Genomic DNA, 57,671 nt, shown 5'->3' on the forward strand with positions numbered 1-57,671 from the left:
CTTCAACATGGTCTATTCTGTCAATAGAGATAGAAAGGAGCAAACATGTTAGTGGTCAACGCATATAAAAAATTTTTAGGGTTAATGGAACAAATATCGGGACTGGCTCCCTTAGCCCTGAGGTTATATCTCGCGCCTGTTTTAATGCAGGCGGGTTATAACAAGTTATCTCACTTTAGCGATACAGTTGCCTGGTTTGGCAATCCTGACTGGGGGCTAGGTCTGCCTATGCCCGAAGTGATGGTAGCCATGGCGGCTGGAACTGAGTTTTTCGGTGGTTTCTTATTGATCATAGGTTTAGCCACACGGCTTATCTCAATCCCCTTGCTAGCAACCATGCTGGTAGCTGCATTTTCAGTGCATTGGAATAATGGCTGGTTAGCGATAGCCGATGGTGGCTCTTGGCTGGCAAATGATCAGGTATTGGCTGCGGGTGAGAAACTCAGTGCCGCTAAGACTATTTTACAGGAACATGGAAATTACGAATGGCTAACGAGTTCAGGTAATTTTGTCATCCTAAATAATGGTATCGAGTTTGCTGTCACTTATTCGATTATGCTGTTGGCCTTAATTGCTTTAGGGGGCGGGCGTTATACCAGTGTGGATTATTTTCTGCGTAAACGCTTCATAAGCAATACAGCTGATTAGTTTGCAATATTTCCTTATAAAGTAAATCCCACCAATTTGGTGGGATTTTTTTAATGCCTTTGTTATTCTGTTTTGCACGTAACTTAAATCAAAGGATGCTCTCTTGGACGCGACAGAATTACTGTTAACTCGACAATCTTGCCCACGCTTGGTTGAGCCCGCTCCCAATGAACAACAACTCAAGACGATATTAGATGCTGGCATGCGCGTCCCCGATCATGCAGGCTTGACTCCTTGGGAGTTTATTATCGCCCAAGGAGAAGGACTTTCTCGTTTAGGTAACATATTTCTTGATGCGGTGATAAAAAATGGTGGCGATGACGCTAAGCAAATTAAAGCCCAATCTATGCCGCTTAGGGCACCTATGGTCATTGCCGTTGTGGCAAAACCTAAGCTCCATGCTAAGGTGCCAGAACTAGAGCAGTTAATCGCTGCTGGTTGTGCAACGATGGCGATGCAACAAGCGGCTTTTGCTATGGGACTCGGTGGCATATGGCGTACCGGAGAGTTTGCATTTGATAAAGGGGTTCACCAAGATTTAGGCTTATCTGCGGATGACCAAATTGTTGGTTTTCTTTACTTGGGGACGCCAGCAATAAAGGCGCCAATAAAATCGAGTAAGGCTTGCGATGAGTTCGTGCGCTATCTTTAAAATAGGTTAACTATTGGTGAGATGCCCCAGTGTATAGTGATGGGGCATTTAGTTCATTTAGTTAGCCAGCGATGGATCACCTCCCTGATATTGCCAGACCCACATCCAACTTCTCAAACCAATCAAGAAACTGACCCACTTGCTCTCCTTTAAAGATACGACCATGTTGTGGACATAAATAATCGATATCGAGCTTTCTGACTCTAGTTATCCAATCATTTTTAGCACTATTTGATGGCATCCACCTTTGGTGGAAATAACTCATCTTTTTAGTGTGTTCTTCAAAGTCATCGACGAATATATCGACATTATGATCTTCAAGTGCAGCGCCTACGTCGCCAGACATTAATATTTTCGCTGCTGGATCGTAAACATGGAAATTACCTGAAGCGTGTAGGTAATGTGCCGGAATAAATTGCACTTCAACCTGATCGAGTAATAGCCTGCTGCCTTCATCTGGTATCGCTTCATAGCTAATGTTGTGCATGCCAAAATGTCGAATAAATCCTTCCCACAGCCAAGGAGAGTAGAGCTTAGCACCTGGCAATGTTTGATCCCATAATCCAAGAGAAGAGATGATGTCTGGATCTTGATGAGAGGCAAAAAGGTGGGTGAGTTTCTCCAAAGGTATATGTTTAACTATGTTCGCCAGCATAGGCGCAAATAGTTCAATACCACCAGGGTCCATCAATAGGGCTTTATTTTCTGTCACCAGCATATATTGATTGGTATCGATTATTTTATCGGGTTTTTCAGGATCTCTGCCAAAGTAGATCCACTGGTGAGTGGGGGTTTCAACGATTAACTGGCTTTTCATCTGTTCTAGCTCCCTGTTAAAAATGAGTGTCCATAATTTTTACAACAGCCTCAGTAATTGCTATCGAGGCTGAATTTTATATATTTAATTATTGTTTAGGCGGCTTCAGAGGATGGCGAAGTATCAAATAATGCTATGGCATTATCGACACGCTGACGTATCTGATTTGCAACGCTATCGACACGGTTAGCGACATCGTTAAAGGTGGCTTGATTGGCAATATCAACTCTGCATGCTTCTATTCTGCAGATTGAGGCTAAGATGTTAGCTGTTCGCAAGTTTCTCTTTAACTCGTGCAGTTGTAGTTCCATCTGAGTGATTAACCCTTGAAATGACTTCTGTAACTGAGCGTAAAGGTTGGCGGTTTTTGTTACAGCGGGTTCCATACTTGCAGCATATTTTGCTTGTGTTGCATTTCGTTTGGCTTTTTCGAAGTGTTTAAGTGCGGTTGCTGCTCTTGCGGTATCCGTTGCCAGCTTACTGGCTGAGTGCGCTAAAGTATTAATGTCTGTTGCCGCCTTCATGGTGTAGGAGGCAAGGTCATCAATAAAACCTGTTAATGCTTTAAAGCCTAAGGCGGCATTGCCCACCCTTGAGGAGGCTGCTTGGGCATTGCTAGCGGTAAGATTTATTTGTTTACAATAGGTTAGAGTGTGGTTTAATTCTGCAGCGACAACGGCGGCAATCACGTAATATTGACTGACTTGAGTGCGTTTCCTTGACATAGTTCTAGCTTCCTCTGCGTGACTGAAACAAGTATAGTCGATATAAAGTAAGTCAAAGGCTTAGGAACAAAAATTGATTGTTTTAGAAACGACTAGGTTGAGATTAAGACATGTAAGATTGACGGATGCTGAATTTATCTTAGAGCTACTTAACACCCCTGGTTTTATCGATAATATTGGCGATAGAGGAGTGAGAGATCTGCTTCAAGCTGAAACTTACCTCATCGATGGACCTATATCTAGCTATCAACAAAATGGTTTTGGCCTTTACTTGGTTGAACGTAAAGAGAGTGGAGAGGCTATAGGCTTATGTGGCCTGGTAAAGCGACCTCAGCTCGATGAGCCAGATTTAGGTTATGCTTTTCTGCCTGCATTTTGGGGGAAGGGCTATGCTATCGAATCCTCACTTGCGGTTGTGGAGTACAGTAAGCGCTTAGCTATCAGTCAGTTGCTAGGAATTGTGAGTCCTGGAAATGATCCGTCAATCGCGGTACTTGAAAAACTGGGTATGGTGTTTGATTCAGTTTTACATTGGGATGAGGATGACTCAGAAGTATTGTTATATCGATTAAATATCTATTAATCAGGCTATCCTCTAAAAGGCTAGGGAGAGAAAAGTGGAAAATGCAGTTATGGCAGAGTGTTTAGCAGGCGAATTAGTTGTTTTAGAACCATTAACATTAGAGCATGTCCCCGCCTTATCATTAGCTGTGACAGATGGTGAACTTTGGCTGCTTTGGTTTACCAGTGTCCCTCACCCTGATGAGATGAAAGCGTATGTTGAATCTGCTCAAGCAGCTGAAAAACAGGGTGAAGCATTAGCGTTTGCCGTTAGGGATAAACGTTCTGGTGAGGTGATAGGTTCGACTCGGATCTGTTCGTGGGATCAAGCCAACCGACGTCTTGAAATTGGCTATACCTGGTATGCAAAGCGAGCACAAAAAACCGGAATAAATAGTGAAGCAAAGCGACTATTGCTTAGTTATGCCTTTGAGACGTTAGATGTGATGGCGGTGGAATTCAGAACACATTGGCACAATCAAGCATCGAGGGAGGCTATTACTCGATTGGGGGCAAAACAAGATGGTGTGCTACGCAATCATAAGCTGCTCAAAGATGGCACAGTTAGAGATACTGTTGTGTACTCTATCATCGACAAGGAATGGCCAAGGGTAAAGCAGGATTTACAGTTTAGATTGCAGCAATATTCGATAGATTAAATGAATTTACTGGTCACTGATGTGTGTGGTATTCGTGCATCGCGATCATTTTATCCGATATCAAATTAGATCTACAATCTGACTCTTAGCGCATCGAAGGGAAAAAGAACTAGACATTTTAGATGACTGACTTAATATTTAGGCTCTACTAAACTAGTAAAACGTTAATGAGCTTGAATAGATTTAATTTCAACCGCTTAAGAAATGTATTGCTACTATTATAACGTCTAGAGCCAACATGCTCAATTTGTGCCTGATCTAGCTTCAGTGCGTTGAGTAATAAAAAGGAATCATAATGTCGACTTCAGCCTCCCCCTTCGCCTTTAAGAAGAACACGACTCGAAAGCTTGCTAAAACTACCCTGATGAGCTTACCACTAGTCTTGTTGGTGCAAACTTCTGTTAAAGCGGCTCCCTCTGAAGCTGAAATTATTTTCAGTAATGAAGTCATTGAATGTGCTTCTTACTATCAAATTAGCTCTGATGCGATAGCAAAAATGGATGCTCCACAGATGAAAGCTGTGGGGGATAGATTGAAGAATACCTCTATTGAAGCGCTTACTTTGGCGCAAAAGTATCAGTCTGATGAAGCCGTTGCAGATGTCTTGTCTGAGGTTCAGCAGAAACAGTTAGCTGCTCTACCAGATAATAAGAGCTTAGGAAGATTGATGGGTAAGTATAAAGATAGTTGTAAATCGTTACTTGCTGAGCCTCAGAAAAGGCTGGATTATTGGATCATGGCAACCATGTAAGTCGCCGCAGTGATACAGCGTCAATTATCCTAATAAAAAAGAGCCTGCTGGCTCTTTTTTGCAATAAAGTTAAGCTTTATACTGTCTATCATATATAGCCGATATTTCAGGTGCTAAACCCCGCTTAAGGAACTCAATGAACTATTTTTTTATCGCAGCAGCAATATTGAGTTTAACGACTTGTGTGGGGCATTTTACTTACGGGGTGACGAACTACCTCAAACCTATGCTTAATGCTTCTTTCGATCCTGTTGCAAAAGCAGTCATACATTGTGTTTTTCATTATGTATCTGCGTTTCTGGTGCTGTCGACGCTAGTACTCGCTGGTTGCGGTTTAGATCTCGTGGCCTATATGCAAGGGATAAGTCTGGTGCTATTTGTTGCACTCAACTTTGCATTATTCGCTATTTGGCAGATTTACATCGCTTTTGTTAGTGATATTAAATCACCATTTAAACACCTTTTTCAGTGGAGTTTGTTTTCAGCTATTTCTGCATTGAGCCTTATGGGGATCTATCTTAACTAAATCGCAGCGCTAAATTGAAACCGTTTGTTGGTTCATATTTATTGATCTTATGTGACTCCCTTCTCCCTTATTATTTGATTGCTTTGCAAAGTTAATTAAATTCAATTGCATGCCCGCTTCTTTGTCAGGCATTGTATATACCCTAAATATCGAAATAATCATTGAACTTGATGCGCTTATAACACTCTTTTGTGTGGTAGAGATAAAAAGCCGAACACCGGTTTTGATGAAAATATAACTGGAAACAAAATTCCAGAGATTGAGTATGTGTGTGGATAAGATAATATTATGATTAAAGTCAGTGGATTAACTAAAGAATATCAGATGGGTGACGCGTCAGTTTTTGCGCTCAGAGGCGTTGACTTCACCATTAAGAAAAATGAATTTGTGGCTATCATGGGACCATCTGGTTCTGGAAAATCAACCTTGATGAATATCATAGGTTGTTTAGATAAGCCCAGCTCCGGCAGTTATCAATTGAATACTCAGGAAGTGGCCAGTCTTGATGATGACGCCTTATCTGCAGTTCGTAATAAAGACATAGGCTTTGTATTTCAAAGTTTTCACCTGCTGCCAAGAATGAGCGCGCTGCAAAATGTTTTACTTCCCTTAAGGTTTGCTTCACCTCCTAATGATGATACCCGTTATGCAACTGAGCTATTGACGAGAGTGGGTCTTGGTACGCGACAAGATCATCGACCCAATCAACTTTCTGGTGGGCAAAGGCAAAGAGTGGCGATAGCTCGTGCTCTGGTGAATAAACCGGCTATTTTGCTGGCTGATGAACCGACAGGGGCACTGGATAGTAAAACATCCGTTGAGATCATGGAGCTGTTTACTGAGTTACATAAAGCCGGGCAAACCATTATCTTAGTGACGCATGAAGAGGAAGTCGCAGCTTATGCACAGCGAGTGATCCGCATGCGTGATGGCAGCATTGTTGAAATTGAAGAGCGAGGCGCTTATGCCGCCTAAACGTGTCATTAGAAAGCATTATATGAACAAACCACCTATTGAAATAGAATCTAAGCTGTGGTCTGCAGCCATGCTCTTGATAGTCAGCCTTGCCATACCTTTTAGTGTACCGGTAAATGCTGGTGAGCCATCGACAACTTCAGCTTCGCAAGGGCAGGTAAGTCAAAGTGATCGGCAGTTATTATTAACCGGTCAAATCTCTTCAGTTCAATCACAAGCTTTTATGGTGCCCAAGGCTGGGGATGCCTGGCGTTACCAAATTCAATGGATGTTACCCGAAGGGACTATCACTGAGCCAGGTCAGACCGTGGTCATTTTTGACAAGAGTCAGCTTGCCAATCAAATAGAGCAGCTAGAAGCAAGTCTTTTAAGAGTCACGGCTCAGGAACAAAGCCAAAATATCGATCTTACTGCGAGTGTATTACAGGCTCAATTTGATCTAAAGCAGAAGCAATCAGAGCTTGAAAAGAGCCAGTTGGATGCCGCAGTACCCTCGAATTATATCGCAGCAAAAGATTATGCAGAGAATCAGTTTAAGCTTATGCAAGCGCATAGTGAGCTATCGAAAGTAAAACAAGCGTTGAAAGAAGTGTTGGATAAACAATCTGCCAGTAAATCGCAGCTAGCCATCGACAGAAGTCGGGCAAAATTGGAACTCAAACAGGCGTTAAATGGTTTAGAGCAATTGGAGCTAAAGGCAGAAATTAAAGGGCCAGTACTTTATGGCAGCGATCCGCGTAATGATAAGAAGTTCGCCGTCGGTGATACGGTTCAAATAGGCCGCCAAGTTGCCATTGTTCCTGCGATGGAAGAGTTAGAGGTCATCGCTTGGGTAAACGAAGTTGATGTGGATAAAATCTCTGTTGGTACACCAGTCACCTTGAGGCTCGACTCTCAGACCAATAAACCTTTTAAAGGCAGTATCAAAGAGATTGGCCGCCAAGCACAAAAGAAGATGGCTTGGGGAAATAGTAACTGGTTTAAAGTTGAAGTGAAATTTGAGCCCGGTGACAACATAAAAATTGTACCCGGCATGAGCGTGTTAGTGAGTACTGGAGATATAACATGAGGATGCATCTATACCCTGTGCCTTTTTGTCGCTTTATTAAGGTATTCCCTCTTGTTTTTAGTAGCATACTGATGACAGCCTGCAGTGGTGAACCTGTAACTTCTGTTGAAAAAGGAGTGTTAACTCAAAGCATTGAAGCAAGTGGAGAGCTGGTCTCTGCGGATACCGTCTCTATGATGCCGCCTTCAATACGTAGGGTTTGGCAATACCAAGTAAAAATGTTGGCGCCTGAGGGGTCTAAGGTCAAGCAAGGCGATCTTGTTGCACAGTTAGACACCTCTGAGCTGACACAGAGATTGTCGGTTAAAGCGGCCAAATTAGATGCGACGCTACAAGATATAGCAACCTCAAAATTACGTAATGCTAAGCGGCTAGAGGTATTGAGACTCGAGCTTGCTGAAGCTCAAATGAACGTTGAAAAGGCTGAACGTAAATTTAACTTGTCTGATGAAACTGTGGCTAAAATAGATAAAATCAAGTATGAAAAAGATGCCGTTATTGCAAGAGATAAATTGGTTTTAACGGAAAAAAAGCTTGATTTAGAAAACCAAAGTGCCAAGCAAAGAGAAGCGATGTTAGAGGGGGATAAGCAAAAATTTGCCTCTGAAGTTGCAGCGTTAAAAAGAGGCATTGATTCCTTAACGCTCATCGCGCCTCGTGAAGGCATGGTGGTTTATGGTAATGATTCACAAGGTAATAAAATTAAGGAAGGCCAATCTGTTTTTATGGGGGATGCGGTACTGAGCATTCCAGACCTAAATCATATGCAGGTGAACATGACAATACCGGAAGTAGAAGCTAGCCGGGTAAAGTTAGGTCAGAAGCTAAAAATCAGGCTGGATGCGAATCCGGATAAAGTTTTTCATGGAGAAATTATCGAGCTCGGTGCTGTTTTTAGGCATAAAAACCAAGAGATCCCGCTGGTGATTTTTGATGCCGTAGCGAGTATTTTTGAAGCTGATACGGAGCTAATGCGCCCTGGGATGACAGCTAAAATTTCTATCGATATTGCTAATGAAACCGAAGAACTATTGCTTTCTCTCGATGCGGTTCATTATGAAGCAGGTCAGGCTTATGTACTTTTACCTAGCCTGTTTGGTGAGACCAAGCAAAATGTGAGGATAGCAACTATTGGCAAAGAGCAAGTCTCTATTCGTTCGGGTCTCGAAGTGGGTCAAGAGGTGCTACTGCCATGATCAATAATGTAATAAACGTGTCTAAGTTAATCTCTGCAGGCTTATTGTTACTGCTGACGTTAACGGCGTGCAGTCAGCAGTCACAAGACGGCGTGTTGACGATGAATGTAACTCGTGGTGATTTTAATGTTGATATCCCAGCGCTTGGGGAGCTCGAAGCCAGTCAATCTACCTCAGTCATTGTACCAACGGGCCTTAGAGGGCCGCAGTCTTTAGCTTGGATTTTAGATAACTTTAGTCAAGTTCGGGCGGGTGATGTGGTTGCCAGAATGGATCCAACCCGTGAAAACTATCGCTTGAAGATGGAGCAATTTGACTTCGATAAGTTGGCGTTTGATAGTCAGATGCAAACAGAGAAAGATAAAACCATCAGTAAAACCTTATCCAGCGGAACACAAATCACTAGCGAAGAGAAAGATTTAGCCGAGCGTTTCTTCAGTGAAGATGAGCGGGTATATACCAAGATTGAGATCATCGATCAGATGCGCAACCAAGATTATTTGGTGGCAAAAATGCATTATTTTGATTGGGGACTCGATAAACATGGCGAGCAGGCAGATGCAGAACAGGAGTTGATTAAACTGAAACAAAAAGGTCACTCAGCTAAGATAAATCGGTTTGAGAACAATCTTAATCAAATGGAGATCATCGCGCCTCATGATGGCTTGTTTGTTTATCAGGCTGGCTGGGATGGATCGTTTCCCGTGGTTGGCGATATGATGTGGTCTGGCTTCTCTATTGGTCTCCTGCCTGATATTTCAGTCATGCAAGCAAAATTGTATGTGCAGGAGTCAGAAGCGGCAGGTTTAGCACTGGGTAAAACCGCAACGGTTTACCTGGACGCTTATCCGGATAAAGCTTTTGCAGGTAAAGTGACTCAAGTCGATGCGCTAGCTAAGCCAAAGGAGAAAGATAGCCCGGTTAACTACTTTCAATTTACCATCAGTTTAGACAAAACCTTAGTGGAGATAATGCAGCCGGGTAGGCAAGTTCAAGCTCAGGTACATCTATTTAATCTGCAAGATGTGCTCACTGTGCCTAATCAGGCATTATTTCAAAAAGAGGGTCAATATTGGGTTTACCTCAAAACGAGTGCAGGTTTTATTAAACAAGTTGTGATGCCAGGAAACCGTAGCCTTAATCGCACAGAGATAACAGATGGATTGACCGAAGGGGATGTGATTGCACTCACGACGCCTCCAAAAAGGAGCCGAGTATGAATATAATCATAGTGATCGCCGAGAGGCTGAACCAAGTTGATGTGATTGCGATTACGACGCCGCCAAAGAGGAGTCGTGTATGAGTATTATGGCTGAAAGTAAAGTTTATCTCGAAGGCATTAAGCAAGCGTTTGATGAGATGCGACATCATAAGTTGCGTACGGCTTTGACCTTACTGGGGATGATATTTGGCGTTGGTGCCGTGATTGCCATGCTAAGTGTTGGCGAAGGTGCAGAGCGAGAAGCGCTTAAGATGATCGAGTCTATGGGAGTAAGAAACCTGGTCGTTAATGCCCGTACAACCGACGGAGAAGCGTTGAAATCCATTAGAGAACACAGTATTGGTCTGAGCATAAGAGATGTTAAGAGCGCTAAAGAAACCTTACCTTTTGTTGATAAGTGGAGCGCAGAAAAGCAGGTCAAAACGTTCAGTTTATTCAGCCTCGAAGGTCGTAGTGATGCCCAAGTTAAGGGAGTAACACCTAGCTACTTTGATTTAAGTGCCTTGCACTTAAGTGAAGGGGAAGCGTTTGATACCCGCGATGAAGCCCATTATCGACAAGTTGCCGTATTGGGACCTGAAGCGGCCAGAGGTCTGTTTCCCCAAGGCAAGGCCGTTGGCAGCGTGATTAAGATTAATCATCAATGGTTCACCGTCGTTGGTGTGTTAACGGATCTTCAAAATGGCTCGTCAAAAATTCAAGGTGTAAAGTTAGGTGGTGAACGTAATCAGGTCTTTATTCCATTAGCAACCGCGCTAAAGAAGATGAACTTTAAAAGTTTAGAGGATGAACTCGATGCCTTTAAAGTCTCTTTGACTGAAGGGGTCGAGCCCTCTTTGGCTGCTAAGAGTTTACGACACTTAATGAATCGTCGTCATGGTGGTGAGAAAGACTATGATATCGTCGTGCCAGCAGACTTGCTTGCACAACATCAGAAGACCCAGCAAATATTTAATATTGTCATGGCTTGTGTCGCTGGGATCTCATTGCTGGTGGGCGGGATTGGCATTATGAACATCATGCTGGCGACAATTATGGAACGTACGGGCGAAATAGGCTTACTTAGAGCATTGGGCGCTCGGCGTAAAGATATCGCTCGTCAGTTTTTGATTGAGAGTATTGCCATCTCGGCGACAGGAGGCGTTATCGGTATCGGGGTAGGCTTGTTACTAGCCGTCGTGATCTCCAGTGCTGCAGGTTGGCCAGTGGCTTGGTCACCCTTTGCCATTTTTCTCGCCTTAGGTGTTTGTATGACTATTGGTGTCGGTTTTGGATTATATCCGGCTAAGAAGGCGGCGAAACTTGATCCCATTGTGGCGTTGCAAAGAGATTAGCTTTAACTCGGTTTACTGTGAGTAGACAAATACGGCTTGGCCTCGATTTTCGGTGCCAAGCTTGTTTATATTTCCTCTTGCTAATTTAACGGCTTGCTTACACAGTATCTATACTTGATACACATTTTAGTTCATACATCATACAGTCGATGTGTCATAGGTTGAAAACTCGTCAACAGGGACAGTAACTGGTGTTTTATAAGGGAAATCACCCTATTTGTGGTGTATCCTTGCGCTCCGTTTTTTCATTTGCAATGTGTATTTGTAGGTGTCATTTTCTGAGCCGAGCATCCGCTCTTCGACATAGAAGTCAGTTATGTTTTACAACCAAGATTTAGCCTTACGTTTTCCTAAGGGAAGATTTGCCATGTGGAGTGTTTACAGCTTTACTGGTGCTTCGATTCTCGCCTCTATTGTTTTTTCCTTATTGCTATTTTTGTCCATCGATGACGATCCAGTCATGCAGTTATTGTTCGGTGGTTTGGCGGTTATTTTCGAATTAGGTAAATTTTTTGCTTGGTATGAGGTGGGTGAGCGTCATGCAAGACGTAACTATTTAGGCATGTTTTCGGCCTTGGGTTTTTACGCCGTATTAGCTGCCATATCCATTGGTGGATCTGTTGGTGGGATCAATAGTGCCACCAACAAGGCTCAAGAACATGTAAACGTGCAGCAGAGTAAGGTGAATGCCTTCAATATGCAGATTGAGGCTATTGATAAACAGATCTCCCTCAATAACACAGCGGCCGAAAAATACATTCAGATGGAACGAATTGCGACCGGTGTAACCCGTATTCAGAAAGAAAATAGCCGCCTTAGAGAAGAGCAGCAAACGCTGGCCATGCAGAGGGATAACTTACCCCTAGTCAGTCAAGGTTCTGTCATCGGTCTGATAGAGAGTCTTGCGAGGTCTTTGAACATTGAAGCTGTCACCGCCCAACTTGGCTTGGTGGTATTTCTTTCGGTATTACTGGACTTCTTTGCCGCCTTTTTTGTCGGCCTCATAGGCGAAGAGAATCGTTTTCGTCATCAATTTCGTAATTTGAAGCCAGTGACTATCGAGGGTTTCACGCCAATTGGAGCAGAGAATGCTGAGCGTTTGACACATTTTTCGGAGCTTGATCGATTAGATGAGCCTGAGCTATCACCATCTCAGGTTTATAGCCCCTATGAGCAAGCGGTGAATGCGTTAAGTTCGAATCAGGTCAACTGCAGTAAGCGAGCGGTAAGTAAGTATCTTAATATTACTAACGACGAAGTGGATGAGATTTTTGCTCAGTTATTTACTGAGGGAGTCGTTACCCAAAAAGCGAATAAGCATTATCAGTGGCAGGGCGTGACTTCCCAAGCTTAGAAAGAAGGGTCATAGTTTGTCGTTAATGAGGGTTATCAATTGATAACCCTCGAGATTTGTAAGCTTGTGTATTTTATGAGTATTGGAGCTATGGCAAGCCAAACTATACTTCCAATACCAGTGGAGTATTTAACTAGACCAATGAATATAGCTAATCTTCCAGCGCCCATTTGATTGTTTATTGAGTACCATAGTTTCTATATTGTGCATGTCGAGCTCCTCTCCTCGCTCCACTTCTATAATTTTCTTTCGAGCCGTTGCAATAGCCGTACTTCCGTTGACCTTAATGCTTAGTTCGTGGAATACGGTCTTCGATGCATTGAGTGCCAGCATATCCTCTTTCATATGCTGATTGATATATTCATATCGAGACCGATTTATTTTACCATTTTCTACAATGACAACATCTTCAGCGAGAAGGTTATTGACTCGCTCCTCGTCACCTCGCTTTAGTGCCTGGTGAAATTGAGTGACAACTTTAGCGCTCTCAGTTTCCAAGCCCATAAATGGATCATAGTGTTTCTTTACCCATTCGGTCGCATAAGCCATACCACATATCTGGTACAACAAGGCTAAAACGATCACCCCAGAAGCGTAAGTTATTTTTGTTAAAGTCATTTTAATACTCTTAATGTATAGATAGTTACAGAGTAATCCCATGCAAAGTACAATGATGAAATCACCTTTCACGTGTCGCTATCAAACCTACTAATATGGGTATTGTGGCTAAGATAAACGCAATTGCTACCACGCAAATAAGCGAAGCAGGTGTTACCCGAACCGTTATTTTGCCAGCAATGTTTAGAAGTAAGTTTGTTTAATTAAGTGCAGTGATTGGAGGTTTATATAAAGAGGATAAATAAGGTGACAGTTTGTCGACCTTATTTGAGACGAGTATCAGTCTGGGCTGAGCGACTTTCTGAATTGAGGGGAGGGACATGGCCAATGGAATTAACGCGCAACAGACAGAAGGACAATTGCAGAGTAAGTCGCAACAGTTTGTAGAAGTGGTTATCCGATCTTGAGATTCAATATTAACCGCTTCATAGGTTAAGCTATTAGCATTTGAAGTGCTTTGTGTTGGGATCACTAGGGTGTTAACGTTAGATTCTACAGCGTCTTTTTGCAGCGAACATTGTAAATTTGTAAACGCAAAAGTCTGCCCGACAAATGTCAGCAAGATAAGGATTAATATCACTTTACTCGTGCAATGCAAGACTATACCCACGGATTAAAAATTGTTTGAAGCATAACTTGAAATGTAAAATTATCAAGACTATAGGGTGCTAATTTTGTACTGGATCACTTAACTAAAATAAGTGTTGGCGGTCAGTGAACTATTCATGTTTTAGTTAACTGACTGTAGAGGGATATACGCCGATAGAAGCAAAAGAGGCTGAGCGTCTGACTCATTTTTCTGGCATCGAAGATAAGGAAGAGATTCATCAAACAGAAAGTAATTCAGTATAAACGGATGTAACAGAGTAGGGAGGCAACTTGTACCGATATGCTTCCCTACTCAGCTGTCTTAATGGCTTTTTTAATCAGCCTCAATGATGTTGTCGGCGTAGCTTTGGTAGGCGCCTTGAAAGTCTCTGGCCATGGCATCGGGGAAGAGGTGAAAGTCTCCTGCTTTTAGGGAGGTCACTATTCCTTCTGCAACCACGCTGGTGGGCTCGGCTATTTCTGTCATGCCACCTTGGGCTGCCATATCGGTATTGATAGGACCAGGGTGGACACTCAATACAGTGATTCCTTTCGGCGCCAGACTCTCTTTTAAGCCTTGGGTAATAGAATATGCTGCGGCTTTTGATGCTGAATAGGTGGTGAGTGCACCAAAGTTTTTAATTGAAGCTACCGAATTGAGTTGAACCAGGGCGCCAGGGCCATTTTTCTCCAGTATAGGGGTAAACGCCTGGGCTATGCGCAGTAAACCAAATGCGTTTATGTTCAGCTCTTCGGTCAAGGACTGCTCAGCATGCTCATCTAACGGTGCGGCGACGTTCAATATGCCAGCGTTATTCACGACTACCTGTACATCAGTAGCTAGTTTCGCGGCTGCCACGATTGATTCAGGCTTGGACATGTCGATCAGCAGAGGGGAAACCTTATCTGCATACCGTTCTACGAGTTCAGTTGTAGAGTCAAGATCCCGCACTGCTAAATAGACCTTCTTAGCGCCGAGAGCCAGAAACGATTCAACGATTGACTTGCCTATGCCACGATTCGCGCCAGTAACCAGTGCCACTTTATCTGTGATATTAAAACTCATAATTAACTTCCTTCTCGCGGTAATAATCAATTTGATGATCTAAAATTATATTTTGTACCGATCGGTACATTTGATATTATGTTTACCGATCGGTACAATATTGTCAAGAACCAAAAAATTTTATTTGTAGAGATGAGTAGAGGCAGGTATGGCTTCCGGTAGAAAGCGTAACTTCGATATAGATGGAGCCTTAGAAAAAGCGACCTTAGTTTTTTGGCAGAAGGGTTTCGTGGGCGCGTCCATGACAGATTTGACCGAAAGTATGGGGATCAACAAGCCTAGCTTGTATTCGACGTTCGGCAATAAGGAGCAACTGTTTGTCACTGCGACTGAGCACTATCTGGCCAAATATGCCGCGCCCCATGTTGAAATGTTGCAACAGCAAAATCTTAGCATCAAACAACGCCTGCTAAATTACCTCTTGTCTGTGATAGAGATGCATTGTGATGTGTCTCTGCCAAAGGGCTGTTTTGTTTCTCTGTGCGCCGCGGAATCTGCCAGTCATGATATGCCCCAGAGCGCCATGGATGCCATTTTAACGATCCAAGGCTCTCATCAAAAGTTGCTGACTGACTTTTTCAAGGAGGAGAAAGCTCAAGGCAAGCTGGAGCAGAACTTCGATGTAGAAGCCAACGTCAATTACATCATGACCTTTATTCATGGCTTGGCCGTACTTGCCCGCTCGGGTAAGACACTCCATGAGCTGACTCAGGCCGTTCACGTTGCGGTGAAGGTGTGGTGATTCTGCTGATTTTATTACACGCTAATACACCCAGATAAGAGATAAAGAGATATGGCCAAGCTTGTGAGTTTTTATTCAGCCGGCTTTAGCGATGAAAAATTATTCAAGGAGAGAGCATGAAAACCATAGGTATGATTGGTGGCATGAGCTGGGAGTCGACGGTGAGTTACTATCAGGCAATTAACCAAGGGGTTAAGCGTGAACTTGGCGGATTACACTCAGGTAAAATAGTACTCAACAGTGTCGATTTTGCCGAAATTGAACGGCTGCAACATATTGGCGATTGGGATAAAACCGCTAATATTCTGACAAAAGCAGCACTCTCTCTAGAAGCAGCAGGGGCTGACTTTTTTTTAATCTGTACTAATACCATGCATAAAGTTGCCGATGAGATAGCGGCGAGTGTCACTATCCCATTACTGCATATTGCCGATGCAACCGGGGATCAGTTAGTTGCTGATGGTATTAAAACTGTCGGCTTACTTGGCACACAATTTACCATGGAGCAGGCTTTTTATAAGCAGAGGCTTACTGAACAATTTGCTATCGAGGTCATGACCCCAGAGCCTAAAGAGAGAGCGCTTATTCATAGCGTTATCTATGAGGAACTTTGTTTAGGTGATATAAACGCAAATTCTCGTCAAGCATTTTTGACGACTATTGACTCGCTATTTGAGCGAGGCGCACAAGCGGTTATCTTAGGCTGTACTGAGATAGCACTATTAGTTGGCCAAGAAGATACTCACATTCCCTTGTATGATACAACGGCTATCCATGCAGAAGCTGCGGTAAAAAAAGCACTTTATTGAGTTTCAGTTACAGCACTAGCATAAGTATTACTTGCTGATCACCATTAGCAACAGTTCTAGGCATCATAGGGAATTGACATGATTGATACACAAAATCCTGCGTTTATCAACACAGAGTTAGAAAGCTTATTACGCGAGAAGGGGATAACTGAGCTTGTTATCTGTGGCGTGTTAATCAATCATTCAGTTGCGTGACATCAGATATGAATGGATGTCATAAAACGGCCATTCACGGACGCTCAATGCCACTTATTTAGGTTTTTCTTCATGAACAAGCATTGTCATGTATTTTGTAAATCGTCTTTGTCTCGTTTCGGTTTTCTTTGCACTTGTTAAACCGAGAGCGATTACATAACGGCTCGATTTATTAAGAGTTTCAAAAAACTGTTTTACCATCGGCTGATTTTCTAGTGCAGCGATGAAATCTGCGGGCACTTCAATTTCACTTACCACATAGGCGTTTTCCCAACGACCGTCAGCTTTCGCTGCACGAACATGCACAAGCCCAGATTCCTTCATCCGGTCTTCTTTTATCAAACGTTCAACATGCTCAGTGTTCCTTTTAGACCAATTACTTCGTGCTGTTCTGGGAGTTATGCGCTGAAGATAAGCTTGATCGTCAATTGACTTTTTCACACCGTCAATCCAACCCAAGCATAAAATCTCTATCACTAGATCATTCCAAGTAACACTTTGAATCCCTGTTTTTTTCTTAAATATTTTTACCCACAACTCACTTTCAGTTGCGTGATTCACCTTTAGCCACTCGCCGAGATCTTTCGGTGTTGCAAATGACAGGATTCTCAATGGGTCTGGTTCAGGCATCTAATTAGATTCTCTTCGGCATCACGCCCTGTTATTTGTCCGGCTTAAACAGCTTGCTAGCCCTGTGCTGAAAATGACTCATGATATGTCACAATACCTGTCGGGTAAGCCCCCTTCAGTAACACTGCTTGAAAATATTCAGGAGGTACTTCAGGGAGTACTAAGCCATCTATTGGCTTAAAACCGAATCGACGATAGTAACTTGGATCACCAAGTAATACACACCCATTAGCATTGAGATTCTTTAACTCGCTAAGAGCTGCATGCATTAGTTTAGAGCCAATACCCTTATTTTGTTCAGTTGGGATTACAGAAATGGGGCCCAAACCAAACCACCCACTAGAATGACTAGAGATAGTCACTGGCGACAAAGCAATATGCCCAACTATTTGAGATGAGTCTTCTGCAACAAGAGAAACAGATAAGACTCCTGAATCTCTCAATGCATCCACAATAAATTGTTCAGTATGATCTGTATGTGGTGCATCAAGAAATGCTGCAATGGTAGTTTTATGAATATTTTGAATATCGCTAGTTTTTTCTGGCCGAATGGTAATACACATTAAATCATCTCTGTTTGAAGTTATTGTTATGTTTAGTTATTTCTCGACTCTTTAATAAATCGATATCTAAAATCAGATAAGCATCCAAGTATGTAAAGAAGAAAGGCAGAGTTGACATGCCCATTAACAAGAAGAACCCAGATATTTTCTTCACGAGTAGCTCCTAGATAAACACATACTAATGTTGCTAGCACCCAACTAAATTTGAAAGTCCAAGAATACTCTCCAAAAAACCATTGAGATAAACTCTTTTTTTTCGTGATATTTTCCATAATTAATCTCCAACATTTGATTTTAAACATAATGTTTTAGTATTTATGCGCCTTGTTGTCTGCAAGGCATAAATCAATTGTTGGACTTGGCCGATGCCTCGCCAACTTCATTTATTCGGTATGCTATAGGTTTTTGCTTTTCTGTGGTAGTCGTTTTTTTAAGCTTAGATGAGATAATTATTTGATATATTTTGAAGTTTATACTCTTCATCGGTACCTTTTTACATCCGTAATGAGTTCTATTGTTAGCTCATTGTATTGACAAGAAGGTCGTAGCTAATTGAGTTAATGGCTAGGCGGATTGAATTTAATCTTGAGGTTTTACCTCCGCGCTCTCCGTGTAAGCGAAGCGCTCCGTGGTAAGGATGCTTGTTTCTGGGCTAAAGCATCAAACCCAAAGCTATTCACCACGGAGGACACGAAGGGCCACGGAGAAAGGCAAGAGCTCAAGCCTTTGGGCATCTTCATCTGCTCCTCCGTGTTCTTCGTGAAAGTGAGGCTCACTTTCACGAAGAACAAGGGGATGCTCTAAAGCACAAAAAGATATGACAGTTCTGGCTCTCTGCTAACTCACTTCTAGATAAAAATGTGATGACTTGTCGGATAACAAGTTACTCAAGTATCTTTTGAACTGGGTTCATTGGGCTGATTTTGTACTTGCTAGCGAACTAAATACCATAGCTTCATGTTTATCTATCACCTGCCGTGGGCTTAAGTGCAAACACTTCTGCGACACGCCTCAAGCACAATCCCTGTGGGCTCTGCGACATCATCCCTGATGTCGAAGGTCTCAGCCGCGTTTACACCTGAGTATTTATCTCTTCGATTATGAATAATGGGTTCGGCGAGTAACGTTTCTGGACATTTTCAATTTAGCCGCAACGTCCGCTGTTTACTCTTCACACTACTTTTTGTATCCCAAAAAGATATTTGAGATCTCTATAAGAGATCTCGAACCAGAACGATGTTGGGAATAATCGATACAGCTGTAGTCGAGTAATAAAGTTGCATAAAAAAAGATACATTCCAACAGAAGATCAATTCAATCGTTGGATAAAAGAAGGGGGTGGATCAGGAAATGTGGCTGATTATACGACCTGTTAAGTCGGGCTTAGTAACGTATGTAATCGAGACACATTATGACTAGTTCTCCATTTTTGCATCCAAATCTTCCAGCAGATATTTCCATTCCTGCTCTGATAGAGATGTTAAATCAAGCGCATGGATTGCGATCATTGCCTCGTTTAGCAATAATTTTAATTTGTCATTACGGCTTGTTAGCTTATTTTTTTCGACTTTCGATAAACTATCTCGAAACCAGTCTCGTGATCTAGACCGCAATTCATCACTCTGTGTTATAAGTATCATCATAGCCTTATAATGATCAGGGTTTTGGTTGTAGGCTAACCGAGAAGCCTGTATCTGAATATCAAGTTCAGAGACTGAAGGGGCAGCCTGCTCGCTGATAGTCACAACGGCATTTTGCAATGTACCCTCCCATCTTTCTAACAAAGCGTTGATCAGATTCTCGCGCGTACCAAAATTGGATTGAATTCCACCCTTGGATACATTGGCTGTCTCAGCAACATTGGCTAACGACAGAGCATGTGATCCTCTTTCGCGCACCAGTATTTCTGCAGCATCGAGCAATGCATTTCTATCTAACTTCTTGTGGCGTGCCATTAGTTCCCCTTGCGCTTTACATGTCAGCTTCATTTTAACAGCTTCGCTGTTAGTCACAAGTTGAACTGTTCAAATCCAAAGGAATGATGAAATATCGACTTCTCCCGCTAAAATTTCATAACATTGGTTGACCATAGCAACCTGAAATCAGGAAAAACGCCTGTTTCAGGCTAGATACATTTCTTAATATTTTACAGCGAGGCCAACAATTTCTATTTTCATATCTGGAAACGCAAATCCAGAAATTTGAAGAAGAGCGCCGCCAAATACTGCCCGTCCCTCAACCACCACACGCTGGTGTAATGTCTCCTGGTAGACCTCAAAGAAGCCTGACATATCCGTTGTGTATACACTTAAATTGATGACGTCACTCCAGCTCATATTTGCTTGCTCTAAGGCGCGTTCCATGTTGTCGAGCGTGGCGGATACTTGGCCTTTCATATCATTTGGATATAAAACTTCGCCATTTTCATTGGTTGGGCCTTGACCTGCCATATGAAATGTACGGTGTGGCCCCGAGATGACATTGCCCTGGACGAAGCCATAATCGCGTTGCCAAGGAAGAGCTTTGATTACTTGACGATCTAAGCTCTTTTTCACTGACGTTTTGGCAGTGGCGATTGATGGGACTGACAACACGCCGGCGACAATGGCTCCTGCGGTTAATGGAATCGAGGTTTCAAAGAACTTCCGTCGCCCCTGATCAATTTTATCCAATCTTTGTTTTTCATCTAACGTTTGATTTTTGTTCATCGTATTACCTTCTATTTTCTACGGCGAATTGCCGACCGCGCCAACATTAGATGCGATCGTATTTAAAGTCAAATTTCTGAACAAGAAAACTTGTGATCAGAATCGTAAAATAATCCACACCGACCTCCACTGCCTCTTTTTTCGAAAAGCTTACGGGTTGACTTTAAATACGGTCGCACTTAATATGTTTTTAAATTATTGAACGTTATAAAATGAAGAATCAAAAACAGGGAGATCGCTATGAGCGACACTATGCAACATCACCATGTGATTTTAATTCCTCTAGACAATAAATTAGAGGAGACACGAAATCTATTATTGGAGTGTGCTAAATTGACATCATTAAAAAGAGCAGAAGGTGGGCCTGTTAGCTGGTGTGCATCTTATGATGAAAACAAAAAACATTTTTTTGTCGATGTTCTTTTTTCGAGTCAAAAGGAGGCTGACTTTCATCATGAGAACATGGGGTCTCTTCTTAAAAATTCTGGAGAATTGCTTGCTGCTCGTCCCAAAACAGTTGTTAACTATGTGTTTTCTATTGCTCCCTGATATAGACATCTAGTTGAGCACAGCGTTTATAACAAAGAACACTAATATCCGGTTAAAAATAGATGGGAAGCTATAGAACTTTAACTCCGAAGCAATCAAGAGGGTCACCCATTAGTAAGTTCCGGTCAAGCTTATATGCAAGTTTCCTTGGTTTTTTAACCAAGTATTAAGTCGTACAGGAACCGCTAATTTGTTGCTTATTAATACACACCTAAAAATCACAATATTGGTGTAATATGCACCAGTCACCTGAACAAAGGGGTCGAAGCGAATAAGGTCAAATATTCTTGTAAACCACCAAGTGTAGGTGCGGCTGAGAGCTTCGATTTCAGGGTGAGGCTTCAATTAGTGAAGTTCTTCGAATGAGAGGCATGGAAGCCGAACTGGCCTTTAAACATGGAAGTTGTTTGAAATCGCAAAGAGTATAGGGATTACTCTTATGAAATCAAGAGCCAGCGTCTCGCAGAAATATCTCAAAATAAAGAGTGCATAAAAGCCCGCTGCAAGCGTTAGGTAACAATGAAGTTATGACCTTCAATGACATTTTTAAACAGCAAAGGTCACTGGATTCCGGCTCAAAAGATCTGCCGGAATGACGAAAAGTAACGACCAAATCAAAATGAACCAAGATAAAAATGTCATCAGCCTTTATTCGAAGGCTGCCCACTTTTAGAGCTAAAGTAAATTAGAGTATGGCTCCGCCAATCCGAAAGCCTAGGGCTACTGAGCTAGATATGCTCACTAAACCTGGAATAAAGACTAAGTCATGGTTAAACACTAAAATTCTAAATTCTAAATTCTAAATTCTAAATTCTAAATTCTAAATTTATAATATGAGTCCACCGATCAAGAATCCCAGGGCTACTGAAGTTGATATGGTCACCAGACCTGGAATAAAGAAAGGATGGTTAAACACTAAATTGCCGATACGCGTCGAGCCGGTATCATCCATCTCAACTGCTGCGAGTAGAGTCGGGTAAGTCGGCAAGACAAATAGCGCACTTACTGCGGCAAATGACGCAATGGCAGTGATTGGTGCTACGCCGATGGCTAAAGCGGCTGGCATCAAGGCTGTGGTGGTTGCGCCTTGCGAGTAAAGCAGCATAGAGGCGAAAAACAGGGTTACTGCCAGCATCCAAGGGTATTGATTGAGGATATCTGCGGAAAACTCTTTTATCTGATCGATATGACTGGATACAAAGGTATCACCGAGCCAAGCCACACCAAGCACACAGATACAGGCGCTCATGCCGGACTTGAAGGTAGCGGCGTTGGCTATCTCTGATGCATCAATCTTAGTGAAGGTCACTATGGCTGTCGCTGTGGTAAGCATAAACACCATAGACAATTGAGCTGCACTTTTAGAGAGAGATGCCAAGAAACAAGCTTTGTCAGGTCTTCAAATTTTGCACAGCAGACATCACTAATCTCTTCAGTTATGCGCTGACTTAGAATCGTTACTATACTTTTTACTAATGCATAACAAGGCGATCATAAATCGATCATGGCCTATGGTATTCCACTGGCCTAGCCACTACGTGGCTCGCTTTTTACCACTGTGTAGGAGAACAAAACTGATGAAATACTTTCTAGGGCTGATTTTTGTTGTTCTTTGTTCAATGCCTGCTATAGCGGATATCACTGATTCATATAATAAGACAACAAGTGCTAAAAAAATTGCATGGATGGACAAAGGAAAAAATGCGGTTAAGCAACGGCTCAAAGACCCAAATTCAGCAGAATTTCGAAATGTCTATTTTCATCGAGGTTCAGACAATATCCCCGTCACTTGTGGTGAGGTAAATTCTAAAAATAGTTTTGGTGGCTATGGTGGATTTCAAAAATTTGTATCAGGTGGCACTTTGGAATTATCCATTTTGCAAAACGAGGTCAGTGACTTCTCGGTTACCTGGAAGCAACTTTGTCAATAACGCTTAACCATGCGCTGTTGTTCAGTCTCTTCGAGGTTGAGACATCCTAGACTGCACTTCGATTGCTGCAAGCAGGATGTTATCAATTGAAAAATTAATCAGACAACACATTTACAGCAAAATTTATTAATGACCTATTTGTCGCACTTACTAACGATTGGCTTGTAAGATCCAATGTGAGTTACCCAAATACATTAATTATCCATTGCGGCGTATCAAAAATTAGCGAATACGCACCTATTGGGCCAGTGAGTATAAAAGCAAAAGGAATAACTCCAACAATAAACATGCCAAAACTCTCTAATTGGATCGCCAGCCAAAGCCAATATATAACACCAACTCCAAAAAACATGTAAAAGGAATAAAAAACAATACCTAAACCAGAACTAAAAATACTTAATAAGCCTTCACCAACATCACTAAGAGGTCGATCATCTTCTTTTTTTATGAAAGCAAGCAACGCCACAGTTGAAACAATAGCAATAGGCCCATTAATAATCCCTAACAAAAACACTGTAACAATTGAGCTACCAATAAACCAGTGGATTCGTTTTTCTGATTTTGCTCGTTTAACTAACCAAGTAGAACCAATAACGGCTAAAGCAAATGTTACAATTATTATTAAAATATAGATTTCGTTATTATTCATAATCTGACCCATTCCCTGTTAGATTATTGCGTAATATAATCAAACTATACACGAATGATAGACTATCAGAATTAATATGGATCAAGTTTACAGGGGGGGATTAAGAGGATAAAACCATTAGGAAATAAAGACGCACCTAAACACCGCAAACACTACATATCCTCTTGACAATTGAGCCGCACTTTGAGTAAAAAATGCCAAGGAACAGGCTGTTATTGTAAGAGGACATTAAAGATTTAAACTCACTTCTGGACAGAAATGAGCTAGAAATTTGACTCTAGCCCGTGACGCTTTGATTAGGAAAAGTATGGCGATCGTATGCTCGATAACGCCTGCGACAACGGCGGTTTAGGATTGGCGGTGTTTTTGCTTCTTTTTGCAAAAAACGGTGACAAGACTAAAACCTCCGATTGGTTGCATTTGTTAGATTTTTAGTCTTTACGGTAAACAGTAAAATTTTCTTGAAGAAACTTTATCTTTCCTGATAAATTCATTGTTGTTTCATCAAATGGGAAATTATTAACGTACTCAGTATTAACAGGTGGCTTGTGCTGATTAATTATGGCCGCCTCACAACGCACTCTATATGTAGAGGAAACTTTGGCAACAGAGAAACAAAGAACTTCCCCTGTTTTTAGGTGTTTCTCCCATTCAGGTTGTTTTTCATGATCTGAAAGTCGTTCTCGAACATTTTGAGACTCACCCGTATAGAGGTGCTTTTTCAATGTTACAGTCTTCTTTGACTCATTGAAAAGGCAAGTGTAAACATTATAAATACCAGATGCAGCAGGGACACTACCTTTCTTAGGCTCCCTCCAGTATCCCTCAAACTCTAGTGAATATGTTTGTGCGGCCATAATGACCTCCTTTAGTTACATAAAAATCTAACGTCTTAGTATTTATGCGTTGCGCTGTTTGCAGGGCATAAATCGCTTGTTGGACTTGGCCGATGCCTAGTCAAAGTTAATTGGTATGCTTTATGCTATAGGAATTTGCTTTTTTTGATGCTGGCTCTTGGCTGTAGAGCTGTTTTGAACAAATAATATTGCGTGGCTTCTACGTATTTCATTGAAATTCCTTTGTCATCGTTGTGTTCCTTCACATATCTTTAAGTCTAACTGATTCAAAATCGGTTAGACACTCGATTGAAGCTTATTTAGGCTCCGCGTAGCGGCTTAGTTCAACAGCGTATTAGAGTTAATTCCGATAAACACCCTACAAACGGTTAACCAATATAATCGTAAAAGTGCCACTTATTCACAATGATTTTAGAGACTTATCAGTAAGGTTTCTGTGAGGCAATGGCCATTTCTTGCGGAGAAACCGAGAATTTAGATAATCGAGAATAACTTTGGGTCGTTATGTAAACCTTATGAAGCATAAACTAACTATTTTTCAATGTTATAGATTTTTTCGTTTGGTAAAACCGAGAATTTTTCTCTTACATACGAGAAGCAAAATTAGTATCTTGCGGTCTTCGAATTATAACTGTACAACCATCCAGTTATCGAGCGTCCAATTTAAAGAGAATACTTGCTTGAAATCACCAAGTGTAGATACAGCTGCGAGCTTCGATTTCAGTGCGAAGTTTCACATAGCGAAACTCACTGAGCGAGAGGTAGGGATACCGAACGGGCATTTAAACACGGACGTAGTTTAAAACCGCAGAGCGGCCAAGGATAGCTTCACAGAGTCTCGCTGAAGTATCTGCACATGGCGATAGGTAACAAATGAAGGTATGAGGTTCAAACATACACCCCATATCATTGAGCAAAAGAGAAAATGTAATCAATCTTCATTCGAAGGCTAGCAAGCTATGGGGCAGAAAAGTTTTACGCCCCTTAGCTAATTTCTGGACAAAAGCTAGCTAGTGCTTAAGCTCTAAACTTTACGATAGTCATTATCATTACTAATGTTCATCTTAAGAAAGCGGGTTTATGTTCACTAAGAGATGGATGGATCGCAGTTCATTATCCTAACCAGAGAGTTTAGGTTAGGCGTTCTAAATGAACCGCCCTGTGCGGAGCCGCATGCAGGGTGGTGTGGGGGCTGGAGGCTAGATACCTCCGGCTACCCGATTAGCATAGTGCTGTAACGAGGTGTCAATAAAGTTCTTATTTCTCAACAAGTTCTTCTGTGTTAATATTCAACACAGAAGAACTTGCTATCCAGTAATGTACTATGAATTATCAAGAAATACCTTTCGATATTCTTAAAAAAAACAAATCGCCAAAAATATGGGACGATTATATTTTAGAGAAATACAAATGTACTAATAGATTTTCAGATATTAAGGAAGGACACAAGCTTCTTGATGAATTAACTATAGTTCATGCGTATAAAGAAATAGCGAAAACTCTTTACGCTTCTGGAATTGAACCAAACTTAATTCACCAATTCCATGAGTATTCAACAGTAATTGGATCTACTGGTGAAGCATTAATAGAGTTGCTCATTCCTGACAAAGAACTACCTGTTAATAATGATGGCTTTGATATTAACTTCAAAGGAAATTACATTGAAATTAAGAGCACTTTGGTAGACAAAGTTTCAATGTCTTCCTCTCAGTATAATACATCGGATTATTTATTAATAATTAAATTCCACAAAGGAAACGGTAAATTTAACTGTGCTTGGTTAGCCCCAATGTTAATTGTTAAAGCTTATAAAAACACTCGAAAACCTGACAGTAAACAATTAGCAACCGTCAATACCGAAAGAAGCACATGGGTCCGAGGCTTAAAGATTACACTCCCGAGGATTCGTCGATTCTTTATTAACCAAGATAAAATTTTATCGACATTCAAACCATGCAAAAAATGTTATAGCACTATAGTTCAGTCTGATAATTCAATAAATTTTAGAGCAATGACTGAGCCTTGCAATACCTGTGCTTGGGAAGAAAGATACATCTACTTTACGAAGGGGACCCCTTACTCAGAAGTAAAAGAAAATTTATTTATCAACAAACGACAACAAACTCGAAAAAAAATACAGCAACCTCATATTAGACCGAGCTTCTTATTATCTGAGCTAAATGGCCAGATTTTTATTGATCGATCGTGCTTAATCAGAGCAATTTTCAATAAAGATCGAATTGGTTTGTATTTTGGTAGACACTCAGTAGTTAAAACTACAGGGTGTACCAAAGGAACAGTTGTTTATCCGTTTAATGAATTGTATGACTATATGCTTGAATTTTTAAATATCAATGAACAGATTAATGAATTCCACATACTATATAAAAGCAATGGTAAAATTGATTTTTTAGTACGAACTGGTATGGCTCCAGTAAAACCAGGATTTATTGAAGAGTCATTTTTGCCAGAAGAGTTACCAAAGCCATTACGAAAAGCCTTAACTCTATCGCAAGATGTTTTATATACTCTGAATGATGGCACTCAAAAAGAAAATAATGAACTATATAAAAAACTGATGGCTATTACTGTGGCTGAATAGCACTTGCTAACGTCTTAGTATTTGTGCGTTGCGCACGTATTTGGCAAAACGCGCATGCACATTTAATAAACCTATTATTTAATTTTTGCTGAACAAAATCTATTGATTTATAAGGAATCTATCAGATTAATATTGAATAAACGAGCACAACATTTTGCAAATGTGAGCATTCGTATTTATGTTGATTCGAAAGTAATCACTGCTTGTCACTCATCGATTAGCAAAAGTAGGTCAACTAACTTGTCTCTTATCTGCGCTGCTTACCGCCTGTAACTCGTTAAGGGGCAGAAACGTGTTACGAAGCCTAGCCATAAACCTAAACTAAATAGATGGACTGCTTGTGAAAACCTAAGTGTAGGTGCGGCTGCGAGCTTCCAAAACATGGATGTTTTGGCAGAGCCCACACGGACGTGTTCACGGCGTCTCGTAGAAGTAGCTGCACATCCCCCGCTGGGAAGCGATAGATAACTATGAAGGGTCGACCTTCAAATCCACTTCCAAACATAAAACCAGCCGAATGAAACAAGCAAAAGAAAATGTAATCAGCCTTCATTTGAAGGCTGCCCATTTTCAGAGTTAAAGTAAATTAGAGTATGGCTCCGCCAAACTTATAACACGAGTCCACCGATCAAGAATCCCAAAGCTACCGAAGTTGATATGGTCACTAGGCCAGGAATAAAGAAAGGATGGTTAAACACTAAATTGCCGATACGCGTCGAGCCGGTATCATCCATCTCAACAGCGGCGAGTAGAGTCGGGTAAGTCGGCAAGACAAACAGCGCACTTACTGCGGCAAATGAAGCAATGGCGGTGATTGGTGCTACGCCGATGGCTAAAGCGGCTGGCATCAAGGCTGTGGTTGTTGCACCTTGCGAGTAAAGCAGCATAGAGGCGAAAAACAGGGTCACTGCCAGCATCCAAGGGTATTGATTGAGGATATCTGCGGAAAACTCTTTTATCTGATCGATATGACTGGATACGAAGGTATCACCGAGCCAAGCCACACCAAGTACACAGATACAGGCGCTCATGCCGGACTTGAAGGTAGCGGCATTGGCTATCTCTGATGCATCAATCTTAGTGAAGGTCACTATGGCTGTCGCTGCGGTAAGCATAAACACCATGATGGCATCGTTACGGCCCAGTGTGGGGTTTTCTATGATATTGACCGCATCGGAAATCAATGTTGCATACACGATCACACCCACAATGGCGGTAACGAAGATACCTGTGGCTAATCTTGCGGTAGGTAAGATCTCTCTTTTAGTCTGTCCTTTAAGCGTTATTAAGCCTTTTGCCAGCCTCTCCTGATAGATCTTGTCATCTTTAAGTTCACAACCTAAGAAGTTGGCGACGAACGCGCCCACCATACAAGCGGTGAAGGTGGTTGGAATACAGATGGCAAGCAAGGTTAAGTAACCGACGCCGAGGGGCTCTAAAATTCCAGAGAAAAACACTACGGCCGCCGAGATAGGAGATGCAGTGATAGCAATTTGTGAAGCGACAACTGAGATACTCAAGGGACGTGAAGGGCGAATACCTTGCTCCTTAGCGACTTCAGCAATGACGGGTAATGTTGAAAATGCCGTGTGGCCAGTGCCTGCAAGCAAGGTCATAAAGTAAGTCACAATCGGTGCGTAGAAGGTAATTCGTTTTGGGTGTTTACGTAAGAATCGCTCCGATAAATCGACCAACCAGTCCAAGCCTCCAGCCACCTGCATCGCTGCAATTGCTGCTATTACCGACATGATGATCAAGATGACATCGACGGGAATATGCCCTGTATCGACGCCCATAAATAGGGTTAATACTAAGACACCAGCGCCGCCAGCAAGCCCTATTCCTATTCCACCGATTCGAGCGCCTAGATAGATAAAAGCAAGTACAACAAAAAATTCTATAGCGATCATAAATAACCTTAATTGGAAGCAAAATAGCAAAGCCGCACAGCACGAGCGATACACAATAGATTTTACTCCTGTTAATGCTTATGTAGAGGTGGGTAATTCACTATTTGTTTAAGCTGTGAAGCGGCTCACGTGCTGTGTTTCTATTATATGGACTAGCGCACAGGTGAGGTGCTGATAAGTCAGTGGCTGCTAGTTCTTCATTGGTTTATGGAACTGCAGAAACTGCTCTTGATTTCAACAAATCAGTTTTAAGACTGACAGGCCACAAGCAGCATAGTGTTGAACTACCACTGTAAAGGTGGTGAAACACTTCTTAGGCTATTAGTTGATACAAAACAGCATGATTGCAACCTAAACGCAACCGTTTGGAAACAAAACTCCTTTATAGTATCGACTGGTTTTTTGGATAAAAACCTGAGTAATTTGAACAAAAGAGTCAAATACTCGAATTAAAACTAGGTTAAATGGATAATATTAAGGGGTTAATATGTTTACCAAAGCAAGTTTACTTGCCTTGGCGATAGGTGGTGTTTCCACGTTCGCTCAGGCAGCCGATCATCTCATCATTTCTGAATATGTCGAAGGCAGCAGTAATAACAAGGCCATCGAGTTCTACAATCCTACCAATACAGATATCGATCTCAGTCAATACCAAGTTGAATACTATTTCAATGGCAAAACCGATGTCGGTTCGACCATAGCATTGACAGGAACCTTAGCTGCGGGGCAGACGTTTGTACTGGCAGACAATGATGCCAACGCTGAGATTTTGGCCCTTGCCAATCAAACGAGTAACGCGAGTTTTTTTAACGGTGACGATGCTATCGTCCTTAGAAAATCGGGTTCAGTCGTTGATAGCTTAGGTCAAGTCGGCGTTGATCCTGGTAGTCAGTGGGGAACAGGCGATTTGTCGACTCAAGACAACACGCTGCGCCGCGCTCCTGAACAGCTCATCGGCGATGTAATTATTGACGATGAGGTGACATTCGATACCTGGCAGGGTTTTGCTAAGGATGACTTTTCAGATCTTGGGCAGTTTAATGCTGACCCAACTGACCCAACTGACCCAACGGATCCCACAGAACCTGTGACACTGGTGTGTAATGACCCATCTACGGCTATCCATGCTATTCAAGGGATAACGGATACCAGTCCACTCAATGGTCAAGTTGTCGAAATTGAAGCCATAGTCACCAGTAATCAGGAAGCGGGTCTTAAAGGCTTGTTTGTGCAGATGGCTGACAATGAAGTCGATGGCGATCCTTTGACCTCAGAAGGTGTGTTCGTGTATACGGGCAGCGCCACGGGTTATCTTGCTGGCGATCGTATTCGTTTACAAGCTAAGGTTAAAGAGTATAGCGGTTTGACTGAGCTCACCGATGTCACCGCACATATGCTGTGTGATTCTGCCCAAGCGATGCCAACCGCAGCTGTTGTGACATTGCCCATCGATGAAACGAGTGATTTAGAAGCATTCGAAGGGATGCGCGTTAGTTTCAGTCATAACTTAGCCGTCAACGAGGTGTACAATTTAGGTCGTTATGGTGAGCTACTGCTGGGTAGCCAACGTCACTTTATCGGAACGCAAGTCGCAGCGCCTGGCGTCGATGCACTTGCTGTTACGGCGGCGAATGCCAAAGATGCCATAGTATTAGATGATGGCTTAACATCTCAAAACCCAGATCCAGTACGTTACCCGGCTCCTGGCTTAAGTGCATCAAATACTGTGCGTGTCGGTGATACGATCACTGGGCTTGATGCCGTGATGCACTATGGCTTTGGTAAATATCGATTAATGCCACTGGATACGGTTAATTTTGTCGCCGAGAATGCAAGAACATCTGCGCCTATGCTCGCCGAAGGCGGCAATCTAACCCTTGCCAGCTTCAATGTGCTTAACTATTTCAATGGTGACGGTGCGGGAGCGGGATTCCCGACCCCACGTGGCGCGGACACCGCGACCGAATTTACCCGTCAAAGAGACAAGATCATAGCGGCTATGGTTGCCATTGATGCCGATGTCGTTGGCTTGATGGAGATTGAAAATGATGGCTTTGGCAGTGAGTCAGCCATTGCCGATCTCGTCTCTGGTCTTAATCAGGCGATAGGTGAAACTCGCTATGCTTTTATCAGTGCTGAAACAGCCGCTGGCATCGGGACTGACGCTATCACTGTGGGCTTGATTTATCGCTTAGACAAGGTGAGCCCAGATGGCGTGGCTAAGGTGCTATCAAGCGCCAATTCCCCATTGGGTGAAAACAACGCGCCACTGTTTAATGATGGCAAAAACCGTCCAATGTTAGCTCAGAGCTTCAGACATCTTGAAAGCGATGATGTCATTGTGGTTGCAGTGAATCATTTCAAATCTAAGGGCAGTGATTGTGACAGTTTAGGCGATCCGAATATGAACGATGGCCAAGGTAACTGTAACCTGACCCGCACCAGCGCCGCCCAGGCGGTTGGTTTGTGGCTAGAGGCCGAGTACGCTGATGTCGATGTATTGGTGATGGGCGATCTCAATGCCTATGCGCAGGAAAATCCACTAACCGCACTTAAAAATGCTGGATTTGTGGAGCTGTTCGATCATTTTGATAAAGAAAATGCATATTCTTATGTTTATTCGGGTGAGTCGGGTCAGTTGGATCACGCGCTGGCCAATGCAAGTTTATTGGATAAGGTCATCGATGTAACCGAGTGGCATATCAATACCGATGAGCCAAGATTACTCGATTACAACGAAGAGTTTAAGTCTGACGCGCAGCTCGCTGACTTGTACAATAATGATGCATATCGCTCATCTGATCACGACCCTGTTGTTATCTCTGTATTGCTTGGTGAAGAGAACCTTGCGCCAGTAGCCAGTTTTACTGTGTCTATTGACGGTGTAATGGCGATCTTTACCGATAACTCAACAGATGAAGATGGCGAGATAGCCAGCTACTCGTGGGAGTTAGGCGATGGCGGTGTCGCTGAGACAGCAATGGTTAACCATGAATATGCCCAAGATGGCGATTACGTGGTGACATTAACTGTTATTGATAATGGCGGATTAACTCACAGTGTATCGCAAACAGTCACTATCACGACTCAAACAGAAAAGATTAAGCCTGTGGCTGTGATTGAGCATATTGATCTTTGGTTTATCGATCTATTTGTGTCGAACAGCTTCGATGAAGATGGTTATATCACTCAACATAAGTGGAAGTTTAACGATGGCAGTCGTGCTAGTGGGCCAATGACGATTAAGTTCGGTGGGCAAGCTACCAAGGTGAAATTGATCGTTAAGGATGACGATGGCTTGAAAGGAAAAGCCAGTCTGAAGTTTTAACTAGTTCTATTAGTCAACTTTAGTTGACGCAATAAAAAGCCCGCAGTCGCGGGCTTTTTGGTATTAGATCTTCTATCGAGTCTAATTGAATTATTTTTTAATCCACTTACCACTTTTACTTTGGATGAACTGGCCCTTCTTGGTTGCCTTCATCGCTTTCTCGGCAGCCATTTTACTGACCTCAGAGACTGAGATCCCATTCTTCTTGGCAATCTTCTGATAATGAGATTTACGCTTGGCATTGACTTGCTTCGCTAACGCGCTAGCATCCGGACTGCTCTTCACTATGCCAAGATAACCATTTGTCTGCTCCCCGACGATGCCTTGAGACTTAGCATCATGTAGCGATATGGCGAATGCATTTAGGCTCAGCAATAGTCCTGCTGCGAGCACCAATAATTTGGTTTTCATTCTGTACTCCTTAAATTCTATAGCCGAGATTAAAACAGTTCATCGTTGGTCAGTAGCTCATCGAGCTCTTTATCGATCTTAATTCTGATCTCATGCTCAATCTTTACATTCAAGTTAATCACAATTGGCTTATCAGGAGGCTCAATTTTAACTGTTGGGGTGCAGCCTGTGAGCGCCAGGAGAGCGATCATCGCACTAATGGTCGTGGGCAAAATAGGCAGTCTCTTCACTGAGTGTTCCTTATTTTATCAAGTAAACTTTGTAGCAGGTTAATATCACTATATCGCTTTGAGATGACTGTAAGCTGAACGTACAAATATCAATTCATTGATTGTTCTATCTGAGTCTGCAGCTTATCGCCGATCTGTAAGCTCTTTAACAGTTGCAGCATGTTTTCCTCTTGAGAGTAGTTCAAGTGAATAGGACGTTCAATCCCTTTCGCCTTTCCTTTTACGCTCACCTTTAACAGCGCATCCCCGCTTGGTTGCATATCGAAGGTGCTCGCAAGCTCAGAATATTCGAGGTGTTCCATGGTGGAGAAGGCGAAATCTAAGTAGGGCTGGGACAGGCGCATCTGCTCCACTGCCGGGTTACCGCTGACTGAGATAAGCCCTCCTGGCGCTCGCGCTGCCAATTGTCCTCCGCTGACAGAAATCTTGCCTTGGACTAAATCAACCGGTAATACACCATCGAAGATCCCATCGGCATAGAGGCCGACCTGTGGCTGAATGGCTATTAACTGTTCAAGCTCAAGTCCTTGCAGGAGTAAATACCCATGAGACTTGTCGTGTAACCTCAAGTTAAACTCGGGTAACAGTAGTTGTCCGCCGAGGAGCTCGCCGCTGGCATTCATCTGAATACTCGCTGCACTTAAGGTGTCAGGAATGATAGAGACTTCATTTTTGACAGCACCTTGGCTCTGTGTTTGTTGCTGTTCTGTTTTTGATTCTGTTATTACATCCTTTGCGTTTTTAGCAACGAGCTTATCATCATAGGTGATGCTAAAGTCCGCTTCAGCCTTGATATCTGTGATCAATACGCCGGGGTTAAACGCATCTGCAGAAAATTGGATATTCGGGCAGGCTAAGGTGCTGATGCTAGTTCCCTTAGACTCAGGGGGTGAAGACTGACTTAATTGCTCCAATTGAAAGTGACAACTTGCCTGAATATCGGCTTGCTCAAAGGGAAGCTCATTAATGCTACCGCTGAGGGAGGTGAGCTCAGGTGTAAAATTGATATTCATTTGAGTCGAACTATCATTTTTATTGACTTCATATTGAGCTTGCAGCCGGGCATCACCGGTAATGAACAGGGATGTGGGCAGGGAATAGTTATGGCTCACAAGGGATAAAATATTGCCAAGGCTAGTTGCTAAGTTCAGCTTTCCTGTGAGTTTTAACCCTGGGTTGTTAGCTTCGCTTTCTGCTGTGGCTGCAGAAGTCATTTGGGGCTGTAATCTATGTTCACTCACAAACTCCAGACCATCGAACTCCCAGTTTTCATGGGTATCTAATTGGGCGCCATTCCAGTCTAATGATTGTGAAAGACTCGCCGTGTATAGACCTAGCAATTTTTCGGTACGTTGTCTTTTGTTTTTAAGGTAATGGTGAGTCAGATCTGCGCCATTGAGCTCATAGTGGAGGAGGTTGTGCCACAGGTTTTGGGTTAATACCTGGCTCAGAGCCTCCGCCGTGAAACCGGGTATAAGCAATGAGCTGGGCTTTTCTAAAGAGAGATACAGACCTGATAATGTACCGAGATATTCGCTTTTTTCTACCGATGGCATATGTTTGAAGGCAAACTGATTATCGAGCTGTTCGAAACTCAATGCTGGAACGCTTATTTGTAGCGGTTGTTTGTCTTTGCCTGCTGAGCCAGTGATCCGCTTTATCACCAGTGGGCCCAGGCTGGTTAGACGCGTCACTCCGGTAGATACAGAGAAGCTCTCACCTGTGCTTATGGACTGAGTAAATTGAACATCTTCAGACTCGAAGGTGAAAGCGGATAGGGTTAACGCGTTATCGGCTTTAGATTCTTGGTTATTGTTGGTTAGGCTCTCAGCAACAGGATTGTTATTTATTAAGAAGTGGCTCATTGCCGCGGTGCTGAATTTGAGGCTGTTAGCATCGAAGCTGAGCGCTTTAGTTACAGAGGGTAAATCAGTGGGTATGCCTTGCTTGTAGTGCGTAGGGCCAACAGATAATGTCAGGCTGGGGATGTCTAGGCTCAGCGTATTCGCCTCATTTGAGGTTATCACCAGCTCATCATGGCTAACGAGTTTGAGAGTGTTCAGCTCAAATTTAACAGGGGGATGATCATCAGTTTTTTTGGCTGATGGTTGTTTAACGCGGCTGGCAACTAGCTCCACACTGGCTATGTGTGCCTCTAAGTTCGGTTTGATACTGAGCTTAAATTGAGGCGATTCATGGTCTGTATCTGTCCCTATTTCTATTCCTATACTAATTTTACCTGCCAGGGAAACAGATGAAGCACCGAGTCTGATATCAGTTGTCAGCTTGTTGTTGGAAGAACTGTCAGAAACGTGGTCAGCGACAGAGCCTGGCTCGTTAGGCATTAAGGAGCTTAGCAGTATTGTTTGCTCACGCGTTGCAGCGAACTGCCAGTCGCTTTCAAACTCGAATGCCTGGCTCTGTGTGGGTATTTGCAGTGATAAATCGGTTGCTGATAATTGAGCATCCACTATTGCATCACGGATCTTAAGCTGGGCATGACCCAAAGAAATATGGTTAGAGACAAACGAATACGCTAAAGGCTCGTTCAGAGTCAATGATATCTCGATTGCTGGCTTTTCATCCTTATGCTTTCTTTCTGCTGTTGTCCTTCTGGGCTCGAGCATCGCCTTGATAAGGGGAGTGAACCGCTCATTATGCCGTTCATTAAAAAGAAGGGGCAATAAGCTGTTTATCTGCTGGCGACTCGGACTCACCTCAAGGACGAAAGGCTGTAGTGAGAAGGTGAGATCTGCAAGATGACCGGAGATGTCAAATTTAACGCTATCTTGTTCTGAAGTTTCTTTGGTCGATGAATTGAGTGAATGTGGTGCTAAAGTGAGCCCTTCGAAATGCCTCATTGTCAGACTCGAATCTTTTAAGGTATGGGATGATGTTAATTGGGCCGACTTTAGATCCAATGTGGCATATGACTCCAGGCTGCCACTTAATTCCAGCCCTAAACGTTCACTCTCTTGTTTAAGCGCAAGCAGGGGGACGAGGGCGCTATGATCGAGTTCTTGTGCTGCGAGTTCACTAAGCAATGTGTATAGCTCATCGAAGACGAGTCGGCTCGAAACGCGCCATTGTTTCTCGGTTAAGCGGGCATCTAATTGGAAAATACCATGACCTTTGCGACTGATTACCGTACTTAGCTTGCCCTCTTCATCTAATGTTAAATGCTCCATGGTCAGGCTCAGAGCGGAAGGTGAAATGCCTGCCAGACTCAGTGAGGTGGTGCCAATATCTATCTGAGGGAGTTCATTGAGATCCAGTGCCACGGTTGGACCTTGCTGGTCGACATTTTTCCCTTCGTCAGTTAACACGCCGGGATTGAGTTGGGCGTGTATCTCTTTGACAGAAATGACCTCTATTAAGCTCATCACCTGACTGGCTGAGAATGGCTGGGAATAGAGACTAAAGAGGCTCATATTTGTATTTAAGGTTAACGCTAAACCTTCGATGTTTATGTCGCTGTCATGAACCGTTAGCTTGAGTTCGGGGAGCAGCCAATGGTGAGTCGAGGTGGGTCTAATGTTTAGTTGAGTTATCTGAGTGTCATATTCGGCAAGATAATGATTTGCAATACTCATCAATACTCTCTCGTAGCTGTTCACTAAAATGACAACGAGAATGAGTAGAGTGAAAGCCAAAGCAAGCATGAGCCGCTTTGTTTGGGATAGATGACTTAACATTTTAGATAATACGTTTAGCGTAGATAAATATTGTTTGAGTTTAGCATGGAGTGATATTCAACCGTAACTATATCACTAAAGGTAATATTGCAGCTAAGCTAGCGTTATTGGAACAGTGCAACTGATTGATGAAAATCTGTTTTATACTAATCGGCTTTCGTTTTGTTTTTACCTTGTGAACTTTTGTTCAAGCCCCTAGTTAGCGCCGATATGGACAGGTGCGCGATGGCTGAGATTAGGGCCAGATAGAGAAAGCTTGGTATAAACCAACTACTGGCGGTATCAAAAACAAAAGACCAGTTTACCCCTTGAGCATTACGAAAAATCTCACCGGGATTTTCTATTAACTCCCAGAGAGTGATCACAGATGTGATAAGCGAAGCACCAAGTGCGCCCACAAGCAGGCCGAAACCCCAAAATTGTTTGGATAACTTTTTTAAGTTAGTGGGTTTCATTTAAGAGTCCTTGTCGCGTTCATCATTAACGTTATGACCAGTGTATGAAAAAGGGCTTATTGATAAACAATATGCCCTTTAATTGAGGTTTGGCTAATTAAAATCGGGTTAACTTTTCCAGCCAATCTTAGTGGTCAACATATGAGTCTCATCGGGTGCAAGTGTGAGCTTATCTTCAAGCACATTAGCAGCCTCGAGACAGACCATGGTCTGGTAGTCATCGCTATTGAAACGGGACAGACGCTGAGATTTATCAATCCAAGGGTTCCACAGTACAGCTGAGTGGCTGTTTTCACGGCTCACTTCAATAATGCCGTCTGGAGTGTGCAGCGCTTGTACATCGGCTAACTGGGTGTATACCCGATCGGTTTCTTTGTTGAATAGTACTTCATCGCCATTTTGTTTAAATGGACCTTCGCCAAACTCTATGTATTTTGAGCCTTCAAAGCCGGTGGCTTTGAGCTGATGAATATCTTTGACCGGGAAATAGGTGTGTAGCGCCTGAGTCAGACTCACCGGATAACTGGCCAAGTTGGTGTTTTTTAAAGACACGGTCAGGGTATCGGTTAAGGTAAACAGCATTTCGACGCGAGTATCATGGGGCCAATAGAGCTTGTCTTCTTCACTTATGTTTAGAGTCAGTTTCAGTTCGACGGCCTGGTTTTTCATCTGTACAGATCCCAGTGCCCAGATGCATGTGCGAGCAAAGCCATGTTGAGGCCAGTCAGGATTATCACTCATGCCAAACCAGGGCCAACAAACAGGGATCCCGCCTCGGATGCCACTGCCAGGCTGATATTCATCTGCATCGGATACCCAAAGAAGAGGCGCTTTACCGACAGGCTGAAAAAAGTCTATTTGTGCGCCTTGTAGGAAAATTCGCGCCTTACATAATGGCGTATCGACATCGACATATTCTAAACCATTGGGGTGCTTTTTGGTGGTGACTGAGCCCATTTACTGCTTCCTCATTCGATCAATGCACGCTGTACAAACAAAACCAGAGGAGACTGCTGTATGTTTGTGCAGCGGAACTTATATCAAAAACTGACGATTAGCTTACCCTGTTTTACTTGCTTTCATAAGGGGGCGTTATGCTGATTTTAAGGTAACGCTGTTCGATAAGTGGAACAAACGTGTACTAATGCAGTTTGTTTAAGCCAAATTAAGTAAAGTGGTCGGATCTCTGCACTTGTAAAATGGTTAAATTAAACGCATGATTGAAACTCGTGTATGAAAAGTTCATTCTATAGAATCTACGCACAAGATACATAAGATAGAAGACCTGATAAACAACACCTGAGCTTTACCATTTAGCATAAAAATAAAGGGAACAGGAATGCCAACATATCAAGCGCCACTTCGTGACTATCAGTTCGTACTTAACGAGCTTCTCAATATATATCAACGTACTGAGCTTAAAGGCTTCGATGAAATCGACGCCGATTTAGGCGATGCAATTTTGCAAGGAGTGGCGGACTTTACCACAGAGATCATGCTGCCCCTCAATGGCAGTGGCGATGTGGAAGGCTGTAAGTTGGTGGATGGCAAGGTCATCGCTCCCAAAGGTTTTGCCGATGCCTATCAGCAATATGTCGACAATGGTTGGGCGACACTGACTTGCGATCCAGAATACGGCGGACAGGGGCTACCTGAGTCTATTGGTGTGTTTGCTACCGAGATGAAAACGGCAACCAATATGGCATTTGCCATGTATCCGGGTCTGACACATGGCGCTTATGCGGCAATTCATGCACATGGCAGCGATGCACTGAAACAGAAATATTTAGAAAAACTGGTTTCCGGTGAATGGACCGGCACCATGAACCTGACAGAGTCCCATGCAGGGACAGATTTGGCCTTATTGAGAACCAAAGCCGTTGAGGCGGGTGAGGGACTGTTTGCTATCTCGGGTGAGAAGACATTTATCTCATCAGGCGACCATGATCTGACTGAAAATATAGTTCATCTTGTACTGGCTAGGTTGCCCGATGCACCAGAAGGGGTGAAGGGGATCTCATTGTTTGCTGTGCCTAAAATAATGGTTAATCCAGATGGCAGCTTAGGTGAAGCCAACAGCTTATGTGCCGCGGCGCTTGAGCATAAAATGGGCATTCATGGTAACTCTACCTGTGTGATGAATTTTGATGCTGCCATAGGCGAGCTTATCGGTGAGCCCCATCAAGGCTTGAGGGCCATGTTCACCATGATGAACCAAGCCAGACTCGGCGTTGGCGTTCAAGGTTTAGGTGTGTCAGAAATTGCCTATCAAAATGCGCTAGCTTATGCCAAAGACAGAATTCAAGGCCGCGGCTTAAGTGGCGTAAAAGATGCTCAACAAGCCGCCGATCCTATCTTGGTACATGGCGATGTCAGACGCATGTTGATGGCGCAGAAGTCTTTCAATGAGGGAGCAAGAGCCTTAATCGGTCAGCAAGCTCTATGGTTAGATGAAGCCGAGCGTCACCCCGATGCCGATAAGGCAAAGGCGGCTAATAAGCTTGCGGCGCTATTTACCCCAATCGTCAAAGGCTTCATCACAGACAGAGGCTTCAATGCCTGTGTCGATGCGCAGCAAGTCTTCGGTGGTCATGGTTATATTCATGAGTGGGGCATGGAGCAATTTGTACGCGACATTCGCATCGCCATGTTATATGAAGGCACTAATGGCGTGCAGGCACTCGATCTCGTCGGCCGCAAGCTGATGGGTGACAAGGGCGCCACCTTGATGGTTTGGTCTGATATGGTGAAAACGCTTATCGGCGAAAATATGGCTAACGATGCCATGAAGCCTTATCTAACAGGGCTTATGGATGCATCGGGCGATCTTGAGAAAGCGACTCAGTTTATGGCCGTTAATGCTGCTAAGAATCCGGATATTTTGGGCGCAGGCTCTATGCCATACATGCAGATCCTTGGGATCACCGTCCTGGCCTGGATGTGGACTCGCAGTGCGGCTACGGCGCTCGCGGCGCTTGAGTCTGGTACGGAAGATACCGCTTTCTATGAGGGTAAGCTTAAAACCGCTCAGTTCTATATGGGCTATTGGACGGTACAGACTCGCAGCCTGCGTAAGCAGATAGAGTCCAGCAGTGAACTTTTGACCCAACTTGTTGAGGCAGATTTCGACCTTAACTGAGTCACAAGGTGCTCGAAATACTGGGCTTAACCCGAGATGTTTTCGCAGCTGTCACCCAGCAGCTGCGAAAAATGACTGCAAGACTCTTGCTAGCGGTCAAGGAACTCGGTGTGTAGGGTTTCGAGGATATGTTGCAGTTTGGCTGAAGAGGCAGGATTTTCTTGTTCATTTAGTTAAGAACATGGTTTTGTTTAATTTTTTCATAAGTTCCATCTGATTTAATCTGTTTTAAACCTCGATTAAAATCTGCTAATTTCTGCATATAATCCGGTGCTTTCTTCGATATCGCCATATGCATTTTGTGAACAGCTAAGGCTGGTTCTATGAACTCGAATTTGTTGCGGTCTTCTGTGTTAATTTCATTATTAATCAAGTGCATACAAATTAATTTGCTACCTACGTATAAATCAATACGCCCCAAGAGTAATTGCTTCAGGCCCTGGATATCACTGCTTGTAGAGTGTTTTCTCAAGAAGTCTGCTTTATCAAAGTCTGGACTAATCGCAACACCTCTTGTTAAACCTATGTTGAAATTTTTTAGATCCTGTAGGTTTTCATAAAAAATATCTTTTTCTTTCATCTTGTAAAATACCGTCTTAACAGTACCAACCGGATCTGAGTATACATACCATTGCTCTCTTTCTTTCGTGTAATAAGCTAAATACAATCCATCGTGTTGTCCTTCTTTAGACTCAAGCATTGCCCTAGCCCAAGGCCGGTAGTGTAAGACAACTTGGTATCCTTGTGGCTCAAGGGCCGCTCTGGCTATATCCATCAGCCAACCATCGTTCTTTAATTGTTGACCAATGAATGGCGCAAATTGCTCTGTAGTTATCTTAAATGTTTTATCTGCAGCAGCGACTTCGTTTACTCCATCAAAAAGTAGAATTACAAAAAGGAATACCAATATTTTCATCATGCAGCCTACATTATGAACACTTGAAGATTTAAGTTATCACTAAATATTAGTCTGGTCTAATCGAACTGAACATCTTGACTGTGGGTTGTATTCGAACTGAACATCTTGACTCTGGGTTGTATTGGTCAAGAAAAACTGGACATTAACTTATGTATTTTCCATTACTGGTTAAGCAGGCGCTAGAACCATTGCAGGTATAGTGACAACTAAAGGTATACAAGTTAGTCGTCAATTCTGGGTGGTTGATCCTAATCAGGTGTGGACATGTCACTTTTATTTGAACGGGGTACCGCTCGCCGCGCTGGAGTCGGGTACGGAAGTTAATGCTTTTTATGGATGACAAGCTATAATCAGCCAATATTTTACTTAAAGTGTCAAACTACTGGTTATTTATCAGTATAATGAACTTTTCAGTTAAGTATTTCTCTGGGAAAGCGCTATCTTATAGCTTCTACCTAATTAATGAGAACTAATATGAAAGTCAGCACACTATTACCCATCATGGCCGCGTTTATCGGCATATCTGCTTCGGCCATGGAGATATCCAGCCAAGACATTAAAGAAGGTCAGCTTATGGGCAAGACCTTTGAATTCTCTGGCATGGGCTGCAATGGCAGTAATCTGTCTCCTCAACTTTCTTGGACTAAGATACCGCCCGGCACTAAGAGTTTCGCTATTACGGCTTATGATCCTGACGCGCCAACGGGGAGTGGCTGGTGGCATTGGACGGTATTAAATATTCCTGTATCCACACTCAGCTTGCCACAGGGCGCATCGGGTAAGGCATCCCCGGGGTTGGAGACTCGTACTGATTTTGGTAAACCGGGCTTTGGCGGGGCATGTCCGCCTAAGGGTGATGGCATGCACAGATACCAGTTCACCGTGTGGGCATTACCAAAAGCTAAGATAGATCTGCCTGCGGATATTTCACCTGCTGTAGTAGGTTACACCCTCAATAGTATGGTGATTGAGAAAGCTGTGTTGACGGCTACCTATGTGCGCTAATTACCTTAGCTGTTGTTAACGGCTGCAATAATACTCAAAGGGCTGAATGGATGACAAAATTGATCTTGGTGAGCCATTTTCAGGGCATAGCACCACAGGCACTGCGAAATGTACCTGTGCATAGCCCGAGTATTTTTGCTATCAAACAAGGCCGTAAGCTGATGAGTTGGCATGAAGAGTCACTCGATATACGTGACGGGGATTGGCTGATCGCAGCAGCAGATAGCCAGCTCACTTTCATCAATGAGCCTCACCATCAGCAATTCAGCTCGGTGCAGATATCTTTTTTGCAGCCACCAAGTCAAGAGTTGCTGGATGAGATTGAACTTGGATATAGCAAAGGAAACAGGAAAGAAAGCAAGCACAGAGGAAACAAGGAAGCTGGTATGGGAGGATCGGACCTGCCATCGGCGTATCATGGATTTTCTCAGACGCAATCGCCTAAGTTAAGTGCGAATAGTCAACTCAGCTTTGCCTTAGAGCTGTTATTGAGCATGCAGGGGCAGGATTTAAGCGCTCAAGTACAAAGTTACTACCTGAATGGCTTCTATCAGCAACTCTTGGAAGCGGGCTGCTTGGATAAGCTGTTTCCCGGCGATCCGCAATCATTGCGGCAGAGACTTGGCCGTTATCTGGCTCATAGTCCTGGGGCCGAACATCACATTGAGCAAGTCTGTCAGTTTTTTTCCATGAGTAAGTCGACATTGACGCGGCACCTGACGCTGGAAGGCACGTCGTTTAGGGAGGTGTTGGCCGAAGTCCGTATGCTCCACGGCCTGAGTCTGATGCAGAAGCAAACATATCGACAGGTTGACTTAGCCCTGCTCTGTGGTTATCAATCAGAATCTCGTTTTTCCCAACGCTTTGCTAAACAGTTCGGGATAACCCCAAAACATTATATGAAGACTGTCCGGCTATGAAGACAGCCTGTTCATGAAGAGTATTCAAATGTTATTTTCTTATAATAAAAACAACGCTTCACTGGTCTAAAATATACTGTCAATATCTGAATGGATTCTTTCCTATGTCTGCACTTCTCTCTTTCGGGATGAACTTGGCCAACAAACTGAGTTTTAAAAAGAAATTTATTCTGTTAGCCATCGCAACCTTGTTACCTCTCTCTATTGGTGCCGCCTATATTGTTCTACTTCAGTTTCAAGAGGTGAACAGGGTGGAGAGTGAGCTCACCGGTCTGGCATTTGTGCAGAGTCTGGCAAGTGTGGATAAGGAACTTAGTCATCTTAGAGCCTCTGACGGAGGATCTGTGAGTGGATCAACAAGCTTAATCGAAGGTCTTGAGCTAGTCTCACGTCAAAGTGAGCTCTATGTCTTCGTGGCGCCTCAGTCTGTATTCGCTCATGGTTATTTACTAAGCCATAGTGGTGAATGTGCGAGAAATTGAATCTATCGTTGACCGAGTATCGAAAGGTGACCTTAGCAAAGAGATTAGTCTTTCCCATACCAGCACATCTGGTAAAGGTGGCGATGAATTTTCTCACATAGCCAGGGCTTTTAATCAGATGCTTGCCAGTATTCGCAGTTTAATCACAGAGGTTCAAACCTTGAGTGAAAAGGTGGTTGTTGCCAGTGACACAGGGGCAAGTTGTCATCTTAGACACTGTTGAAGGGATAGATAATATCGCTAAAGAGGTCACCACGGGATCTGAGGTGATCAATCAGTTAGCGCTGCACACCAGTGAAATAGGTAATGTGGTGGATGTGATCCGCTCTATTGCCGATCAAACTAACCTGCTGGCACTCAATGCTGCGATTGAAGCGGCCAGAGCCGGGGAGCAGGGTAGAGGTTTTGCCGTGGTCACCCAAGAGATTGCTCACTCGGTTGCCGAGCAGCGCATCGCCACTGTACAGATAGACACTAAGACCTTAGCTATCGGGCAAGGCGCTGATGATGCGCTTGCATCGGCCCAAAGCGCATCAAAGATCTGTCTCAATTTGGCTGCAGATGCCAAGAAGCTTGCCGCGCAGATTGAGGGGTTCAGACTGTAATATTATTGATTCAGATAGCTCCCTTCATTTTTAGTGACTCTTAAATTAGAGCCCCAGTATGGCTTCTATCTCTATTTTTAAGTCGTCGCAGAAGAGGGCATCGACCTTGATTAGTGAGCTTGCGGGTAAGTCATCCCCATAGATATCGAACAGGGTTTGCCGTAATAGGACGATATCGGTTAAGTCCGTCACAAACAGGGTGACTTTAACCAATGACTTGAGTGTGATGTTATGGTGAGTCGCGATTAGACTCAGCTGGGAGAATATGGCTCTGGTCTGTTCACCGATATTGCCAGTTTGAGCCTGAGTACCAAACGCGGTAAGGCCTGATGTGTACAGAGTATGCTTGTGAATGCTGGCGTGAACGTAAGGCCCCGCAATTTCGCCAAGCTCGGCATAATTGATCCTTTGAACATTCATATAAATTCCTTTTTATGCTGTAAATACAGATACTCGATTCTGTATTTACAGCCATTTATCCGGCCGTTTTTAGCCATTTACTGACTATTTTTTCAGTTAACTTATGCACCTTAGGCGCAAACAGGAAAGAGATGCTTGCGGCTGCGGGCCATGCCAGCATGAAGGCTTTGGTCCATAACCAGAGAAAGTTTGCTGGTAGCCCTAAGTTGATCCATGTTATCCAAAGCGTCATCAGCAGGGACAATACAAAGGACATTAATAGCGAAAATACTATGCGTTGTTTCATCATTCCCCCTCGTAAGTGACACTGGTTAATTTTTCGATATAGGTCACTCTAGTCAAGTTACGTGCAAGATAAGCCAGCGTATGCTCGGCTTCAAAGTGTGCGCTGAGTGCATCACTGTTTACCCAATGTTCCCATAGGGTAAAGTGAGATGGATTGTCTTGATGTTGCAGTACTTCAAATTTTACACAGCCAGATTCCTTGACCGTTGCTTCTGACAAAGCGTGCAGTGCCTGCTTAACTTGGTCTGTGTCTAAGCCTTCTTCTGTAACCAGACCCGCATTTATCCATAATTGACCCATATTTCCCCCTGATTGATCGCTAATGTTTGCTTGATAACTTTTTATTTATCAGCATGGGCGCTTATTTAGTGTGTCGATGTTTATTAAGAAAGTTAGACGAGCTTATATGGTTTCGTTTATTATAAAAACACGTAATAATTCAATCATAAATTCCATTTTTGAAATCATGTTAGATGACATAGCGCTCTTTATTCATATTGTTCAGTCGCGGGGCTTAGCCAGCGCGGCGAAACAGTTACATTTGCCTGCAGCCACAGTGACTCGTAGGCTGCAAAAACTTGAAGCCACTATCGGTCGTAAGCTGATACATAGGTCCGCGCGTCAGTTTGCTCTAACGGCGGAGGGGGAGGTGTATTACCAGGCGTTTTATGAGTTAGTACAGAGTTTTGAAACTACCCAAAGAAGCCTGAGTACTGAGCTAAATCTGCTTAGTGGCAAGTTGAAGGTGCTGGCTCCAACCAATATATCCACCGGGTTGCTGCAGCCCATGTGGTCATCATTTATCAAGTCCTACCCCGATATTCAGTTGGATCTCAATTTGAATAATGCCAACCAAGATATTTTGGCCGTTCAGTCCGATATCGCCCTGCGGATCGGGCCGCAAAAAGATTCTCAGTTGTATCAAAAGGGCTTGGGTTTCATTCCAACCGTTCTTGTCGCGTCGAACGCTTACTTAGCACAAAATGCTGCGCCAACCCAATTGGGCGAACTTTCACAGCATAGAATTATTGGGGTAAATAGTATTTCCCTATGGACACTGACCCATAGAATATCCGGGCATAAGGTGGAGCTTAAGCCCAGTATCAATACTTTTGTCAATGATATTAAGATGGCCAGTCAATGGGCCTGTGATGGGATAGGTATTGCTTTATTGCCTATTAGCGAAGTATACAAAGATTTGCAGGATGGCAATTTAGTGCAAGTACTCACAAAATGGACTGGTCCCAGACGTGAGCTATACGCCGTCTGGCCAAGTGGCAGGCTCTTGAGCGCCAAAGCCAAATGTTTACGTGACTTTATGCTGGACTATATCGAAAAAAATGAGGTGTTGCAGACTCAAGGGATAAGCGATATATGCAATAGATAGAGTACGGCTCTATGTCCGGATGCAGGATTTTTTGTTAAAACACTCGAGTAAATATTAATACTGAGCTAGAAGACTGCGTTATGATTTCACAAAATGCAGTAAACGGTTATTGGCTGGCATTTTATGATCCTCAGCTAAGGTTAACCCTTGAGTCTCTGCGAGTTGAATTATCCATTCAATGTCTCGTATGGCGCTTCTCGGGTCCTGCTGCGCTAGCCAGATATCGAAGCTGGCATTACTTTCACTGGTGTAGTTACCGGCGTAATTGAATGGTCCGTAGATACATAAGTTTCCGTTAGTTTGTAAGTGTTCTCCGATCCCCGCAAAGAAAGCCTCGACCATCTCTTTTGCCATGATATGTAAGGTGTTAGCCGTAAAAACTCCGTCTATTGCTCCTTTGCCACTGAAATATGGCCAGGGTTGAGTCACGTCCAGTATCAAGGGGCTTTGGATATTAGCGATGGGATCTGTGCTTTGATCGCTTTGCGAACGTATAAAATTAAGTTGAGCTTCAATGCCGTTGAGATAGCAGGCCTGATCGCTGGTTTGCCATGTCAGATGGGGCATTGCTTGGGCGAAATGCACGGCGTGCTGAGCTGTTCCTGTGCCGATTTCTAATATCAAACTTGATGATGAAAAGACTTGGCTGATGACTTCGAGTATGGGGCCCTTGTTATTTTCGCATGCTTGAGAGAAGGGCACTAATGACATAAATATAAACCTTAATGGGTTAGATTATTTAGTTACAACAAATAATACAAAATTGAATGTAAACGGTTAAATATCTTACTTTATCTTTTGCGAATACTGTACATTGGAAAGCTATCTACAGGTAGTGATTTATGTCACTTATTCTAGGTTATTTTGCTATGGGAACTGCATAAGGGGTAGGACAATTATTATGAATCTGTTAAGTGTTGATAGGGAACATCTGCAACAGATGATGACTTGGTTTACTGACGAAAGCTCACTGCTGGCTTGGGCGGGACCTGGTTTTAGTTATCCTTTCACTGATGAGAGCTTTAAAAAAGATCTTAATCTTACGGGGTTACGCTCATTCTCATTAGTTAATAGTGTTGGTGAATTCGTTGGTTTCGGCCAGTGTTATCTTCGTAATGGAAAATGTCACCTGGGTCGCTTAGTCATTGGTCCTGAATTTCGTGGCCAACATTGCAGATCTGGACTCTTTTCTGGGCAAAAATACAGTCATATTTTGATTACTTTGCTGAGTGAGCTCGGTTGTCATCATTTGCAGGTCTCCAATGTGCCAGGTAATGTCTCCCTATTTGTACTTAGCCATAACTTACCCGCATTAAACCTTTATCTACATCTTGGCTTCGTAGAAGCTCAATATCCAGAGCCAATAGGGCTGGATGATTGCCTTTATCTGGTTAAATAAAGAGGAATAGCATGTCTGAATATTTTGCAAAAGTGACCTGGAGCAGGCAAGAATCTGAAAACTTTGTCGATAACCAATATAGCCGTGGTCATGAGTGGATTTTTGATGGTGGCGTTGTAGTACCAGCCTCATCATCCGCCCATATTGTCCCTCTGCCTTTCTCTGTTGCGACCAATGTCGACCCGGAAGAAGCCTTTGTGGCGTCGCTGTCTAGCTGCCATATGCTGTTTTTTCTCTCGATAGCCGCTAAACGTAAGTTTGTTATCGATGATTACACTGATAATGCAGTAGGGGTAATGAGTAAAGGTGAAACAGGAAAAATGGCGATGACTCAGGTTATATTGAGGCCGAAAGTGCGCTTTTGTGGAGATAAACAGCCTAGCTTGGCAATGCTTGAAAAGATGCATCACCAATCCCATGATCAGTGCTTTATCGCTAACTCAGTTAAAACTGAAGTTATCACTGAAATAGTGCTTACATAAGCGGTAATGAGAGGTTCTAGCAAGCAGAAGCATGCTTATGATTAATTGCATGCTATATGAAAAATTTAAGGAGAAAAATGTGCCTCATTGCGTGATTGAGTGCCCTACTGAGCTTAAATCCTTGGTTGATTTTGACCTGCTAATATTGGCCGTCCATGACGCCGCAGAGTCATCAAATCTGTTTGATATTGGTGATGTAAAAGCCAGACTCGTCCTGTCTGAACATTATGTCGTTGGCGGTATCAAAGCTCCCTATGTGCATACTTTAGTGCACCTGTTAAGCGGTCGAAGCGAAATGCAGAAGAAGCAACTCGCCGATCTTGTCACTAAGGCGATTTGCGATTTGCTCCCAAACGTCGAGATGATCTCTACCGAGGTGAGGGATATTCCAAGGCATGCCTATAGTAATCGACGCTCTATCAGCAAGAGTGAGATCTCGTGAGTTCTAATACCAATTGGTATAAATAACGAGAAGAGTAATAGCGGCTTATTGTCAGCCTTAGCTAAGTCAACGAATAACGAAGGAAAAGTGTTCGATGAAATCTTATCCCTATTATATTTGCGATGTGTTTACTGATAAACGCTTTGGTGGCAACCAATTAGCTGTTTTACCAGATGCCCAAGGGTTAACCTCTAAGCAGATGCAGCAAATAGCCCGTGAGTTTAATTTTCCTGAGAGCACCTTCGTATTTCCAGCCGAGCAGGGAAACACCAGAAAGGTACGGATTTTTACTCCGTCTACCGAAGTCCCTTTTGCCGGACACCCTAATGTGGGCACCGCATTTTTATTGGCTAAGACGGGTCAGCTCGTTTTCCAACAGAGAAAAGACGTATTGCAAACGGTTATCTTCGAAGAGAAGGCTGGGCTCGTCCCCATCTCCATAACACAAAGGGCCGATGGCGGTATTTTCTGTGAACTCAATGCGCCAGAGATGCTTTCCTTGGGACTGAGTATTGATGCGCCTCTTGTTGCCGAGGCGCTGTCGCTCAATATTGATGATATCTGCCTTAGCACCCATCAGCCCATTGTGGCCTCGGTGGGTTTGCCATTTCTTATGGTTGAGCTTATGAGTTTAGATGCTTTATCAAGGGCGAGAGCTAAGCTGGACGTGTTCGAGAAGATACAAGCCCTCGGGGTGACCCCTGATATCCATCTCTATGTAAGACGAGATGAAGTGTCAAAAGCAGAGAAGCAGTTTGATATCCAGGCTCGTATGTTTGCCCCTTTCGATGGTGTACCGGAAGATCCGGCTACAGGTAGTGCCAACTGTGCATTAGCCGGGCTGCTAGCGAATCATTCCAGTCAACAAGATGGCATGTTGGATTGGACCATAGCACAAGGCGTCGAGATGGGTCGTCCAAGTGTGCTTAAGGCTAGGGCGCTTAAAAAGGCTGGGCAAGTTGTCGATACTTGGATTGGCGGAGGGAGTGTGTTGGTGAGTAAAGGTGAGCTTTACCTAGACTGACTTATTGTCATGACGGGTTATTTTTTAGCTCTGCAATGGCTTAGTGAAGGAGATAATATGTATCAGGGAAAATGCCTATATTACTTAAAGAGGCGATAGATAAAAGTTTAAGCATCGAAGCCCCTTAGTATGATCCAGTGAAATACTTCAATTTACGAAGCCAGTTAGTTTTTTACTGCTATAGTTTTAGTGATAAAGAAATTATGTATTGTGAGCTTAGGTTCCAGGAGAGGAGCCGTTAGATAAATTAGCTTACATAAAGCAATGAACAAACTTGTGAACATCACATGGCGTTCAGGATGTAGCATACAGGGAAGTAGCATGATTAAATATCGATCCCCGAGTCAGAAAAATAAATACGTGATCTTTGCCCTTTCTCTCGCCATTTTTATTTTTACTACCTTTTGGTCAGTACTGTTTGTTGAATATCTAAATCCTAGTTCGTATTTTTGGCTGCAGTTCAGTGATACCAATATTTCGAATAGCGCCATTGGTAGTGAGGGAATACTCGATAATGTCTCTAATGTTTTACCTTTTAGTGCATTTTTTAGTGTCGTCACTTATTTTTTGTTGAAACTTCTCTGTGTGAAAGTATCCCAAGGAAACTTGCCTGAAGGCTTTTACACACAGAGTTCTTGGTTAGATGTAGATGATAAATCCCTGGTGTTAATACAAGCCGATGAGTTGGTTTTTTTTGAGTTTAAACGCAAGATGACCAAACGGCTTCAAGTCGAGTATCAGCACCATGCTTCAGTGGATGAACTCATTTCGTTAGCCGATCCTAAAAAAGTGCATCGAATTCCTTTTGATGAGATCACAGAACTGGTAAGTGATCATAATTCTGATATTTTTTATGTTAAGTATAAAGGTCAGCGACATAGAGTCGTTTTTATTAACCAAGCCGTGAAAGCCCATGCGCTGGAACTTGTCCAACTGCTTTTACCTGAAGAGTTGGAATACCATAGAAATGAACGTACTCGATTTAAAGCAGCGTTTCCATTTTTTGCCATATTTGTTTGTCTTGTGATGTTGGCGATGGCAATAGATATCGTATTAATTCGTTATCTATTGGGGTTAATTATACTATTTATTGCAATCCCTAAACTGTTATCCAGTTACTTCGAACCTAAGGTCACTGAGAGTTGGCGGCAACGAGAGCTCAGAGTTTAACACTGCACTCTGTATAAAAGGTTAAACAGATAAGGCTCTTGTAGGAGCCTTATCTATTTAGATACATTTTCTGGAAACAAACTAGGGCTTACTATTTTCAATTGACTGGCCAGTGGCTAATTGACGGTCTTCGGTGGGACTAAGGATATATCTAGCTAACCATGCAGTAATAGGAATAGTAAGCACAATTCCAACGCTTCCAGCTAATGCATGTATGATGCTTAATGAAATCACTGGAGTATTGAGAAACTGCTTTAGTGGCATATCTAAGCCCCAAACCATCATTATTGTCGTCAGAGAACTACCTGCAAAAGCCAAGATCAGGGTATTAGTCATTGTTCCCATAATGTCACGGCCTATATTCATGCTTGCATGCATAAGCTGTTTAGGGGTGAGTCTTGGATCGGTTATTCGCAGCTCGTTATAGGCAGATGCAATAGAAATTGCAACATCCATGATAGCGCCTAACGCTGAGATCATAATGGCGACGAACATCAGCCAGCGGATTTGAATTGGCTGAGTAGCAAGGTAAATAACATCCTCTCCTTTATCCAAGTATATGCCCGATAAGTGTGCAAACTCGCCAAATACTTGTGCCATGACCCCTGCGGCAATCACACCTATAAGCGTGCCAGCCATGGCGCAAAAGCTTTTGCGGTTATAACCCGAAACTAAAATGAAATTGACGACAATCTTCAACCCCATCAAAATAATGGTAACAAGTACGGGATCCCAACCTGCAAAAATGGCGGGAATGAGTACCCCGATGACAAGGGCGGCAGTAAAGTAGAGCGAGACAATTGAGTTCATGCCCTCCTTTTTACCAAATGAGAGAAGTAAAAGCAGAAATGCGAAGCACATCCAGTAGATGGCGGTTGAGCGTTTGTGATTGTAAGCCCAGTAAATGGTGCCATTTGCGGTTTCCCGGATCATCATGATGAAGGTATCTCCCTCTGAAACAAGCACGTTATGCTGTCTGCTTAGTGGGTTTCTGACTTCGACAATCTTACCTTTTAGTTCACCTTCCAAAATCTCGGCATTGAAAACCTGTTTGCCAGTCAAAATCGATGGGACTCTGGCGTCTGGTGCTAGGTTGTTGGAAATTATCTCAATGGCTTTGGCGTCTACAAATACTTGTTCAAGTGGAGATTTAGGCTTTAAATGCTCACTCAAACTCGGTGATATATAAAAAATTAATGTCGATAAAAGGGCGATAAACAGTGTAAAACGGTAGGTACGTAACATAGGTATTTACTGATTGTAATAAGCACATTTTAAGCTGAACGTTAACAGTGATTGCAGCGTTACTGTTATTGATGGCATTAAAGGTGATTTAAGTTGAGATTAAGATGAGATAAACCAAGTTAAGCTTGATTTGGCTATCTCACCTTTACGCTTTAATGAGAGAAAAGTTCAGAGTCTGCACTCTGAACTTACCAATCTCTTATTAAAGGCTACAGCCTTGGTAAACCTTAACTGGATCACTATCACCCGCGTTAGGGTTTACAAAGTATGAATTAGCATCGTTAACATTGAGTGAATCTAAAATGCCAGGATACTTAGGGTTGTCTGGATCAATCTGTACACAGATCTCTTGATTGATCAGTCTATTCCAAAGTGCCTCACCTTCAGCGCCATCAGTACGAAGTTGAGTGATCGCACCATTGGCTTGATACTGAACAAATTCCCAGTTTGGATTAGTGAAGTCTGCAGCATTAACGCCTTGATTCAATTCAACATGCTCAGTCAGCATGTCACGAATAGCGTAAACGGCTTCGTTAACTGAGTCATAGTAAACATCAGCATCGGTAGCCCAACCAAACTTCTTAACGTTAGAGCCCCAACGGTAGCTGTTTAGTGCAACCTTGTAGCTAGCGTCAGCATCGAATGGTTTACCATCGATCTCGATGATATTGATACGATTACCTTCGTTGGTGATCTGGTTGTTCTCATCCATGGCGAAAGCATCGCCAGTTAGATCGACTTCAAACTGAATCTTGCCATCAAACTGATCGTACATGTAAGCTTTACTACCCTTCACGAAAGAGACGGTTAAGTCACCCTCTTTATAGGTATTGAAGTAGGTATATGACCATTCCATGTAACGCTTAAGGTTGGCACCCGTCATGTTAATACCAATGAGGGTGTTATCGTATTTATATAGGTTGGTTGAATCTTTCTTAGCGTATTCTTGGCCATCAACTAGGTTTGAACTATCAGAGAATAGCGAGGCTGCTGAAACTACTGCTTTTGATTTTTCAATCTGGATTTGATTGATAAAGTCCATTAGCGGTGTGTCGATAACTTTTGCAGTATGGATTGTTGAGTAAAGACGACCTGCTTCGTTATTGTAATCCTCATGGATAGCTTCATCAGCACCGGTACCCGGAGTAAAGTCACCAGTAACTGTACCTAATACAGTTTGAGCATCCTCTTTAGAGATATCATCAACATACTGGAACTGAGCGCTGATCCCCTCATCTTCTGCAACACCATCTGTTGTAACATTGCTTAGAGTGGTATCAACCATCTCCCACTTGCCACTGGTGTTCTTTTTAAGTTGAATTTCAGCTTTAGCCAGTGCCCAACCCCATTTGCCTGGCTCAATGATCTTAACGCTTTGCGCGCGGTTAGATTCATTATATTCGCCTGAAACTTCTTTGTTCTCAACAGTGTCAGCACCATCAACAGATATATCAGTTGATGTGACATCATCACCAGATGACTTTTTAATGCTTTCGATATAGGTTGCATGCTCGTGACCCGCTAAGATCACATCAAACTTGTCTGCCATCTCTGCTGCAATCATATGTACACCAGCGCCAGCGTCTGAATCTCGGCCGATATGGAAAGCGCCAATAATGACATCTGGTGAGTATTTCTCGATAAGCTCATCAACAGCTGCACGTGTTGAAGCTAGCTCTTCCTCAAACTTAAGGCCGGCAAAATGACCCGGTGCTGAAGCTTCCCAGTTAGGAACATTTGAAGGTGTTACACCAACAATTGCCACCTTGGCGCCATCAATTTCAAAAATTTGAAATGCACGAATATAGTTAGCGCTATTTTCTTCCCATTTGATATTGCTTGATACAACCGCTCCATTGAAGTGGTTTAAGTTGCGATCGATGAAGCTACGCTCGAAGTTAAATTCGTGGTTACCTGGAACCCATAGATCAAATTCAAGCGCGTTTAGCGTTGAGACTACTGGGTGAGTGGGATCATCATTGAATAATTGAGCAGAGTTACCCTGAACCGTATCACCGATGTCGATCAAGATCATGTTCGGGTTTTTAGCTTTTTCATTTTGCAGTAAAGTGGCAATACGCGTTAGACCCGCATCTGCATCTACTGCATCTAATGCATAGTCATAACCAAATATACGGCCGTGAAGATCTGATGTTGCGCCAATAGTGATGGTGAGCTCATCAACTTCATTTTGGCTTTTTACTACTATATCAGGTGTGTTTGTCAGTGTTTTCCCTTCAGTTACAACGGGTGCGTATCCACTATCGGTATTAATGATAGTTTCATCGTCAGAACACCCAGCAAGACCTGCAAGAATCGCTAAGCACAACACACTATATTTTGTATTTTTCATTATCAACCCCATTTATTATTGGAATAATTGCCAACTCCGTAGATAACCTGTTCTACCTGGCAAATATTGAATTGTTAGTTAACTATTTTTTTATTAGCTTTTAACTAACAGCAACGAATTTTAACGATATGAAAACTAATGACATTGATCTTTATCACAACCTTCTCCTATGCATACAGAACAGGTTGATACGTGTGTTAATGGTTTGTTATTTAATGTTTTTTTCTTGGTCTTGCTGTTAATGATGGTTTAACTCTGTGCTAATAATGAAGGGGTAATTATTGACTAATTCGGGACGTGTATAAAAAACGAGTAAAGAAAAGGCTCCCTAGAGAGCCTTTGTTATTGGACTAATTACAGTGAATTAGGTTGAAATTACTTGGTGGTATCAGCTGTTAAATCGATTTGATAAACGGCAAAGCCTAATTCATCGACAGCGACTTTTGTCATCGGGCGCTGTTTCGTTTCATTAATGAAATCAGAAGCTTTCTCACTATCTTGAGTTTCAAAACGAATATCTAGTGCCGTCGTCGTCTCAATGGTCTTAAAGCTCCAGTTGTGGTCCGCTGCAGTATTTACCTGACCATGGGCTTCAGTCTGAGCCGTAATGTATTGAGCAAGCACATCTCGGTTCTCATCAGGTAGTTCAAGCACGACGTGATCTGGACCGGTTCCGGCAAACTTACCGCCAAAGGCACGGTAGTTATTGGTGGCGACAATAAACTCCATGGCTGCCAGCTCTTCACCGCTGTGAACGCCTTGCTCATCTTCGAAAGTAAGGCCGGTGATACGCTCAGCGGTTTCATTACCTTCGATTATTGCACAATCATTATCAAATTTTGAAGGCTGTGTGACATCAATTTGGTAGGTTACACCGTCCATGACATCGAAGTTATAGGTTCTGTGGGTATCCCAGTTGATTAAACTCTGTGGCGCCGTTGAACTGATATCAATGTGATTGAACTGATTAGCACTACACTCAAGCCAGTCTTTAAGCTCGGCGCCATTTAACTTGACCGCCACCATAGTGTTTGGGTAGAGGTAAAGATCGGCAGCATTCTTGTAGGTTAGATCGCCTTTATCGACTTGCACATATTGGTCAGCATCGCTTGACACTTCATGACGTCCGCCAGCTTTAAATGGTGCTGCTGCAGAAAGCACTGGAATATCTTTTAATGAAGGAATACTGGCTATCTGCTGTTTAACCTTGTCGATTTGCGCATCTGAGACAATTTGAACGGTTGGATCGTCTTGCACTAACGTCAGGAAGCTGTACATGTTGGCTGAGCCGACACCTATCGGTTGATCGACAAACTCCAGTGTGCCTAAGTGCTCTTGTTCAACCGCATCACGGATTGATTGATCGACTTCAACGTATACATTATCACCATTTTCATCGGTCCAGGCGATCGGTCTGGCTTCAGATTGAGAATCCATCACAGACCACTGTCCATCTTTAAGCTCAATTTTAAGATCGATAACGCCTAAGTTATCACCCCAACGTCCAGGCATTACTGCGGCAACGCCATTGATAGTGCCTTTTTCGATATCGATATTCTCGATACCATCATAGTTCGCGCCAGGAAAAACTGAATGACTATGGCCGAACATAATGGCATCAATACCGTCTACTAAGCTCAATGCATAGGTCGCATTTTCAGCTTCAATTTCACCAGGATTTTCAGGAGAGCCTATGCCTGAATGCGGAATCGCGATGATCACATCGGCGCCTTCAGCTTTCATCTGAGGCACAAACTTCTCGGCAGTTTTTATGATGTCATCGGCTCTGACTTTGCCCTCAAGGTGCTGTTTATCCCACTGTAATACTTGGGGTGGCACAAAGCCTATATAACCAATCTTGATGGTGTGTTTGTTCCCTTTGTTATCGATAACTTCTTTTTCTTGAATAAGGTAGGGAGTAAACAGGTTGTCGCCGCGCTGTAGGTCATTCCAGCAGTCATATGCATCACAATATATGTTGGCATTGATATAGGGGAAATCGGCACCTGAAATAGCTTGCTCTAAGAAGTCCAGACCATAGTTAAATTCATGGTTACCAATATTACCAACAACGTAATCCAGTGTATTCATCGCCTTATAAGCTGGATGTGTTTCACCAGCAGCAACGCCTAGGTCTTTCTTAAACTGGTCGGCAACATAATCACCCATAGGGCTGCCTTGCAGTAGATCGCCGTTATCGACGAGCACGAAGTTCTCACTCTCTTTTCCCGCTGCAGCGATAAGCGTGGCTGTACGAGCGAGTCCAATGGTCTTGTCTTCTTGGCCACTGTAGTAGTTAAAATCCATAATATTGGTGTGAAGATCGCTTGTTTCTAAGATGCGAAGATCAACTTGCGCAGATGTGATCATGTCATCATCTGAGTTACTGCACGCGGTTAACCCAAGTGTCGATGCAATAACGACTGCCAAAACTTTTTTATTAAACATATCCATCATTCTCATTTTATTTAAGACCCCGAGACAGATCTATTAATTGAAGACTTGTCTCATGTAACCAACGTGATATTTCTTATGATCTCACTGAAGGCGTGTAGCATATTCTATGCTAGAAAGGTTTCAGAAATGTGATTTAGACTAGGCTGTTAGCTGGTTTACTGCGATCTAGGTACTGTTTGCTTGCTATCTAATCACTTGTGTATCCATGCGTTGATACGCTTAGGTTTTAATTGTTTGAACTTGGTGGGTGTGTGGGGAATATGTGAAGGTATTGGTGTGGGTAATAGATATAAAAAAGAGCCCTAAAAAGGACTCTTAATATTTTAACCTAAGCAAGCACAAACATTATGTTTGTGACAGTGTGCTATTTAGCAAGAAGACCACGACTGCGAAGTAGTGGGTCTATACCTGCTTCTTTACCGCGGAACTGCTTGTAAAGTAGCATTGGGTCTTTACTGCCACCTTGAGACAAAATATTGTTTCTGAAGGCTTCAGCCGTTGTTTGATCGAATATACCGTTTTCTTTGAACGCTTCAAATGCATCGGCACCTAAGATATCAGACCACAAGTAGCTGTAGTAACCCGCAGAGTATCCACCAGAGAAGATATGCGAGAAGTAAGTGCTACGGTAACGCGGTGCAATTTCACCGATAAGCCCCATCTTGTTAAGTGACTCAGCTTCAAACTTAGCCGCATCTTTCGGGGTGAAGTCTGTCACTGTGTGCCAATCGAGATCTAGCTTTGTCGCGGCCATATATTCAACGGTGGCAAAACCTTGGTTGAACTTACTTGCAGCTTGGATCTTCTTCACAAGCTCCAGAGGAATGACTTCACCTGTCTTATAATGCTTAGCGAACTGAGCCAATACTTCAGGCTGAGTCATCCAGTTTTCCATCACCTGTGATGGGAACT

At 43.0% G+C, this 57,671-nt stretch carries 57 protein-coding genes and 1 pseudogene (1 of these 58 cut by a window edge); 31 read left to right on the forward strand and 27 right to left on the reverse strand.

The annotated features are described in order from the left end of the window. Window positions 1–45 precede the first annotated feature (45 nt). The gene (locus FM038_RS09435; protein ID WP_142870469.1) at window positions 46–648 is read left to right on the forward strand and encodes an HvfX family Cu-binding RiPP maturation protein; all 603 of its coding nucleotides are present in this window, start codon (window positions 46–48) and stop codon (window positions 646–648) included. Window positions 649–751: 103 nt separating this feature from the next. Next, window positions 752–1,300 carry an NAD(P)H nitroreductase gene (locus FM038_RS09440; protein ID WP_195873236.1) on the forward strand — a complete coding sequence of 183 codons (549 nt, stop codon included), beginning with the start codon at window positions 752–754 and terminating at the stop codon, window positions 1,298–1,300. 76 nt (window positions 1,301–1,376) lie between these two features. Here FM038_RS09440 and FM038_RS09445 read toward each other — a convergent pair whose 3' ends face one another. Both FM038_RS09445 and FM038_RS09450 read right to left on the reverse strand, forming a co-directional pair. Further along, window positions 1,377–2,117 carry an oxygen-binding di-iron domain-containing protein gene (locus FM038_RS09445; RefSeq protein WP_142870470.1) on the reverse strand — a complete coding sequence of 247 codons (741 nt, stop codon included), beginning with the start codon at window positions 2,115–2,117 and terminating at the stop codon, window positions 1,377–1,379. Window positions 2,118–2,212: 95 nt separating this feature from the next. Next, window positions 2,213–2,842, reverse strand: a complete 630-nt coding sequence (locus FM038_RS09450; RefSeq protein WP_142870471.1) for a chemotaxis protein — start codon at window positions 2,840–2,842, stop codon at window positions 2,213–2,215. A 73-nt stretch (window positions 2,843–2,915) separates the two neighbouring features. Between FM038_RS09450 and FM038_RS09455 the strand changes: the two genes are divergently transcribed. The 10 genes from FM038_RS09455 (at window position 2,916) to FM038_RS09500 (ending at window position 12,489) form a co-directional block, all read left to right on the forward strand. After that, entirely contained in the window at window positions 2,916–3,425 is a 510-nt protein-coding gene (locus tag FM038_RS09455; RefSeq protein WP_142870472.1) for a GNAT family N-acetyltransferase, read from the forward strand. Window positions 3,426–3,474: 49 nt separating this feature from the next. Then, the gene (locus FM038_RS09460; RefSeq protein ID WP_142870623.1) at window positions 3,475–4,062 is read left to right on the forward strand and encodes a GNAT family N-acetyltransferase; all 588 of its coding nucleotides are present in this window, start codon (window positions 3,475–3,477) and stop codon (window positions 4,060–4,062) included. Between the two features lie 364 nt (window positions 4,063–4,426). Continuing rightward, window positions 4,427–4,813, forward strand: a complete 387-nt coding sequence (locus FM038_RS09465; RefSeq protein ID WP_142870624.1) for a hypothetical protein — start codon at window positions 4,427–4,429, stop codon at window positions 4,811–4,813. A 136-nt stretch (window positions 4,814–4,949) separates the two neighbouring features. Further along, the gene (locus FM038_RS09470) at window positions 4,950–5,339 is read left to right on the forward strand and encodes a hypothetical protein (RefSeq protein ID WP_142870473.1); all 390 of its coding nucleotides are present in this window, start codon (window positions 4,950–4,952) and stop codon (window positions 5,337–5,339) included. A 288-nt stretch (window positions 5,340–5,627) separates the two neighbouring features. Then, window positions 5,628–6,314, forward strand: coding sequence for an ABC transporter ATP-binding protein (locus FM038_RS09475; RefSeq protein ID WP_142870474.1), 687 nt, complete (start codon window positions 5,628–5,630; stop codon window positions 6,312–6,314). Window positions 6,315–6,336: 22 nt separating this feature from the next. Then, entirely contained in the window at window positions 6,337–7,383 is a 1,047-nt protein-coding gene (locus tag FM038_RS09480) for an HlyD family secretion protein (RefSeq protein ID WP_142870475.1), read from the forward strand. Continuing rightward, window positions 7,380–8,579, forward strand: coding sequence for an efflux RND transporter periplasmic adaptor subunit (locus FM038_RS09485; RefSeq protein WP_223293040.1), 1,200 nt, complete (start codon window positions 7,380–7,382; stop codon window positions 8,577–8,579). Before FM038_RS09480 ends, FM038_RS09485 begins: the two co-directional genes overlap by 4 nt. Next, window positions 8,576–9,799 carry an efflux RND transporter periplasmic adaptor subunit gene (locus FM038_RS09490; protein WP_142870476.1) on the forward strand — a complete coding sequence of 408 codons (1,224 nt, stop codon included), beginning with the start codon at window positions 8,576–8,578 and terminating at the stop codon, window positions 9,797–9,799. The genes FM038_RS09485 and FM038_RS09490 overlap by 4 nt, the downstream gene beginning before the upstream one ends. A gap of 79 nt (window positions 9,800–9,878) precedes the next feature. After that, complete coding sequence (locus tag FM038_RS09495; RefSeq protein WP_142870477.1) at window positions 9,879–11,135, forward strand: ABC transporter permease; 1,257 nt, start codon at window positions 9,879–9,881, stop codon at window positions 11,133–11,135. A gap of 316 nt (window positions 11,136–11,451) precedes the next feature. Next, window positions 11,452–12,489: a Preprotein translocase subunit SecY gene (locus FM038_RS09500; protein WP_142870478.1), complete on the forward strand. Its 1,038-nt coding sequence runs from the start codon at window positions 11,452–11,454 to the stop codon at window positions 12,487–12,489. 129 nt (window positions 12,490–12,618) lie between these two features. On the opposite strand, the gene FM038_RS09505 is transcribed toward FM038_RS09500, so the two are convergent. Both FM038_RS09505 and FM038_RS09510 read right to left on the reverse strand, forming a co-directional pair. After that, a complete protein-coding gene (locus FM038_RS09505; RefSeq protein WP_185965656.1) occupies window positions 12,619–13,107 on the reverse strand; it encodes a YybH family protein in 489 nt (162 codons plus the stop codon). A 922-nt stretch (window positions 13,108–14,029) separates the two neighbouring features. Beyond that, window positions 14,030–14,761, reverse strand: coding sequence for an SDR family oxidoreductase (locus FM038_RS09510; protein ID WP_142870480.1), 732 nt, complete (start codon window positions 14,759–14,761; stop codon window positions 14,030–14,032). 148 nt (window positions 14,762–14,909) lie between these two features. On the opposite strand from FM038_RS09510, the gene FM038_RS09515 reads away from it, so the two are divergent. From FM038_RS09515 to FM038_RS09525, 3 genes are all read left to right on the forward strand, one after another. Then, window positions 14,910–15,503, forward strand: coding sequence for a TetR/AcrR family transcriptional regulator (locus tag FM038_RS09515; RefSeq protein ID WP_142870481.1), 594 nt, complete (start codon window positions 14,910–14,912; stop codon window positions 15,501–15,503). A gap of 116 nt (window positions 15,504–15,619) precedes the next feature. After that, window positions 15,620–16,312 (forward strand): aspartate/glutamate racemase family protein, encoded by a 693-nt coding sequence (locus tag FM038_RS09520; RefSeq protein ID WP_142870482.1) that lies wholly within the window; start codon window positions 15,620–15,622, stop codon window positions 16,310–16,312. Between the two features lie 78 nt (window positions 16,313–16,390). Next, window positions 16,391–16,507, forward strand: coding sequence for an isochorismatase family protein (locus FM038_RS09525; RefSeq protein ID WP_142870483.1), 117 nt, complete (start codon window positions 16,391–16,393; stop codon window positions 16,505–16,507). Between the two features lie 54 nt (window positions 16,508–16,561). Here the strand turns inward: FM038_RS09525 and FM038_RS09530 are convergent, their stop codons facing one another. From FM038_RS09530 to FM038_RS09550, 5 genes are all read right to left on the reverse strand, one after another. Next, the gene (locus FM038_RS09530; protein WP_142870484.1) at window positions 16,562–17,137 is read right to left on the reverse strand and encodes a YdeI/OmpD-associated family protein; all 576 of its coding nucleotides are present in this window, start codon (window positions 17,135–17,137) and stop codon (window positions 16,562–16,564) included. A gap of 56 nt (window positions 17,138–17,193) precedes the next feature. Further along, window positions 17,194–17,700, reverse strand: a complete 507-nt coding sequence (locus FM038_RS09535; protein WP_142870485.1) for a GNAT family N-acetyltransferase — start codon at window positions 17,698–17,700, stop codon at window positions 17,194–17,196. A gap of 4 nt (window positions 17,701–17,704) precedes the next feature. Further along, the gene (locus FM038_RS09540) at window positions 17,705–17,854 is read right to left on the reverse strand and encodes a hypothetical protein (protein WP_185965657.1); all 150 of its coding nucleotides are present in this window, start codon (window positions 17,852–17,854) and stop codon (window positions 17,705–17,707) included. Window positions 17,855–19,115: 1,261 nt separating this feature from the next. After that, complete coding sequence (locus FM038_RS09545; RefSeq protein ID WP_185965658.1) at window positions 19,116–19,655, reverse strand: TetR/AcrR family transcriptional regulator; 540 nt, start codon at window positions 19,653–19,655, stop codon at window positions 19,116–19,118. 183 nt (window positions 19,656–19,838) lie between these two features. Continuing rightward, window positions 19,839–20,408 carry a RidA family protein gene (locus FM038_RS09550; protein WP_142870488.1) on the reverse strand — a complete coding sequence of 190 codons (570 nt, stop codon included), beginning with the start codon at window positions 20,406–20,408 and terminating at the stop codon, window positions 19,839–19,841. Window positions 20,409–20,648: 240 nt separating this feature from the next. Here FM038_RS09550 and FM038_RS09555 point away from each other — a divergent pair, with 240 nt between their 5' ends. Next, complete coding sequence (locus tag FM038_RS09555) at window positions 20,649–20,957, forward strand: hypothetical protein (protein WP_142870489.1); 309 nt, start codon at window positions 20,649–20,651, stop codon at window positions 20,955–20,957. Window positions 20,958–21,783: 826 nt separating this feature from the next. Here FM038_RS09555 and FM038_RS09560 read toward each other — a convergent pair. Further along, a pseudogene (locus FM038_RS09560) lies at window positions 21,784–22,299 on the reverse strand (anaerobic C4-dicarboxylate transporter family protein); the annotation flags it as partial. Between the two features lie 235 nt (window positions 22,300–22,534). Between FM038_RS09560 and FM038_RS09565 the strand changes: the two are divergent. After that, window positions 22,535–22,888: a hypothetical protein gene (locus tag FM038_RS09565; RefSeq protein WP_199242736.1), complete on the forward strand. Its 354-nt coding sequence runs from the start codon at window positions 22,535–22,537 to the stop codon at window positions 22,886–22,888. Window positions 22,889–23,069: 181 nt separating this feature from the next. Here FM038_RS09565 and FM038_RS09570 read toward each other — a convergent pair whose 3' ends face one another. Together FM038_RS09570 and FM038_RS09575 are read right to left on the reverse strand one after the other, a co-directional pair. After that, window positions 23,070–23,537 carry a hypothetical protein gene (locus FM038_RS09570; protein ID WP_142870490.1) on the reverse strand — a complete coding sequence of 156 codons (468 nt, stop codon included), beginning with the start codon at window positions 23,535–23,537 and terminating at the stop codon, window positions 23,070–23,072. A 431-nt stretch (window positions 23,538–23,968) separates the two neighbouring features. Continuing rightward, window positions 23,969–24,394: a GIY-YIG nuclease family protein gene (locus FM038_RS09575; RefSeq protein ID WP_142870491.1), complete on the reverse strand. Its 426-nt coding sequence runs from the start codon at window positions 24,392–24,394 to the stop codon at window positions 23,969–23,971. Between the two features lie 1,324 nt (window positions 24,395–25,718). Here FM038_RS09575 and FM038_RS09580 point away from each other — a divergent pair. Continuing rightward, window positions 25,719–26,996: a hypothetical protein gene (locus tag FM038_RS09580; RefSeq protein ID WP_142870492.1), complete on the forward strand. Its 1,278-nt coding sequence runs from the start codon at window positions 25,719–25,721 to the stop codon at window positions 26,994–26,996. Between the two features lie 608 nt (window positions 26,997–27,604). Here the strand turns inward: FM038_RS09580 and FM038_RS09585 are convergent. Beyond that, the gene (locus FM038_RS09585) at window positions 27,605–28,906 is read right to left on the reverse strand and encodes an anaerobic C4-dicarboxylate transporter (RefSeq protein WP_142870493.1); all 1,302 of its coding nucleotides are present in this window, start codon (window positions 28,904–28,906) and stop codon (window positions 27,605–27,607) included. A gap of 487 nt (window positions 28,907–29,393) precedes the next feature. On the opposite strand from FM038_RS09585, the gene FM038_RS09590 reads away from it, so the two are divergent. Further along, a complete protein-coding gene (locus FM038_RS09590; protein WP_142870494.1) occupies window positions 29,394–32,234 on the forward strand; it encodes an ExeM/NucH family extracellular endonuclease in 2,841 nt (946 codons plus the stop codon). Window positions 32,235–32,324: 90 nt separating this feature from the next. Here the strand turns inward: FM038_RS09590 and FM038_RS09595 are convergent, their stop codons facing one another. The 5 genes from FM038_RS09595 to FM038_RS09615 all read right to left on the reverse strand — a co-directional run bounded on the left by FM038_RS09595 (window position 32,325) and on the right by FM038_RS09615 (window position 37,982). Next, window positions 32,325–32,645, reverse strand: coding sequence for a YdbL family probable chaperone protein (locus tag FM038_RS09595; RefSeq protein WP_142870495.1), 321 nt, complete (start codon window positions 32,643–32,645; stop codon window positions 32,325–32,327). Between the two features lie 29 nt (window positions 32,646–32,674). Continuing rightward, a complete protein-coding gene (locus tag FM038_RS09600; protein ID WP_179948413.1) occupies window positions 32,675–32,836 on the reverse strand; it encodes a YnbE family lipoprotein in 162 nt (53 codons plus the stop codon). A gap of 128 nt (window positions 32,837–32,964) precedes the next feature. Next, complete coding sequence (locus tag FM038_RS09605) at window positions 32,965–36,537, reverse strand: intermembrane phospholipid transport protein YdbH family protein (protein WP_142870496.1); 3,573 nt, start codon at window positions 36,535–36,537, stop codon at window positions 32,965–32,967. 179 nt (window positions 36,538–36,716) lie between these two features. Continuing rightward, the gene (locus FM038_RS09610; RefSeq protein WP_142870497.1) at window positions 36,717–37,025 is read right to left on the reverse strand and encodes a hypothetical protein; all 309 of its coding nucleotides are present in this window, start codon (window positions 37,023–37,025) and stop codon (window positions 36,717–36,719) included. A 108-nt stretch (window positions 37,026–37,133) separates the two neighbouring features. Beyond that, window positions 37,134–37,982, reverse strand: a complete 849-nt coding sequence (locus FM038_RS09615; protein WP_142870498.1) for a D-hexose-6-phosphate mutarotase — start codon at window positions 37,980–37,982, stop codon at window positions 37,134–37,136. A gap of 382 nt (window positions 37,983–38,364) precedes the next feature. Between FM038_RS09615 and FM038_RS09620 the strand changes: the two genes are divergently transcribed. Then, window positions 38,365–40,164: an acyl-CoA dehydrogenase C-terminal domain-containing protein gene (locus FM038_RS09620; RefSeq protein WP_142870499.1), complete on the forward strand. Its 1,800-nt coding sequence runs from the start codon at window positions 38,365–38,367 to the stop codon at window positions 40,162–40,164. A gap of 169 nt (window positions 40,165–40,333) precedes the next feature. On the opposite strand, the gene FM038_RS09625 is transcribed toward FM038_RS09620, so the two are convergent. Continuing rightward, on the reverse strand, window positions 40,334–41,080 hold the full coding sequence (locus FM038_RS09625; protein ID WP_223293042.1) for a substrate-binding periplasmic protein: 747 nt from the start codon (window positions 41,078–41,080) through the stop codon (window positions 40,334–40,336). Between the two features lie 477 nt (window positions 41,081–41,557). Between FM038_RS09625 and FM038_RS09630 the strand changes: the two genes are divergently transcribed. The 5 genes from FM038_RS09630 to FM038_RS09650 all read left to right on the forward strand — a co-directional run bounded on the left by FM038_RS09630 (window position 41,558) and on the right by FM038_RS09650 (window position 44,095). After that, window positions 41,558–42,088: a YbhB/YbcL family Raf kinase inhibitor-like protein gene (locus FM038_RS09630; protein ID WP_142870501.1), complete on the forward strand. Its 531-nt coding sequence runs from the start codon at window positions 41,558–41,560 to the stop codon at window positions 42,086–42,088. Window positions 42,089–42,138: 50 nt separating this feature from the next. Beyond that, window positions 42,139–43,008, forward strand: coding sequence for a helix-turn-helix transcriptional regulator (locus FM038_RS09635; protein WP_142870502.1), 870 nt, complete (start codon window positions 42,139–42,141; stop codon window positions 43,006–43,008). Between the two features lie 104 nt (window positions 43,009–43,112). After that, window positions 43,113–43,490: a hypothetical protein gene (locus FM038_RS09640; RefSeq protein ID WP_142870503.1), complete on the forward strand. Its 378-nt coding sequence runs from the start codon at window positions 43,113–43,115 to the stop codon at window positions 43,488–43,490. Then, window positions 43,477–43,713 carry a HAMP domain-containing protein gene (locus FM038_RS09645; RefSeq protein ID WP_185965660.1) on the forward strand — a complete coding sequence of 79 codons (237 nt, stop codon included), beginning with the start codon at window positions 43,477–43,479 and terminating at the stop codon, window positions 43,711–43,713. Before FM038_RS09640 ends, FM038_RS09645 begins: the two co-directional genes overlap by 14 nt. Then, complete coding sequence (locus FM038_RS09650) at window positions 43,676–44,095, forward strand: methyl-accepting chemotaxis protein (protein ID WP_272877524.1); 420 nt, start codon at window positions 43,676–43,678, stop codon at window positions 44,093–44,095. The genes FM038_RS09645 and FM038_RS09650 overlap by 38 nt, the downstream gene beginning before the upstream one ends. Before the next feature lie 45 nt (window positions 44,096–44,140). Here the strand turns inward: FM038_RS09650 and FM038_RS09655 are convergent, their stop codons facing one another. The 3 genes from FM038_RS09655 to FM038_RS09665 are packed head-to-tail and all read right to left on the reverse strand — an operon-like array spanning window position 44,141 to window position 45,100. Continuing rightward, window positions 44,141–44,515: a RidA family protein gene (locus FM038_RS09655; RefSeq protein WP_142870506.1), complete on the reverse strand. Its 375-nt coding sequence runs from the start codon at window positions 44,513–44,515 to the stop codon at window positions 44,141–44,143. 55 nt (window positions 44,516–44,570) lie between these two features. Further along, a complete protein-coding gene (locus tag FM038_RS09660; protein ID WP_142870627.1) occupies window positions 44,571–44,801 on the reverse strand; it encodes a DUF2798 domain-containing protein in 231 nt (76 codons plus the stop codon). Continuing rightward, window positions 44,801–45,100: a putative quinol monooxygenase gene (locus FM038_RS09665; protein ID WP_142870507.1), complete on the reverse strand. Its 300-nt coding sequence runs from the start codon at window positions 45,098–45,100 to the stop codon at window positions 44,801–44,803. Before FM038_RS09665 ends, FM038_RS09660 begins: the two co-directional genes overlap by 1 nt. A 106-nt stretch (window positions 45,101–45,206) precedes the next feature. On the opposite strand from FM038_RS09665, the gene FM038_RS09670 reads away from it, so the two are divergent. Beyond that, window positions 45,207–46,187: a LysR family transcriptional regulator gene (locus tag FM038_RS09670; RefSeq protein ID WP_142870508.1), complete on the forward strand. Its 981-nt coding sequence runs from the start codon at window positions 45,207–45,209 to the stop codon at window positions 46,185–46,187. A 78-nt stretch (window positions 46,188–46,265) separates the two neighbouring features. Here the strand turns inward: FM038_RS09670 and FM038_RS09675 are convergent, their stop codons facing one another. Continuing rightward, window positions 46,266–46,898: a DUF938 domain-containing protein gene (locus FM038_RS09675; protein ID WP_142870509.1), complete on the reverse strand. Its 633-nt coding sequence runs from the start codon at window positions 46,896–46,898 to the stop codon at window positions 46,266–46,268. A gap of 190 nt (window positions 46,899–47,088) precedes the next feature. On the opposite strand from FM038_RS09675, the gene FM038_RS09680 reads away from it, so the two are divergent. The 5 genes from FM038_RS09680 (at window position 47,089) to FM038_RS09700 (ending at window position 50,704) form a co-directional block, all read left to right on the forward strand. Continuing rightward, window positions 47,089–47,586: a GNAT family N-acetyltransferase gene (locus FM038_RS09680; protein ID WP_142870510.1), complete on the forward strand. Its 498-nt coding sequence runs from the start codon at window positions 47,089–47,091 to the stop codon at window positions 47,584–47,586. An 11-nt stretch (window positions 47,587–47,597) separates the two neighbouring features. Beyond that, window positions 47,598–48,068 (forward strand): OsmC family protein, encoded by a 471-nt coding sequence (locus FM038_RS09685; protein WP_142870511.1) that lies wholly within the window; start codon window positions 47,598–47,600, stop codon window positions 48,066–48,068. A gap of 31 nt (window positions 48,069–48,099) precedes the next feature. Beyond that, window positions 48,100–48,510: a 5-carboxymethyl-2-hydroxymuconate Delta-isomerase gene (locus FM038_RS09690; RefSeq protein WP_142870512.1), complete on the forward strand. Its 411-nt coding sequence runs from the start codon at window positions 48,100–48,102 to the stop codon at window positions 48,508–48,510. A gap of 94 nt (window positions 48,511–48,604) precedes the next feature. Then, window positions 48,605–49,534 (forward strand): PhzF family phenazine biosynthesis protein, encoded by a 930-nt coding sequence (locus tag FM038_RS09695; protein WP_142870513.1) that lies wholly within the window; start codon window positions 48,605–48,607, stop codon window positions 49,532–49,534. A gap of 321 nt (window positions 49,535–49,855) precedes the next feature. Further along, a complete protein-coding gene (locus FM038_RS09700; RefSeq protein ID WP_142870863.1) occupies window positions 49,856–50,704 on the forward strand; it encodes a 2',3'-cyclic-nucleotide 2'-phosphodiesterase in 849 nt (282 codons plus the stop codon). A gap of 81 nt (window positions 50,705–50,785) precedes the next feature. Here FM038_RS09700 and FM038_RS09705 read toward each other — a convergent pair whose 3' ends face one another. The 4 genes from FM038_RS09705 to FM038_RS09720 all read right to left on the reverse strand — a co-directional run. Then, window positions 50,786–51,949 (reverse strand): YibE/F family protein, encoded by a 1,164-nt coding sequence (locus FM038_RS09705; RefSeq protein WP_142870862.1) that lies wholly within the window; start codon window positions 51,947–51,949, stop codon window positions 50,786–50,788. Between the two features lie 202 nt (window positions 51,950–52,151). Beyond that, entirely contained in the window at window positions 52,152–54,302 is a 2,151-nt protein-coding gene (locus FM038_RS09710) for a bifunctional metallophosphatase/5'-nucleotidase (RefSeq protein ID WP_142870861.1), read from the reverse strand. Between the two features lie 375 nt (window positions 54,303–54,677). Then, window positions 54,678–56,750: a bifunctional 2',3'-cyclic-nucleotide 2'-phosphodiesterase/3'-nucleotidase gene (locus FM038_RS09715; RefSeq protein ID WP_142870860.1), complete on the reverse strand. Its 2,073-nt coding sequence runs from the start codon at window positions 56,748–56,750 to the stop codon at window positions 54,678–54,680. A 373-nt stretch (window positions 56,751–57,123) separates the two neighbouring features. After that, a protein-coding gene (locus tag FM038_RS09720; RefSeq protein WP_195873237.1) for a M3 family metallopeptidase crosses the window boundary here: on the reverse strand, window positions 57,124–57,671 show its end. It continues 1,633 nt past the right edge of the window; only the last 548 of its 2,181 coding nucleotides appear in the window; its start codon lies beyond the right edge, outside the window; its stop codon occupies window positions 57,124–57,126.

Source organism: Shewanella eurypsychrophilus (assembly GCF_007004545.3).
GTDB classification, from domain to species: domain Bacteria; phylum Pseudomonadota; class Gammaproteobacteria; order Enterobacterales; family Shewanellaceae; genus Shewanella; species Shewanella eurypsychrophilus.

Coding starts and splice junctions, on each gene's coding strand:
- FM038_RS09675 (WP_142870509.1), bottom strand. CDS start 46,898: ATGTCATTAGTGCCCTTCTCTCAAGCATGCGAAAATAACAAGGGCCCC.
- FM038_RS09490 (WP_142870476.1), top strand. CDS start 8,576: ATGATCAATAATGTAATAAACGTGTCTAAGTTAATCTCTGCAGGCTTA.
- FM038_RS09465 (WP_142870624.1), top strand. CDS start 4,427: ATGAGCTTACCACTAGTCTTGTTGGTGCAAACTTCTGTTAAAGCGGCT.
- FM038_RS09690 (WP_142870512.1), top strand. CDS start 48,100: ATGCTTATGATTAATTGCATGCTATATGAAAAATTTAAGGAGAAAAAT.
- FM038_RS09525 (WP_142870483.1), top strand. CDS start 16,391: ATGATTGATACACAAAATCCTGCGTTTATCAACACAGAGTTAGAAAGC.
- FM038_RS09470 (WP_142870473.1), top strand. CDS start 4,950: ATGAACTATTTTTTTATCGCAGCAGCAATATTGAGTTTAACGACTTGT.
- FM038_RS09495 (WP_142870477.1), top strand. CDS start 9,879: ATGAGTATTATGGCTGAAAGTAAAGTTTATCTCGAAGGCATTAAGCAA.
- FM038_RS09580 (WP_142870492.1), top strand. CDS start 25,719: ATGAATTATCAAGAAATACCTTTCGATATTCTTAAAAAAAACAAATCG.
- FM038_RS09480 (WP_142870475.1), top strand. CDS start 6,337: ATGAACAAACCACCTATTGAAATAGAATCTAAGCTGTGGTCTGCAGCC.
- FM038_RS09605 (WP_142870496.1), bottom strand. CDS start 36,537: ATGCTTGCTTTGGCTTTCACTCTACTCATTCTCGTTGTCATTTTAGTG.
- FM038_RS09610 (WP_142870497.1), bottom strand. CDS start 37,025: ATGAAACCCACTAACTTAAAAAAGTTATCCAAACAATTTTGGGGTTTC.
- FM038_RS09550 (WP_142870488.1), bottom strand. CDS start 20,408: ATGAACAAAAATCAAACGTTAGATGAAAAACAAAGATTGGATAAAATT.
- FM038_RS09530 (WP_142870484.1), bottom strand. CDS start 17,137: ATGCCTGAACCAGACCCATTGAGAATCCTGTCATTTGCAACACCGAAA.
- FM038_RS09710 (WP_142870861.1), bottom strand. CDS start 54,302: ATGAAAAATACAAAATATAGTGTGTTGTGCTTAGCGATTCTTGCAGGT.
- FM038_RS09700 (WP_142870863.1), top strand. CDS start 49,856: ATGATTAAATATCGATCCCCGAGTCAGAAAAATAAATACGTGATCTTT.
- FM038_RS09565 (WP_199242736.1), top strand. CDS start 22,535: ATGAAATACTTTCTAGGGCTGATTTTTGTTGTTCTTTGTTCAATGCCT.
- FM038_RS09520 (WP_142870482.1), top strand. CDS start 15,620: ATGAAAACCATAGGTATGATTGGTGGCATGAGCTGGGAGTCGACGGTG.
- FM038_RS09460 (WP_142870623.1), top strand. CDS start 3,475: ATGGCAGAGTGTTTAGCAGGCGAATTAGTTGTTTTAGAACCATTAACA.
- FM038_RS09570 (WP_142870490.1), bottom strand. CDS start 23,537: ATGAATAATAACGAAATCTATATTTTAATAATAATTGTAACATTTGCT.
- FM038_RS09575 (WP_142870491.1), bottom strand. CDS start 24,394: ATGGCCGCACAAACATATTCACTAGAGTTTGAGGGATACTGGAGGGAG.
- FM038_RS09635 (WP_142870502.1), top strand. CDS start 42,139: ATGACAAAATTGATCTTGGTGAGCCATTTTCAGGGCATAGCACCACAG.
- FM038_RS09435 (WP_142870469.1), top strand. CDS start 46: ATGTTAGTGGTCAACGCATATAAAAAATTTTTAGGGTTAATGGAACAA.
- FM038_RS09715 (WP_142870860.1), bottom strand. CDS start 56,750: ATGTTTAATAAAAAAGTTTTGGCAGTCGTTATTGCATCGACACTTGGG.
- FM038_RS09695 (WP_142870513.1), top strand. CDS start 48,605: ATGAAATCTTATCCCTATTATATTTGCGATGTGTTTACTGATAAACGC.
- FM038_RS09445 (WP_142870470.1), bottom strand. CDS start 2,117: ATGAAAAGCCAGTTAATCGTTGAAACCCCCACTCACCAGTGGATCTAC.
- FM038_RS09595 (WP_142870495.1), bottom strand. CDS start 32,645: ATGAAAACCAAATTATTGGTGCTCGCAGCAGGACTATTGCTGAGCCTA.
- FM038_RS09485 (WP_223293040.1), top strand. CDS start 7,380: ATGAGGATGCATCTATACCCTGTGCCTTTTTGTCGCTTTATTAAGGTA.
- FM038_RS09590 (WP_142870494.1), top strand. CDS start 29,394: ATGTTTACCAAAGCAAGTTTACTTGCCTTGGCGATAGGTGGTGTTTCC.
- FM038_RS09510 (WP_142870480.1), bottom strand. CDS start 14,761: ATGAGTTTTAATATCACAGATAAAGTGGCACTGGTTACTGGCGCGAAT.
- FM038_RS09685 (WP_142870511.1), top strand. CDS start 47,598: ATGTCTGAATATTTTGCAAAAGTGACCTGGAGCAGGCAAGAATCTGAA.
- FM038_RS09450 (WP_142870471.1), bottom strand. CDS start 2,842: ATGTCAAGGAAACGCACTCAAGTCAGTCAATATTACGTGATTGCCGCC.
- FM038_RS09555 (WP_142870489.1), top strand. CDS start 20,649: ATGAGCGACACTATGCAACATCACCATGTGATTTTAATTCCTCTAGAC.
- FM038_RS09615 (WP_142870498.1), bottom strand. CDS start 37,982: ATGGGCTCAGTCACCACCAAAAAGCACCCCAATGGTTTAGAATATGTC.
- FM038_RS09505 (WP_185965656.1), bottom strand. CDS start 13,107: ATGACTTTAACAAAAATAACTTACGCTTCTGGGGTGATCGTTTTAGCC.
- FM038_RS09600 (WP_179948413.1), bottom strand. CDS start 32,836: ATGATCGCTCTCCTGGCGCTCACAGGCTGCACCCCAACAGTTAAAATT.
- FM038_RS09670 (WP_142870508.1), top strand. CDS start 45,207: ATGGTTTCGTTTATTATAAAAACACGTAATAATTCAATCATAAATTCC.
- FM038_RS09665 (WP_142870507.1), bottom strand. CDS start 45,100: ATGGGTCAATTATGGATAAATGCGGGTCTGGTTACAGAAGAAGGCTTA.
- FM038_RS09640 (WP_142870503.1), top strand. CDS start 43,113: ATGTCTGCACTTCTCTCTTTCGGGATGAACTTGGCCAACAAACTGAGT.
- FM038_RS09545 (WP_185965658.1), bottom strand. CDS start 19,655: ATGGCACGCCACAAGAAGTTAGATAGAAATGCATTGCTCGATGCTGCA.
- FM038_RS09680 (WP_142870510.1), top strand. CDS start 47,089: ATGAATCTGTTAAGTGTTGATAGGGAACATCTGCAACAGATGATGACT.
- FM038_RS09655 (WP_142870506.1), bottom strand. CDS start 44,515: ATGAATGTTCAAAGGATCAATTATGCCGAGCTTGGCGAAATTGCGGGG.
- FM038_RS09515 (WP_142870481.1), top strand. CDS start 14,910: ATGGCTTCCGGTAGAAAGCGTAACTTCGATATAGATGGAGCCTTAGAA.
- FM038_RS09500 (WP_142870478.1), top strand. CDS start 11,452: ATGTTTTACAACCAAGATTTAGCCTTACGTTTTCCTAAGGGAAGATTT.
- FM038_RS09625 (WP_223293042.1), bottom strand. CDS start 41,080: ATGAAAATATTGGTATTCCTTTTTGTAATTCTACTTTTTGATGGAGTA.
- FM038_RS09705 (WP_142870862.1), bottom strand. CDS start 51,949: ATGTTACGTACCTACCGTTTTACACTGTTTATCGCCCTTTTATCGACA.
- FM038_RS09535 (WP_142870485.1), bottom strand. CDS start 17,700: ATGTGTATTACCATTCGGCCAGAAAAAACTAGCGATATTCAAAATATT.
- FM038_RS09475 (WP_142870474.1), top strand. CDS start 5,628: ATGATTAAAGTCAGTGGATTAACTAAAGAATATCAGATGGGTGACGCG.
- FM038_RS09660 (WP_142870627.1), bottom strand. CDS start 44,801: ATGAAACAACGCATAGTATTTTCGCTATTAATGTCCTTTGTATTGTCC.
- FM038_RS09630 (WP_142870501.1), top strand. CDS start 41,558: ATGAAAGTCAGCACACTATTACCCATCATGGCCGCGTTTATCGGCATA.
- FM038_RS09585 (WP_142870493.1), bottom strand. CDS start 28,906: ATGATCGCTATAGAATTTTTTGTTGTACTTGCTTTTATCTATCTAGGC.
- FM038_RS09620 (WP_142870499.1), top strand. CDS start 38,365: ATGCCAACATATCAAGCGCCACTTCGTGACTATCAGTTCGTACTTAAC.